Here is a 57,671-nt window from a genome sequence, read left to right as displayed (position 1 = left end):
TTGTAATTTTGAACGCTTAGACGAAATCCAACGTAAGCGAATTGACTTACATGAAGTTATTGATATAGCAATCCTATTTCAGTTGTGAAAAATATTGATTTTGGCTGTTGACTGTTGACGGTTGACTGTCAACGGTTAACAACCATGCATGTAATGTTTCACAAATCATTTAGGATTGCTATAGTAATTTAATAACTTTAAGTAGTCGTTTGAAACCGACAAAAGCGCATCCACTGATTACAATAGTCAAAGAATAGGGAAATTTGCCTTTAATAGAATGCTATGCAGGCAAAATTTACCAAGTATTTATGAATTTCATTGCCAATGCTATTGATGCGATAGAAAATTCAATAGTGGCAGGAATCAATAATTGAATACCCGAAAATTTGTATCATACAGCAGTAACAAGAGATGAAAATTCTGTTATGGTACAAATCGCTGATAATGATATAGGAATTTCCCAGGAAATACAGCAGAGAATATTCGATAATTTTTTCACAACGAAGCCAGTTGGTAAAGGCACAGGTTTAGGGCTAGCAATTGTTTATCAAATTATTGTGGAAAAACATGGGGTAACACTGGAAGTCAATTCTTCATTAGGGGAAGTTTCTAAATTTACTCTCACCATTCCCACTCAGTAAACAAAAATTGAGTAAAAAACCACCACTTTGGGTTAGATTTTTGCTTGGTCTCAGTAGTAATTATGTTAAAAAACCATCTATAAAGATATAGAGTATTCAACTATATTTAAAACAACTGATACCAATTTTTTATGAGGCTGCATAGAATCTGATCCCCCCTAGCCCCCCTTAAAAAGGGGGGAAAATAAAATCAAAGTCCCCCTTTTTAAGGGGGATTTAGGGGGATCTAGATATATGCAACTTCATATTAAATTGGTATGACATGATAAAAGCTAATAAAGCAGCGGTTGGTGACGAAGTATTTTAATTTACCAAAACCTGATGAAAAAGTTATGGCTTTCAGCCGATGCGATCACATTGTTATTAATGAGATGATGAAAATTCATTACATCAGCAACCGTTGTTGTTGTCTAGAATAAAAATAGAATTATTTGCCAATACAACCACTGCGGTTTCTGTGTCATCGTTTGATGTTTTGAGAAATTACCACTATGAATCCAATCTTAAAACGCACAATTCTACCTGGCTTAATGGCTGCAAGTTTAGCCGGCGGTACTTTAATTCCTGCTGAACCAGCTTCTGCTGATATGTTACGAGATATTGGTATTGGTGCTGGTACTGGTGTAGTATCTGGTGCTGTTAGAGGGCGTGGTCGCGTTGTAAACAATGCCGTTAAAGGTGCTGCTGCTGGTGCGGCTGTGAATGCTGTGCATGGCACCAGAAGGCGGGCAAAAAATCGCCGGGTTGGTAACCTAGGTCAAGATATGGCTGTCGGTGCAGCAGCTAGTACCGTTACAGGTATCATTCTTAATGGTGGTACTAGAGACAGCTTAGGTGATGCAGTCGATGGCGCTGCTGCGGGTGCGGCTATTAATGTCTTAACTAACGGACGGAGACATCGGTAACAATTTAAAAATCAAAACTTTTACTGAGGTTGTCCAAGTATTCACAATTAAAGACATTTTCAGTCGCAGTAGTTAAATACCTACTTGAAAAGGGACTAGCTGTAGACTTAGGGGTTTTATACCTTTGAATTTACCTTAATTTGTAAGGGAACTCCAAAAAATAAATTATTCCGTTAAACGTTGACTGTTGACAGTTGACGGTTCACAGTTAACAGTCAACCGTCAACAGTGAACAATAGCAATGGAATATTTTTTTACTTGGAAGTCCCTTAATCCATAATTTGTAGCTATGAAATTAATTACAAATTATGGATTATGGATTTATTTGAGCCAAATCGATTTTAGGGGTTTTATTGGTGTCAAATTAAGCTCAAATGCTTACCTCACAATCTTTTCACCCCTCTCCTTTTTCTCTTCCCCGTTTACGGGGAAGGGATGTTTTGGCTTGAGACAAAACTGGGGTGGGGTAACGCGGATCTTGATGGTAGGTAACTTAATTCAAAATCTATTCCTGATAAGCCTTTCGCGTTAAGTTGACATAGGTGAGCTATGCTAAACCCCTAAAGTATGGCTAAAATTCTTGTTGAGGATTTTTCATACCAATTATATACCTGCATAAAACCCTCACAAATGCCCCATGCCCTATTCCCAATGCCCAGTTATGTAAGACTTGATCTAGCATAGGGAAAAGCCTGTTAAGATAGCATATTTGCCCATGCTATATTTGGGTAGATTTTTCAGCACACCAATGAAAAATCAGCTTTGCAATCACTTCGCCAATGGTTTAGCAGCCGATGTCGCCTAATCAAGCTCTTAATCAATTAGAACAACCTACAAAAATGTATTTACCCCGTAGCAGCGAATCGGAAAATTTAAAAAAAATTCGCCACACTGCTTCCCATGTGATGGCTATGGCTGTACAAAAGCTGTTTCCCAAGGCGCAAGTCACAATTGGCCCCTGGATTGATAACGGCTTTTATTATGATTTTGACAATCCAGAACCGTTTAGCGATAAGGATTTAAAAGCCATCCAAAAAGAGATGGTGAAAATTATTAATCGAAAATTACCAGTTATTCGCGAAGAAGTCAGCCGAGAAGAAGCCAAACGGCGGATTGAAGAAATTAAAGAACCTTATAAGTTAGAAATTCTCGCAGATATTAAAGAAGAACCAATTACTATTTACCACCTAGGAAATGAATGGTGGGATTTGTGCGCGGGGCCGCATTTAGAAAATACCAGCGAAATTAACCCTAAAGCAGTTGAATTAGAAAGCGTAGCGGGTGCTTATTGGCGGGGTGATGAAACTAAAGCCCAATTACAACGGATTTACGCTACCGCTTGGGAAACTCCTGAACAATTGGCTGAGTACAAACGCCGTAAAGAAGAAGCACAGCGCCGAGATCACCGCAAACTTGGTAAGGAACTGGGATTATTTATATTTTCCGACCTCGTGGGGCCTGGTTTACCTTTGTGGACTCCCAAAGGTACTTTATTGCGGAGTATGTTAGAAGATTTTTTGAAACAGGAACAGCTAAAACGCGGTTATTTACCTGTAGTCACCCCTCATATTGCCAGGGTGGATTTATTTAAAACTTCTGGACATTGGCAGAAGTATAAAGAAGATATGTTCCCCCTAATGGCGGATGATGCAGAAGCTGCGGCTTTAGAACAAGGCTTTGTAATGAAGCCGATGAATTGTCCGTTTCATATTCAAATATATAAGAGCGAGTTGCGTTCCTATCGGGAACTACCAATGCGGTTGGCTGAATTTGGGACTGTTTACCGCTACGAACAATCAGGAGAATTGGGTGGTTTAACTAGAGTACGCGGTTTTACTGTGGATGATTCTCATTTGTTTGTCACCCCTGAACAGCTAGACAATGAATTCCTTAGTGTGGTGGATTTAATTTTGTCAGTGTTCAATAAACTGCAACTGAAGAATTTTAAAGCGAGACTGAGTTTTCGCGATCCGGCGAGTGATAAGTATATTGGTGGTGATGAAGTTTGGGATAAGGCTGAAGGTGCAATTCGCCGCGCTGTAGAACAATTGGGGATGGAACATTTTGAAGGTATTGGCGAAGCAGCTTTTTACGGGCCGAAACTCGACTTTATCTTTAAAGATGCGTTAGAAAGAGAATGGCAATTAGGAACTGTGCAAGTAGATTATAATTTGCCAGAACGCTTTGATTTAGAATACGTTGCGGAAGATGGTTCTCGTAAACGTCCGGTGATGATTCACCGTGCGCCTTTTGGTTCCTTAGAACGGTTGATAGGGATTTTAATTGAAGAGTATGCAGGTGATTTCCCCTTGTGGTTAGCGCCAGTACAAGTGAGATTGCTACCTGTAGGGGAAGCACAAATTGATTTTACAAAAGATGTAGTTGCCAAGATGCAAGCTTTAGGAATCCGTGCCGAAGTCGATCTCAGTGGCGATCGCTTGGGTAAATTGATCCGCAATGCCGAAAAAGATAAAATACCCGTGATGGCTGTGGTGGGAGCTAAGGAAGTGGAAACCAACACCTTAAGCATCCGTACCCGCGCTTCTGGGGAATTAGGCGCAGTTGCAGTTGATGAGGTTTTAGATAAATTAAAAACTGCGATCGCAAATTTTGAAAACTTCTAGCAAAATATAGGCTGGGTAATCCCTAGCTTATAAAGTATCTCCAGAATAGTGCGAAATTTTGGGTAAAAAACTTATGTCAATTTGCAATAAGAATGCAACAGATTGCTAATAGCACAACATGTTGTGCGCTCTAGAATATATGGATGTGTCGCCAAAATTCTTTAAATTGGTTAATTAGTTACCGCAGTTTGGGTTGAGGAACGAAACGCAACATTGTCGGGGTTTTATTGGGTTTTACTCCATTCAACCCAAACTACAATTTATCCTTAACTGAAGCGTATTGGCTTGATAAATATCAGTTTGAATCTCATCTTAAATAGCACTTTTACATAAATATTTGTCAGGTATATTACGATAACCTGAGTTCGAGTTAAGCAGATTGGGGTAAAAATAATACTGCGTTAACCCATCACCCATCCTTGACAATCAACAATCTCAAAGTCAAGGTATATATATCACTTTATTAAAAGTATTATTACAGAGATATATTTTATGAATATTCTCATGATATCATGCACGTTTCCCTATCCACCAACGGGAGGAACGCAAATCAGGACATTCAATTTACTCAAATATCTCCGTAAACGCCATAATATTACTTTAGTAACTCAACGCGGTCGCACTGTTACAGATGCAGAAATAGCAGAATTAGAGGATTGTGTAGATCGTCTCGTAATTTTTGCACGTCCCCCAGAACCATCCACAGGAATATTCCAGAAAATTCAGCGCTTCAGTGCATTTTTACAACAGGGGACACCGCCAAGTGTACTCAACCACTATTCTCCTGATATGCAAGCATGGATTGATAATGTTGTACAAGCGGGAAAATATGATGTAATTACCTGCGAACATAGCGTGAATGAGATTTATGTCCGTCCTGAGTTCCAACAACACCTCAGAACTGTAGTTGATATTCATAGTTCAGTCTATGGTACTTGTCTGAACCAACTGCTAACTAATACTTCCAAATATAGATTGCGAGATCGGATTAATTTACCACTTTTACGTCGTTATGAGCAAAACTACTGTTCTAAATTTTCTGCTGTTGTAGTAACAACACAAGAAGATAAACTACAATTACCAATATCTAATCCGAATACGGAAATTAAAGTAATTCCTAATGGTGTGGATTTGGTTACATTTCCTTATAGAAGCAAAGATCCAGGCGGACATCGCTTAATTTTTATCGGTGCAATGGATATTTTGGCAAATATCGATGCAGTCTCCTTCTTTAGTCAAAAAGTCTTACCAAAAATACAGGAAAATTATCCTGATACAACTTTTGAGATTGTTGGCGCTAATCCTGTACCAGAGGTCTTAGCGTTAACTAAACAACCAGGAGTGACTGTGACTGGGCGCGTGCCTTCAATGGTAGAGTATTTACACAAATCTACTGTCTGTATTATACCAATGCGGACGGGTTTTGGCATTAAAAATAAAACTCTCGAAGCAATGGCCGCTGGTGTACCGATAGTAGCAAGCGATCGCGGTTTAGAAGGGCTAGCCGTAGACGGTAATAATACACCACTAAGAGCGCTCAGGGCAAATACACCAGCAGAGTATGTTACTGCTATTAGTCAATTATTCGCTCATCCACAACTAAGACATGAGTTGTCTTCTCATGCTAGAGAATTGATAGAAACAGAATTTACTTGGAATATTGCAGGTCAACACTATGAACAAGTCTGTTGTAGATAGCAATTATTAGCTAAAGTTCTTGATGAAGTAAAAATTGAGGGTGCGTTACTCTGAGGCTAACGCACCCTAATGGATCGACACAGCTAAAATGATGCAATAGATTTTTGTGAAAAGTGAGATAAATCAATACTTTCTGCTTTATTCTTAATGCACAACTTTAGGCGTGTCGATCCACTAAGGATTTTTGAAGATAAATGTCTGATTTAAAAATTATAGATTTTAATTTTTTACTAATTAAATAATTATATTTTATTTTTATAACTAGCACGGTTACTAACAGAGGTATTTTTCAAGTATTGGAGGTTAAATTAATCCTGATTTGAGCTAATAAATATCTGAGAAAATACACCCTGTAACTCTATAAAAAATTGAATCAACTGCTGATTAATGTCTTGTGTAAATTGATGACAAGTTGAGATGGATAAGCTTGAGCTAAAAACTGATGAAGTCTCAAGCAGAAATGTTCTTTTTTTCGGTAGATAAATGGTTAGATGCAACAGGAATAATCCATATAAACAACAACAGTTTCGTTTCAGTACTTTACCAAATTCAATTACTCCCTCTTAGAGTTATTGAATTTGTTAATTTAGGCTGTAACCTTTTTTTTGGCTAGGTTTTGGACTTGTTTCTTCTTCAAAGCTACTCCCATTCCTAAGGCTGTTATCGAGCCTAAGATGGTTAAAGGTTCGGGTACAGTGGCGATAGTCAAGGAGTAACTGCCTGGAGTACCTTGAATTTTATTGGCAGTCAAAATCCCACTACTTAGATATGTATTCCCGTTAAAAAATGCTCCTTTGAAGTTAAAGAAAGCAGCGGTAGAAGCAAGAGTACCAAGAGTAGAATTGGCAGGTGTTCTAATTCTAGTAACAGTGAAATCTTCATCTATGATAAATTTCAAAGATGGATTGCTCAGAAATTCAACAAAGGGATTTGTCGTCTTCCCTTTATAATTGGCTGAGTAATACGATCCTCCGTTGACTACGTTGGTACGATTGGTGAGTTCGACAGCAGCTACCGTAACACCAGTATTGACTAACCCAGCAAATAGAGAACCTCCAGCACTTTCAACTTTGCTATTGGTAAAAGTGATTTTGTCTGAAGATGGAGTATTACTGTTTCCATTGGTAAAGTTGGCAGTTCCTGTAAAATTTACAAAGGCTGCTTGAGCAGGTGAAACACCCAAGCTACTACCTACAGCTAGGGTGCCACAAGTTAAGGCGACACCCATACTTATTGTTTTAAAACTCATTATTTTCTCCTTGGAAAACATTTAGTTGGTATAATCTGCAAACCTTCCTCAATGGGCAAACATTAAGTTCTGATTGAGTTGGTAAACCTTTATCCCCATTATTGTAGACTTTTTTACCAGTGATTACAGGGTTAAATTTACCTGTATGTTGCAGATATATCATCATTATTCAGTATTGCTTCTGGAAATTCATGAAGTTTTCATGAAAACAAGATATTAAAGTATTAACTTTATTTAAAGTAGTGTCAATCCCCATATAATGCAGTTTTTGGGACTTTTACTGAATTTTTTAAGAAAATTTTAACCTTGTATTTAATCTCAAAAAATAATAATAATCAGCTAATTGATGATGACAAGTCTGAATTTCAACTACTGTATAGTATAGTTAAGGCTTACGCAAATCCTACGTATATAAAAACTAAGGTTATCAAGATTACATAGTTCATGGAATTAGCTTTGGTAAAAAATTATCCTGCTGAATAAAAATAGGCGAGGGTAACTACTCGGTATAAAAATACACAGCAAAAAATTTCTTGATCGCAGACATTTACCGTGAAGGTTGATTTATAAGAATTAAAAACAAACTTGGCGAACTTGGATATTATTTAATCAATCCAGGATGGGAGACAAGCGAAGCAAGTAAAAATTAGGGTGCGTTACTCTGAGGTAAACGCACCCTAAAAAGTTTTAACGATAAATATCTGATTAAAAACTCATAGTCTGGATTTTTATTAATTAAGCTACCATTTTGTGTTGATTTCTAGCACAGTTACTAATAGAGGCATTTTGCAAGTATGAGAGATTAATTAATCCTTAATTAACCTAATCAAGTTTTGAAAAAAAACACCCTGTAACTCTATAAAACTGCATCAACTGCTAATTGCTAAATTTTGCCAATTGGTGACCAATTTAGATAGATATGCTCGAACTACAAACTTGCGAAATCCGGAGAAATGAGGTTCTCCCTATAGGTAGATAATTGGTAAGATGCAACTAAGATAAACCACATAAACAACATTCTCGATGCTTGACTAAATTAAATTACTCCACATTAGAGTTATTCAAGAAGGTAATTAGGCTGTAACCTTTTCGTTAGCGTGCTTTTGAGCTTGTTTCTTCCTTAAAGCAGCTCCCATTCCTAAAGCTGTGATAGAGCCTAAGATGGTTAAAGGTTCGGGAACAGTCTTGATAGTCAGAGAATAACTACCTGGAAGTTTGTTAACTGTATTAGCAGTCAAAATTCCTTCACTCAGGTATGTACCATTTTTGTAAAATGCTCCTGTGAAATTGAATAGAGCGGATGTACTAGTAAAGTTGTCAATTGTGGTTCTGGCTCTAGTAACATTAAAGGGGTTATTGATGAGAAACTTCAGATCTGGATCGTTGGTAAATTTAATGAAGGGATTGCTTGAAGTTCCTGTGTAATCGTTTGGGGAAGGAGTTGCTGCAATTGCTGCTAAGTTGATAGGTGCTACTTCAACTGTTGAATCCACTGCTAATGCAGAAAACAGAGAACCTTTAAAACTTTCAACTGTACTACTAGTGAAAGTGATTTTATCTGATGCTGGAGCATTACTGTTAGCCTTTTCAAATTGGGCACTGCCAACAATATTAATCCAAGCTGCTTGCGCTGGCGATAAAGTGCTACCTACAGTTAATGTGCCACAAGTTACAGCAATTCCAATGCTTAATGTTTTGAAATTCATGATTTTCTCCTGTGAAAATTATTGGTTTAGTCTGTCCTACAAACTTTTCTCAATCCACGAACAGTAATTTATGTTCGAGTGGGTAAATGCCAATCGCCTAAATTGTAGTTGCTTTAATCAGCAATTACAGGGAAGGCTTTACGCAATTGTTGAACGTATATCTTTATTATCTAAGTAATAATTCGGAAAAACGTAAAGTTTTCATGAAAACAACACATTTAACTATTAACTTTATTTAAAGTAGTAAAATCTTCAATATTTTCGAGGGTTTTAGAAGTATACCTACTTACTTGATAAACTGGTTGCTGTAAATTTTATTGCCAAAAATAAAAAAATCATCTAATAGATAGATGACAAATATAATTCTCTCAATGGTAATAGTGAGTCTAGATGATTACATAACATAGCTAGGACTTAAGTAACTAGCAAAAGCAAAAAGCTGACGGTAGTTAAAAGCCCATAAGTAACCGCACAAAATTAATTACAGTCATTGCGAGCGAAGGGTAGCAATCCCAACCCCTGCGATTGCTACCCTTCGGGACGCTACGCGAACGCTCCATTCGCAATGACATTATGTTTAACTACTTATCTAAGAATTTGTTGAACTTAAATTTATTTATTGATACTTGATTAACAATTTTGAAGAGACTTCTACCAATTCTGCAAAATAGACCAAAGACGATCGATGAAGCGAGAACAAAGAGAGCAGGAAATTTATGTGTATCCAGATTTTAGAGAGAGGCGATCGCAACGACTAAGAAATTAAAAATTAAAAGATAATATTTAATTATTTGCGGCAATATATCTTTGATTTGTTGTGCCTATGTGTGACTCTCGTTTATGCGGTACTAGGGCAACAACTAACTACAATGCTTCGATCTCGAATGGTAAAAAATCAGGGCGTGTTGGCAAATTTGTTGACTTTATAATCTAGAGACGCGATCGCCAATTAGATTGTTCCAGCCTATCTCTAAATTTATACCGAAAACATCACCCTGAAGGATAGTTTTAAGCAGCACAAAAAATCGGGGCAGATTCTAAACCCACCCCGATGGTTTCGGATATATTGCGCCCAACGGCTGTAGCTATCGGCTTTAAACTAGCAACCAAATTCACCATATCTTCTAAAGATAGGGCTTGACGGGCATCGGAAACAGATTGTTCTGGTTCTGGGTGACACTCGATAATTAATCCATCCGCACCACAAGCAATCGCAGCCTTAGCCATAGGTGCAACTAATTCCCGCTTACCAACCGCATGAGATGGATCTACAATTACCGGTAAATGAGTAATTTGTTTGAGAGCTGCTACTGCGCCTAAATCCAGGACGTTGCGAGTGTAATTGTCAAAGCTGCGAATACCTCTCTCGCAGAGTATCACATGGGGATTGCCGTGGCTCAAAATATATTCTGCTGCCATAACGAACTCTTCAATTGTCGCCGCTAGTCCGCGCTTGAGTAAGATTGGCTTATTCACTTGTCCTAAAGCTTTGAGTAAGTCGAAGTTTTGCATATTGCGGCTACCGATTTGCAACATATCAGCGTGGGCGGCAACTATATCAATTTGAGCTATTGACATAACTTCAGTAACTACTGGTATATTGTAGCGCGATCGCACATCTGCCAGAATTTCTAAACCTTCTTCTCCCATGCCTTGGAAAGCGTAAGGAGATGTGCGCGGTTTGTAAACCCCACCACGCAAGGCTTGTACAGGTGCATGTGCTAACCTTTGGGCTACAGTTTTCATTTGCTCTAAACTTTCTACCGTACAAGGGCCGCCAATAATAACTACCTCTTCACCACCAAAGCTGACTGTTTCGGAAATTTTGACAATTGTTTGCTGACTAGGATGGGATTGAGCAGCGAGTTGAGCATTAATCATGGGGAAATTCTCCTTGTAAGAGGTTATGAGGGTGAGTTTGTGAATAAAAAAGCCCGGAATCTCATCTTGAGTTCCGGGCGCGTTCTAAATCATCGACATGACGCTATCTACCCGGAACTTGCTCTGGGCCAAAAGTAAAAACCATAAAACCAGCTAACGAAATAGATCGCGATCATAAAAAGCACCTAAAAAACAAAAACCGCAGAGTTTGCTCTGCGGTTCACCGGGCGGTTTCCATTAGGAAACTGATTTCACCGCCGGTGAACCGCCTTTTGCCAAAAATAAAAGTAAGATTTGCTGTTGAACATTTTTTGGGTAAGCAACTAGATAGTATTTGATGTAAACCAATGTAAACCTTATATACAGTTCACCATAACAGACGCATTTGGTGGCGTCAATACCTCCACAACTTTCAAAAAAGGGTTAAACTCAGTACTATTGCGCCGTTCAAGACTTTAGCTTGGCTTGTAACCGTAAGATTTATCTCAACTTACAAGTATTTTTGGGTCATGGGTTATGGGAAGTGATGAACTCTCAAAAATCTGACAATTTACCATTCTTGTCAAATGCCGCACAGACCCTATCACCTCATTAGTGACACTTAAGTATTATGATGCCTCGCTCCAAAATTTTAGCCACATCTTTCGACTATCAAGGAGTTTACCCTTGCCCAGTTTGTCGTGTTGGTAAAATTACTCATATGCCATTGATGGAAGCAGTGGCTTGTGACTTCTGCCAAGAGATTTTTACTGTCAACCTAGAACAACAGCAAATCAAGATGGCTTCCCGTCAACCCCCCTTGATTTGGCGTTGGAATGGTTTTAGCTGGACAGAAGCCCAGTTAGAAGGTGTAGAACTTGGTTGGGGCTATGGTTTGGCAGCAATTGCTTTTATACTACTACCCACAACTTTGATTGGGATTATAGCTTACAACTTTCCGCCAACTCCTCATCAATTTATTACTTGGGTTCCATATATCTGGACTATATTGACTTTTTTGTTACATTTAGCAATTATTCTTTGGATTGTGATTGAAGTTTATCAAATCCCTGTAACAGCGTATTTAAGAGCTATAAATCGCTGGAGAAGTGGACAAATGTAGAACTAGAGAGATGAAGCAAAATGAATAATAACTATACAATCAATCAATATTGATTACTACATAGAACTCCTACCTAATTTGGGAAATATAACCTAGGTGGGGCGAAAACCAATAGTCAATAGTCAATAGTCAATGGTTAATAGTTAAGAATTTCTAAACTAATATCACCAATCCTAGACTATTGAGTAGAGATGATGGAGTGATGACTCGCTTATTTTGTCCGGGCGGGTTTGTGGGACATATCTGTTTTGCTGATGATTTTTTCAAAAAAACCATCCCTAATGACAATGGACAAATCTAACCTGATATTTATTGTGTTAGTGGCTTCAGTCCTATATTATTTATCAATCTGCTGATTCAACACCCCAAGTAAACATTGGATAATGGGATAACAGCCGCAAAATATCCTTGATGCTAAGGGTGGTGTGCCTACAGAAAGGTTATTGATGGACTGAGTTCGTCACTACTGGCTTGTATAATAACTATGTAAAAGTTTTCTGCTGTTGGACGGTACTCCTGATAAAATTGCCGTACTGCATCAGTTAGCATGTTAATATAGCTTTTTTTTAGCTAAAAGCTACTGTTGCTCAAATATGAGGTTGAGCAACTCCAGCGGCTAAAATTATTTCCACTGATAGTAAAAATCTCAAATTATCTATGATAGGAAATACTCCATTTAAATAGATATTTAATCACGAATTAAGCCGATAGAGGGATGCATTACTCATAATTAACTTGATTGTCAACTAAAACATCTTATGAGCGAGTTGGAACGGTACTATAGAATCTTGGAATTAGAGCCTGGTGCAACAATTGACGAAGTGAACCAGGCTTATAAAGATTTGGTTTTTGTCTGGCATCCCGATCGCATTCCCCAAGATAATGTCCGTTTACAACAAAAGGCACAAGAAAAAATCAAAGCAATCAATGAAGCGCGGGATAAATTGCGTTCTCTTAAAGTTAAACATCAGTCTCCAACTTATTCTCAGCCTTATTCACCACCGTACTCACAATCTTATTCACCACCTAATTCACCAACACCACCTCAACCAAAAAAGCCACCACAAACAAACTATCAACCAGCACAGAAAAATCCTGATCTCAGCGGTCAAGATTTTAGTCGGGCAAATTTGAGTAACAAAGATTTATCGGGCAGAAATTTGAGTTTTGCAAATCTGAGTGGTGCAAATCTCAGCGATACTTTTATGCACAAAGTCAATTTACGCGGGGCTAATTTATCGGAAGCAAATTTATTTAGAGCTAACCTACTTTTAGCGGATATGCGCGAAGCAAATTTGCGGTCTGCTAATTTAATTGGTGCAGATCTCAGTGGTGCTGATTTGCGGGGAGCTGATTTGACAGGCGCGCGGATTCGTTCTGGCGATCGCCTGTTGGTAAAATTGATCGGTGCTAACTTAGCTGGAGCTATTATGCCAGATGGTGCAATTCATAGTTAATTTAGAGTATAAGAGTCAACTCAAAGCGTCCTAACTCCAGATTCACCAAAATTAAGGTGATGTCTGCATTCCTCACCCAGGATAGGCGTTTAAACTTCAGTTGAAAGCAATGGGCGCTAGACTCATCCTTAATCGTTAAGATGAATAAATCATTACAGTTAATTTTTACTAAATACCGTTTACTCTGGGCTGTTTTATTCTTAATTACAGCGCTGGTAGTAACTTTAGCCCTTTCTCTGTCTCAAGGTGCAGTACCTTTGAGTGGGCGAGAATTATGGCAAGCAATTCTTCATCAAGGCGATCCGATTAAGCAGACAATTCTCTGGGATTTACGGCTACCGCGCATTGTCGCCGCTTTAATTGTTGGTGCGGCGTTGGGAATGTCCGGTGCGTTGTTGCAAGGCATGTTACGTAATAGTCTGGCCGATCCTTTTATTTTAGGTATTTCCGCAGGTGCAGGGCTAGTTGTCATTGTTATGGTAGTGCTGCAAATCTTTCCGGCGGCGATTCCTCTGGCGGCTTGGCTAGGAGCAATTTTAACTTCAGCGATAGTGATTTTTCTCGGTCGTGCAGGATCAGGAATTGCAGTTGAAAGATTAATTTTAGGCGGAGTTGCCATTAGTTCTTTGTTTGGCGCAGTGCAGAGTACATTACTTTTATTAGCCGAAGATGGTCAAATTCAAATTGCCCTAAACTGGTTAGTCGGTAGTTTAAATGGTCGGGGTTGGAAAGAAATTACTACGGCTGGCCCCTATATTATTTTGGCTTTGCTGGGGGGGTGTTTGCTGGCGCGATCGCTCAACGTGTTAGCTTTAGGTGATGATTTGGCTTTAGGTTTGGGAGTATCATTAACGCGATCGCGTCTGTTGATTGGTGGTGTCGCAACTTTACTGGCCGCCGGTGCAGTTAGCATTAGTGGGTTAATTGGCTTTGTCGGCCTTGTCGTTCCCCACGGTGTACGCCTGATTATCGGCACAGATCATCGTTTCGTTTTACCGCTTTCCGCCTTGGCTGGTGCATGGTTACTCATCTTTGCCGATTTACTCTCAAGACTGGGAGCCATAGAATTACCTGTAGGTTCCGTCACCGCTTTGCTAGGTTCACCTTTATTTATCTGGTTACTTTATCGCCGTTCTGCTGGGATTGAAAGATAAATCAATCATACAAAATCATCCCATGCCCAATGCCCCATGCCCCATATCCAATGCCCATAGAATTACAAAACCTCACAGGCGGTTACAGTAGTACGCCAATTATTCAAAACATTAACCTCTCCTTGCAAACAGGAGAATGGTTAAGTTTAGTCGGTGCTAATGGTTCTGGTAAATCTACATTACTGAAATTACTCAGTCGAATTCTCTCTCCTCAACAGGGAACAGTACTACTTGATGGTAAAGCAATTCATTCTCAACCACCGAATGTAGTTGCCCAAAAATTAGCCTTGTTACCCCAACAGCAAACGGTTCCTGTAGGTTTAACAGTGCGACAGTTAGTCAGTTTAGGACGTACACCGCATCAACCTTGGTGGCAATGGGAATTAACTGCTAAAGATAGGCAACAAATAGAAGCAGCGATTTTCAAAACACAATTAGAAAAATTTAGCGATCGCTTAGTTGAACAACTCTCTGGTGGTGAGAGACAACGGGCTTTTTTAGCTTTGGCTTTGGCACAAGAACCCCAGGTTTTATTGTTAGATGAACCGACAACTTATTTAGATATTAATTATCAATTGCAATTATTGGAATTACTTAAAGACTTGAATCAGGAACAGAATTTAACCATTGTCACAGTATTACATGAACTAAATTTAGCTGCACGTTATAGTTCTCGCATTGCTTTATTAAAACAAGGTCGTCTTTGGGGTGTAGGAACGCCGGAAGCAGTGCTTACCCCTGAGGCGATCGCCCAAGTCTTTGGGGTGGAATCGGTAATTATTCAGACACCTGTTGGGTTACAAGTTTGTGCGATCGCATCTGTCTAAATTTTTACTAATCCAAATACTGTTATTTTACTTAGTACTCTTATCTTAATAGTACTAATTACTTTTTAAAAATAGATTAAATCACAAAGTAGATAAGCATCTAATTAAAATTAACTAACTATTTTATGTTACACAACAACAGCTGACGGGCATACTAATTAATAGCTGACCATAGTAATAGTAATTTGTGTACATATGAAGACTGCATCATTGAAAATTCCAGGTTACCGAGTTGATGAACAAATTTATCAGGGAAATAGAACATTAGTTTACCGGGGAATTAGGGAACAAGACTTACAGCCGGTGATTTTAAAAATCATGCGGAATGAATTACCCAGTTTCAATGAATTAATCCAGTTTCGTAACCAGTACAATATTTCTCAAAATCTCAATATTGATGGTGTTGTTAAATCCTATGGTCTGGAAGAGTATGGAAAAGGCTATATTTTGGTAATGGAGGATTATGGTGGCATTTCTTTATCAAGTTATTTAAAGCAGTATAGTAATTCAGGTAAATTTAAATTAGAAGAATTCTTACTCCTGGCTATTGAAATCACCAGAATAATTGGGGAAATTCACCGACAACGCATTATTTATAAAGATGTTAAACCTGCCAATATTTTAATTCATCCCCAAACCAAGGAGGTGAAAATTATTGACTTTTCTATCGCTTCACTGTTACCAAAAGAAACTCAACAACTGCAAAATCCTCATGTATTAGAAGGAACGCTGGCTTATATTTCTCCAGAACAAACTGGAAGAATGAACCGGGGGATTGATTATCGTACAGATTTTTATTCTTTAGGTGTGACTTTTTACGAGTTATTGACGGGAGAATTACCCTTTGCAGTATCAGAGCCAATGGAGTTAGTTTACTGTCATATTGCCAAAAAACCACCATTATTAACAGACAAAAACCAGAATAAAGAAATCAAGGAAGAAATCCCAGAAGTAATTTCTGATATTGTCATGAAATTGATGGCGAAAAATGCTGAAGATCGCTATCAGAGTGCTGCTGGTTTAAAGTATGATTTAGAGCGTTGTTATTGTGAATGGCAACAAACAAGAGTCATAGAAGCATTTCAAATAGCACAACAAGATATCAGCGATCGCTTTTTAATTCCAGAAAAGCTTTATGGTCGTCAAGCAGAAATAGAGACATTATTAGCAGTTTTTGATCGAGTAGCTGGAAATAAGGAACAGGTCAATCACACTTCAGAATTTTTATCAAAAAGTGAATTGATTTTAATAGCAGGTTTTTCTGGTGTTGGTAAAACTGCTTTGGTTAATGAAATACAAAAGCCAATTGTGCGGCAAAGAGGTTATTTTATTGCAGGTAAGTTCGATCAGTTTCAACGTAATATTCCTTTCTCGGCTTTTGTACAGGCATTGCAAGATTTAATGGCGCAAATACTCACTCAAAGCGATGCTCAAATTACTCAATGGAAAAGTCAAATTTTAGCAGCTTTGGGGGATAACGCTCAAGTCATTATTGATGTGATTCCTGAACTCAAGAAAATTATTGGGGCACAACCACCAGTAATGGAAATGTTTGGCAATGCTGCCCAGAAACGATTTAATAGACTTTTTCGCAAATTTATTCAAGTATTTACTTATCCAGAACATCCATTAGTAATATTTTTGGATGATTTGCAGTGGGCAGATATGGCATCACTGAAGTTACTGCAAATGCTGATGAGTGAACAGCATATTAGTCATTTATTATTAATTGGAGCCTACAGAAATAACGAAGTTTCTGCTACTCACCCTTTAATGCTAACTTTAGAAGCAATTCGTCACGATCGACATCAAAAGGCAATCACAACTATTAATTTATCTCCCTTGACTGCTTTAGATATAAATCATTTAGTTGCAGATAGCTTAAGTTGTCAAGAAGAAAAAGCATTTTCGCTAACCAAATTAATTTATCAAAAAACTCAGGGAAATCCTTTTTTTAGTATTCAAATGCTAAAAAAACTTTATGTAGATGGGCATATTATCTTTGTGCCAGATATAAGCAGTTGGCAGTATGACCTGAATCAAGTACAAACTTTAAATTTTACAGATAATGTTGTAGAGTTTATGATTCTGCAACTGCAAAAATTGCCACAAGTGACCCAAGATGTCTTAAAATTAGCGGCTTGCATTGGTAATAGTTTTGACTTAACAACCCTAGCAATTGTTTATGAGAAATCTCTAGAACAAACTGCTAATGATTTATGGTTAGCTTTAGCTGAGGGGTTAATTATTCCTACTAATCAAACATATAAAATATTTCAACTTGATAATCAGTTAATAAAAGCAGAGGACAGTATTTCACAAATCTCTGAAATCGCGAATAGAGCAGAAAGTAAAATTGCTACTGTCAACAGTAGCTTATATTTAACAGAAAATCAGGATGATCCTGGTTCTGTATCTAATTCTCAAGATTATATATACGAATTCCTGCACGATCGCGTCCAACAAGCTGCTTATTCTCTTATTGATGAATTCCAAAAACAAACCTTGCATTTGCAAATAGGAAAATTGCTACTAGCAAATATACCAATTGCTGAACAAGAAAAGCAAATTTTTGAAATTGTTAATCACTTAAATATGGGGTTGCAATTGCTAACTACACCCCAGGAACTAGAGCAAGTTATTCTATTAAACTTACAGGCGGGACGTAAAGCGAAAGCTTCTACAGCCTATGCTACAGCATCTCAATATTTAGCGATCGCAATGCAACTGTTAGCGGAGGATAGCTGGGAAAAACAGTATAAATTAACCTTTGCAATTTACAAAGAACGCTCAGAAATTGAATATCTCAATAGCAATTTTGAACATTCCTATTTACTTATTCAAAAAGCATTAGAGCGGGTGCAATCAGCCATAGAAAAAGCAGAGCTATATAACTTATTAATTGTACAACTTACACTCCAAGGTGATTATATATTAGCTATTCAGACTGGTAAAGAAGCCTTATCATTGTTAGGTATAAATTTACCTTCTACAAATCTTCAGTCAGTGATTGAACGAGAAAATGCGGCAATTAAATCTGGGCTAGAAAATTCTACAATAACTGGTATTTTAGATTTACCTAAAAATCAAAATCCTATTTCCATTTATGCAATTAAATTACTGATTAATTTAGATCCACCTACATATATTACTTCTGACATTGACTTATATAAATTGGTTACAGTAAAGGCTGTTAATTTGTCGATTGAATATGGAAATATCGCTGATTCTGCTAAAGCCTATGCTAATTATGGTTTTCTTTTAGGTTCTGCCTTTGGAGATTACAAAGCTGGATATGAATTTGGTGTATTAGCTGCAAAAATAGCAGAAAAATTTCTTAATAAAGGGCAAGAGTGTCAAGTTAATTTGTTGCTAGGTAGTTGGTTAAATAATTGGATAAAACCGACTCATTTAGCCATTCCTATCAACAATCTAGGATATCAAGCTGGATTAGAGTCAGGAGAATTACAATTTGCTGGCTATAATCTTTTTGGTAATATTTGCAACCAATATTTTCAAGGAACTAATATCAATAATATTGGTTTAGATATACAGAAATTTATTTCCTTTGCCCAACAAACTCAAAATACTCTATTAAATGAGATTTTAATCGAAGTAAAAACAGTCATAGATAGTTTAATTGGCTATTGCGATTCTCAAGCTGCGTTAAAAAACTATCATGTTAGTCAAACACCAATGGCTTTAGCGATCGCGCATATTTTACAAGCCCAATTAGCCTATTTACAAGCAAAATACCACCTAGCCTTAGATTACATCACTCAAGCAGAAACTTATTTACCAGCAATTTTAGGTTTTACAACTTCGGCTAGTTATCCTTTTTATCGTGCTCTAATTTTAGCGGGTCTTTATCACCAAGTTCCACCATTAACCCAAGACGAGTATTGGCAACATATAATTACTCATCAACATCAGTTGCAAATTTGGGCTGATAATTGCCCAGAAAATTTTGAGCATCAATCTTTATTAATTCAAGCGGAGATCGCTCGAATTAGTAAACAAGAATTAGAAGCAATGGATCTTTATGATCGCGCGATCGCTTCTGCAAAAGCCAATGGATTTACCCAAGATCTCGCCCTAGGGAATGAATTAGCTGCTAAATTCTGGCTCACAAAAAATAAACCCAATATTGCCCAACTCTATTTGACAGCAGCGCTAAGTGCTTATACTCAGTGGGGAGCCATAGCCCAAGTAAAATATTTAGAATCACATTACTCCCAGTTGTTACAGCTAAATCAAGCTTCATATTCCACACAATTAGAATCTTCCGAAAAATCAACAATCTCTACCACTAACATCAATTTTTCAGCCCAATTAGACTTTGCTGCATTTTTAAAAGCTTCACAAGCGATTGCTGGAGAAATTCACCTCGAACAACTACTATCAATTTTGATGCAAGTGATGCTAGAAAATGCTGGGGCGAAAAAATCTGTACTTTTATTACACAAAAATCAGCAATTAGCGATCGCCGCCATAGCTAGCTTTGATGACGGAACGATTTTCTTGCAAACAGATGTTTCAGCCAAACCTTTAGACAAAAGCCAAGATGTCCCCCTTACTGTCATCAACTACGTCAAGCGTATCTTAGAACCTTTAGTAATTGATGATATTGTTACTCAATCGCGATTTGCTGCCGATCCCTACATCACTAAAAATCAGCCGAGAAGTGTATTGTGTACTCCAATTATCAATCAAGGTGCATTGATAGGGTTGCTGTATTTAGAAAATCCACTGACCGCCGGAGTTTTCACACGCGATCGCCTAGAGGTTGTGCAACTGTTGACAGCACAAGCTGCTATTTCTTTAGAAAATGCGCAACTCTACACTGATTTATCCAAAACCACAGCAGAACTCAAACAAGCTAACTCCCAATTAGCAGAATATTCTCACACATTAGAAGCTAAAGTTGCAGAACGGACAGCACAATTAGAGGAAGCATTTAAAAACTTACAAACTGCTCAAGCCCAACTAATTCACAATGAAAAAATGTCTTCTCTCGGACAATTAGTGGCAGGAATTGCCCATGAAATCAATAATCCTATTAGCTTTATATATGGGAATATCATCCCCGCTAATGAATATATTCATGACTTGATGTATGTGTTGCAATCTTATCGTCAATACTATCCTAACCCTGTAGCACAACTACAAAAGCAAATTGCCAATATTGAACTAGATTTTATCGCTGATGATTTACCAAAGTTGCTGCAATCTATGCAAATCGGTGCTGCAAGAATTCGCGATATTATCATGTCATTACGTAACTTCTCCCGCCTGGATGAATCAGAAATTAAAGCAGTTGATATTCATGAAGGAATTGACAGCACATTGATGATTTTACAAAACCGTCTCCAAGGTGATGCAGAACGTCCAGAAATTTCTGTTGTTAAGGAATACAGCCAACTTCCAGCAATTGAATGTTATGCAGGGCAGCTTAATCAAGTTTTTTTAAATTTACTGATAAATGCTATTGAAGCTTTAGAAACTAATATTTTGCAAGGTAAAGATAACAAAAATCTGCAAATCCATATCCGTACCGAAAAATACAATGCAGAACTAATAAAAATTTATATCATTGATAATGGTATTGGAATTAAGGAAAGTATAAAATCTTATATATTTGACCCATTTTTCACGACAAAAAATGTTGGTCAAGGTAAAGGTTTAGGATTATCTATTAGTTACCAAATTATTGTAGATAAGCACCAAGGGCTATTAGAGTTTCAGTCAACATTAGGCGCAGGTGCAGAATTTATCATTACTTTACCCATCAGCCGTAATTAAATAAGTAAGCGAGCCAATCTTGGAGGCTGAGTTTAAATAAATTTAAATAACTCATAATAAATTTAAAAAAGAATGTGACAGATGTGTAGCTTGGGTAGAACGCAGTGAAACCCAAAATTTACAATTTTTTGAGGTGTTGGGTTTCGTTGCTCAAAGCAACTACATTTTTAGCGATCGTTCTTCAAATTGGTATGAGAAATATTTTCACAAAAATTTTAGGATAGCTTTTGACTCATCTCTCCAGAAAGATCTCAGCAGATATTGTATATCCTTTTAAAATCAAGTACTATCTGACGAAATATCAATTCACCCAACTGGATAATTCTCTAGGAGGTGATGCGTGGTAGGTTCTGCGTGCTATCTCTGGTAATAGCGAATCTGATAACAGTTATCTATCCCTAGCTTTTAATCGCTGGGGGGAGAATTTTTATCAGACAAAAGCCAACAGTTACACAGTTTAATTTGTTAGATGAAAGTACTTATGTTGTCATACCTACTGTAAGCGAGGAAAAAATATTTATATGTCAGTCTGGCTATGGGTTGCTATTTTCTCTTATCTTTTAGGAGCCATTATCCAATGGTTACAACTCAGCAATAAATTTCGAGAATTTGAAGAATACAGTAACTTTCCTTTTGTTTGGGTAGCAGATTTAATCTCAAAATCTACTTGTTTGCTCAAAGCTTTGTTTTGGCCTTATAACTTAATTATTGATCGCGAAGGATAGATTTTTGTCATTATTGCGTAGATGCGCCAGACATCGCTATCTGAAAATATACAGCAGATTCCTGCACTTAACAGCTATTACAGATTAGACAAATTTACCAATTAAATATGATATATGGGTGGGTACAACAATGTTGTGCCCATTTTCATGGCACTATCAAGCATTTTTGCGCTAATTTCAAATTTTTCTAAAAAATCAATGACTACTGATAAGTAGAGTTGCCAAAATGATATTTTTTGCAACTCAGCATTTACTTCAATACATAGTAGATTACTTAATGCATTTGCTACTGATATTTGGGCATGATGTTATATATACTTAATTAAGAATTGTAAAGTAAAAATGAGAAAATCCGAATAGGGATCGCTTGGGATTGATTGCAATTGTATGGAACGCAATCCTTTATAGTATGGAATGCATTCCAGACTCAATCAAGTTTATCCCTATTACCAGAGAATATTATGTTAGCTAAAAATACTGATGAGGTAATCCAATACTTAGACAATATTATTGCCGAAGCGATCGCAGAACGTAGTCGGAGGGGATTTTTTGCTGCACTGTATCGTCAAGTAACTTTAAAAGTAAAAATAGGTATCAAACATGGCTTTTTTGACGATGCAGCCAGAATGGAAGAATTCACGACGCAATTTGCTAATCGTTATTTTCATGCTTTGGATGATTATCAACAAAATATCAAATCAACCCGCAGCTGGCAGCTAACATTCGACGTATTGCAAAAACCAGAGTTAATAATTCTGCAACACTTACTGCTAGCAATTAACTCTCACATTAATTTAGATCTGGGTATTGTTGCTGCTGAACTATGCCCTGGTGATAAAGTGCATAGTCTACGAGATGATTTTATTAAAATTAACGCGATTCTCAATGATTTGCTTGAACCTACAGAGATGGTTTTAGGACAAATGTCACCGCTAATTGAGATTCTGGATAGATTTGGTGGCAGAAAAGATGAAATTATCTTTAATTTTAGTATTCGTAAAGCCAGGCAATCAGCTTGGAATCATGCAAAAATCTTAGCTTATCAAATTCCTGATGTTCAACAGGATATTATCACAATTATTGATAGCAAAGTTGCATTTCTTGGGCGAGCGATCGCTAATCCTAACCGTACCTTCGATCGGGTTGTTGAATTGATCAAAAAATCTGAAAATGATGATGTTGTGTCTATTATCAATGCTCTCAATACTATTGTTAAATGAAAACATGAATGAAATAATTTTTATTGGGTGCATTTTATTTGATTAAACCTATAATTATTCACTTATCTTGGCTCTAGTTGAGTAGATTAATTATAGGAATTTATTACTTATTTTTAACTGAATAGAGCACAAAAGCAAGTACTTCATTGTTCGCAGTCATAAAATTGCGATCGCTATTACCACACATGATGTCTGCGTGTATAAAAATATATTCAAACAGGACAAATATTTCTGCCAAAAGCTTTGATTAGTATGTAGCCAAATATTAACACACTAGATGGTTAATAAATAGCTTCTCTTAGGGAAAGCATAGTATAGTAGAGGGTTTGCAATGTTGGCAGCCACTATCTTAGTAGAGTAAGACTAAGAGCGATCGCCTAATTTGCAGTTTCTTCACAGAAGAGACTAAAAAGTTAAAAAAAAAGTATTTCTGAGCATTGTTGTGTCAATTAATTGTATGTTTATTGTGTTTAACAATGAATAAACAAAAAATTCTATGAAGCTTAATGAAATTGGCCAATTTGCTGTTCAACTCTTAACAGAGTTTGGGCTGAAGCTGGTAGGCGCTATCCTTTTGTGGATTATTGCCCAACGATTGATTGACTTTGCCATAAAGTTAATCAGACGCGCTTTCCGCAGTCAAAACGTTGAGCCAACACTCATTAACTACCTTCTCAATATCATTTCTGTCACATTGAGAATCGTTCTCATTGTGGCAATTCTCGGTTTCTTTGGCGTTGAAACCACATCCTTTGCAGCGTTATTAGCAGCCGCTGGTGTCGCCATTGGTGCAGCTTGGGGTGGACTGTTGGCGAACTTTGCCGCAGGTGCGTTTTTAATAGTTTTTCGTCCATTTAAGGTTGGTGACTTTATCAGCGCCGCAGGTGTCACGGGAACTGTCACAGAAATTGGACTATTTACCAGTAGTATCAACACACTAGATAACATCTTAACGATTGTTGCCAATAACAAAATCTTCTCCGACAATATTCAGAATTATTCTGCTAATCCTTACCGTCGGGTTGACCTACTAGCGCAACTACATCACGATGTAAATCATAACGATGCGATCGCGCGTTTGAAAGCCAAAATTAGCACTATTCCTAATGTTCTCAGAGATCCTGCACCAGATGTAGAAATTATTACCTTCAATTTGGCAGGCCCGGTATTAGCAGTACGTCCTTATTGCAATAACGATCACTACTGGCAAGTGTACTTTGACACCAATAAAGCTATAAAAGAAACCTTTGGCGAAGCTGGTTATCCAGTTCCCGAACAACGCTATTCAGTTAGTAGTTTATCTTCCAATGGTATTGAGCCGATAATTCCCGCATCGAATATTGGTTAAGACGACAAATTTACATCGTCCAAGTAATACAAATAAACAAATAGGTAAGGTAAATGCCTTATCTATTTTTTTATCTAAATTTACACTTAATACTAAGTATTAATACACAATTAAATAAAGTTTGTATAAACCTCGTTTCCATTTCTGAAACGAACCTGACAAAAGCTGTAGAGACAGGTTAGGTTAACTGTAAATCACAAGCCGCACCTAAGCAGCTATGGTAAAAGAATTAGCAATTCGCACCTCTGGACTGACTAAGCAATTCGATCGGCATATAGCCGTTAACGATGTGCATTTGGAGATCCAAACAGGTGAAGTATATGGACTGATTGGCCCAAATGGCGCAGGTAAAACCACTCTCATCCGCATGTTAGCATCCGCTGAGGAGCCGACTACGGGTGAGATTTATATTAATGGCGATCGCTTATTACGTGACAAAAGCAATCCTACTCTCAAGCGTCGTCTGGGTTACTTACCTGATGACTATCCACTGTATGAGGATTTGACAGTCTGGGATTATTTGGATTACTTTGCGCGGCTGTATCGTCTACGGGAACCCCGGCGCACTCAACGGCTCCATGAAGTATTGGAATTAATCCAACTGGTTAATAAGCGCAATAGCTTAATTTCTACATTGTCACGGGGGATGAAACAGCGCTTAAGTTTAGCGCGCACGATTATTCATGAACCAATTTTACTACTGTTAGATGAACCGGTTTCCGGTCTTGATCCCATAGCGAGAATGCAGTTTCGGGAAATCATCAAGGCTTTGCAAGAAGCGGGGATGACAATTTTGATTTCCTCCCATGTACTGAGTGACTTAGCAGAACTTTGTACTTCTGTGGGAATTATGGAACTAGGCTTTTTAGTAGAAAGTGCTTCACTCCAGCAACTTTACCAGCGACTATCCCGACAACAAATAGTGTTATCCACCTTGGGGAAACTAGAACCACTGTTGAGCGAATTGAAAAATAATCCTTTAGTGGAAGAGTGGGAAATATTACCTGGAAGGAATAGCGCCAGAGTGAACTTTTCAGGGTTACAGGAAGATTGCGCTGATTTATTGCGATCGCTTATTCAAGCAGGAATTCCCATCAGCAATTTTCACTGCACTCAAGAAGATTTAGAAACTATCTTCTTGAAATTAGGACACAAACAAGCTTCTTAAGCTGAAGAATTAGCAATTTTTTGGTTACTTAATTCGTAGTGTTAAATACTCGTTATTCTGTGATTCTTAATTACGAATTATTACTTTGTTTTTTGGAGAATTTTTCCCATGACATTCAATCTCATAGACAAACTCGGTGAGTGGAATCCCCAATTATTTAGAGAACTAAAAGGTCGCCTAAAAGTCTTCAACATATTAATTGCTTTGGCAATATCCCTACTGACTCAACTTGGAGTTTATGTATATCAATTTAGCGATTTCCCTACTAAAACATATCCTATGTCAGGGACATACTGCAAGCTGAGCCAAGGTTATCAATTACAGTTTAATGCTGTCAATCAAACTATCGATCAAATTCAACAAAAAATCAATTTATATAGCGGTAGAAAAAACTACGATCTAGCCAAAATTCAGCAACTCAAAGAACAATTACAATCGCTCAAATCTCAACATTCTCAGCTTGATAAACTTTTATATCAGAGCTACTGTCCACCAGAAAAGTTAAATATGCAACTTTGGTGGCAAGAGCATTGGCAACATATATATGTGACTTTGAGCGTGATGTTTGTCTTCACACTTTTAGTTGCTGGTACTTATTTGCTGATTGCTAACTTAGCTCAAGAAGATCGGCGTGGGACATTGAACTTTATCCGCCTCAGTCCCCAGCCAGAAAAAACTATTTTGACAGGTAAAATGCTGGGTGTGCCAGTGCTAATTTACCTGATAATTTTAGCTGCCATACCTTTAAATTTATGGGCAGGAATTTCTGCAAATATTCCTGTCGTCTCAATTCTCAGCTTCTATTTAGTTCTTATTGCTAGCTGTATTTTCTTCTACAGTAATGCACTTTTATTTGGTTTAATTAGTCGGTTTTTTAGCGGCTTTCAACCTTGGCTAGGCAGTGGTTTAGTTCTTCTCTTCCTATTTATATGTCTCCAGAGTTGGAATTATAGTAGTGGAGAATGGCATAATACAGCCACTTGGTTAAGGCTTTTAAGCCCCTTTGATATGATTGGCTATGGCTTGCCAAAAAAAGATGAATCATCTTTACGGGAATTGCAGTTTTTTTACATTCCAGTAGGTAAAAATCTCGTTGGTTTAGTTGGCATATATTTGTTTAATTATGGTGTCGGCATCTATTGGGCTTGGCAAGGCATGAAACGCCGCTTCCGTAATCCTGAAGGAGCGATGATTAACAAAGTCCAAAGTTATTTTTTAGTAGCCAGCTATCAAGTAATTTTTTGGGGTTTTACTTTACAATACCATAAAAATTATCTCCCCAACTATAGCAATATTGCTACCTATTATGATGTGAATCACCAAATAGGGAGTAATTTCCTTTTCATAGCGTTCTTTAACATAGTGCTATTATTTGCATTGCTGGCAATTCTTTCACCACACCGCCAAACTATCCAAGATTGGGCAAGATATCGCCACCAAAATACTCCTAATATGCGAGATATTAGCGATGAATTTTTGTTAAAAGATTGGGTTGTAGATGAAAAAAGTCCGTCCCTTTTAGCGATGTTAATTAATTTAGCGATCGCTACCACCCCCCTAATAGTTTGGATTGTCATTGCACCTATGTTGAATATTCACCATAATAACGCCGTAGATTGGGTTAATTCTCTGGGAAGATTCAAGTCAATTTTAGGTGTGGTTTTATGTATTAGCCTAATGATGATTTATACCACATTAGCTCAATTACTACTGTTAATGAAAACTCCCAGACGTAGTTTATGGGCAGCAGGCGTTGTAGGTGCAACAATTATATTACCACCAATGTTTTTAGGACTTTCAGGTATTACACTCACTAACAATCCTGAAGCTTGGCTATTTTTTAACTTTCCTTGGAGTTTAGAAAATTCAGCCATGATGGGAATTTTTACCTCCCTCATAGCTAACTTAAGCGTCATCATGTTGTTAAACATTCAGTTAACAAAGCAAATTAATTTAGCAGGAGAGTCAGCAACAAAAGCGTTGTTAGCAGGACGTAAATAACAGGGATTGTTGACAGTTGACAGTTGACGGTTGACTGTGGTTACTGAGCGGAGTCAAATTATTCACTGTTAACTGTTTCCCAATGACTAATAATCAAAGAGAACCTTTACTATGAATCTCAACTGGATTAATCAAGTAGGAGACTGGAATCCGCAACTTTTGCGTGAACTGAAAGGAAGACTAAAGCCACGCAACTTAATACTGTCTGCTGCTATCTCTTTGCTGGGTCAGTTTCTCCTATTTATGTATTTTCAAACCCAGCTACCAAATAAGCTGGAGTTAGTATACAGTCCTTCCCATAAATATTGCACAGGCACGCCGGAGTCTTTTCATCAACGTAAATGCCTTGTTGATGAATTTGGCGATATAATTATCAACTGGCAATTATGGTATTTGGATGTATTTACCTGGCTCAGCATTATTGGCTGTTTTACACTTTTAACTGCTGGAGCTTACCTAATAATTAATGATTTAGCATCTGAAGAAAAGCGCGAGACACTCAATTTTATTCGCCTAAGTCCACAATCACCCCAAAGTATTTTATCGGGGAAAATGTTGGGCGTGCCAATTTTACTATTTATTGGCTTACTGTTAGCTATTCCTTTGCATTTATTGTCAGCTTTAGCGGGGAAAATTCCCTTAGCTGAGACTTTCAGCTTTTATATAGTAGTAGTTGCTGCCTGCATTTTATTCTATAGTGCTGCACTGCTATTTGGCTTAGTTGGTTCTTGGCTAGGAGGATTTCAATCTTGGTTAGGTGCGGGTGTAGTTCTTTGTTTTCTCATTGTGACTATGCGTATAGCCGCTGTAGAACTCTCAGATGATTATCCCTTAGTTTTTGCTAGATTGATTAATCCGACTTACTTAATTCCAGATACCGCTATTAGTTCTACATTTTCATCTGTTAGTGCCAGATTAATTAATTTTCAATGGTTTTCTTTGTCTGTAGGCGATAGTTTATATACCACACTTGGCTTTACTCTGATAATTTACGGTTTAGGAACATATTGTATTTGGCAATCCTTAAACCGTTGCTTCCGCGATCCAAATACTACTATGTTGAGCAAGCGTCAAAGTTATTTATTAACAGCTTGCTATGCATTGATTACTTTAGGATTAGCTAATTGGTCAAGATTAGTTTTAGAATCAGATCCCGGCCATTACAAGCTTGCTGAAAATCTAGTGTGTTTGTTGTTTTTGGATTTTTGGCTATTTCTCTATTTAATTGCTGCTCTCAATCCTCATCGTCAAACTCTGCAAGATTGGGCACGTTATCGCCGAACTGCGCGTGCTAAAGGATTAGTAGATAGCCGACTAGTGCAAGATTTAATTTGGGGCGAAAAAAGTCCTGGATTGATCGCGATCGCAATCAACGCCATAATTGCTAGCGTTGCCATTAGCGGGTTAGTCTTACTTTCTCAATATTCAGCCAGTCACAAACTCAATGCGCTTTTTGCCCTCGTACTATCTGTGAGTTTAGCTATGGTTTATGCAGCCTTAGCCCAACTACTTTTATTCACCAAAAATCACAATCGTGTATTTTGGTCGGCGGCTACTGTTGGCACAGCGATTATATTACCAGTGATTATTGTAGCTATATTTACCTCTTCCTATAGAGACAACAATTTTCTCTGGTTATACTCAATAATCGGGCCAATTTTTGCGATTTCTCCCGATGGCAAATATCTATCACCTATCACAGCCTTGCTGCCAATTCTTAGCTACTGGACTATGATGAGCTTATTAGTATTCCAGTTGCGGCGGAATTTAGTCAAAGCTGGGGAATCTGCTACAAAAGCAATGCTTGCAGGTAAATAATTCAGTTTTCAATAAGTGTTTGATAAGGTTGTTTCCAGTCTGGTCAATTTGTCCAGACTTTTTCTTTTGCTATTACCAAATGAGGCACAAAGATAAGCAGGGACGCAGGGAAGGACAAATTACCAATGCCCTATGCCCTATGCCCCATGCCCTAACTTGACTTTTTACCCTTTACTTTTAAAAGAGTCTAGCCATTCTCTAACTTGTTCGCGGGCAATATCGCGTCCACCAAGTCCAAAAGCTAGGGCAATAGCAACAGCGATCGCACCTAGCAACAGACCAAATGCTAAATTCACAATATCGCTAGCTATGCCAATTTGTCGCAGTGCCATTGCGGATACTAAGGTAATTATGGCAATACGCGCTACTTGTCCTAAAATTCTGGCTTGGGAACTCTCCGAACTAGCAATAATGCTAAAAGCTAGGTTGGCTAAGAATAATCCAATCCCAAATACCACTAATCCTGAGAGAATCCGCCCGAATATAATCAAAATTCCCGATACTAAGGCTGTCAAGGCGGCAATATTCAAGATATTGACTGCTGCTACCGTCGCAAACAGCATAATCCCGACTAAGACAATAATCCCCACAATTTCTGATGGGGTACGGGTTGGTGTAGATACAGGTGCGCCAGCTTCAGTATAGACGGCTGTTGGTCTTGGAGATGGCAAACCGAGTACCGCAAATATGTTGTTGAATCCTAGGCTAGTCAGGATACTAGTAACTAAATCGGCCACAAACCGCCCCAGAAAATAGCCCAAAATCAAAATTGCGATCGCGGAAAAAATAGCAGGTAAAGCATTGAGGATCTGTTGTAACATAGCGATCGCAGGAACTGATATCGCCTCAATTTTCAAAGCATTGAGAGCTGCGATCGCTACCGGAATCAAAATCAAAATATAGACAATTGTGCCAAAAATATTCGACAGGGATTGAACCCCCACATTTGGCGATATGCCAAACCGACTACCTAAATGGTCGATTCCTGTGGCGCTTAACAAGTTGCTAATTACTCTGCGGATAATATTCGCCAAAAACCAGCCAACAGCAGCAATCAGTGTCGCCGCTAAAATATTCGGCAGAATTGACAAAATCTCTGTAATCAGCACTTTTACTGGTTGTAATGCCTCCCTCAGTCCTAAAGTATCGAGAACGGGGACAAGAAATAGTAAAAAGATGAACCAGTAAAGAGCATTAGCAATGGTTTCACTAGCAGACAACTGCGCAAAGCCAGATGCACCATCCTCTGTTTCTTCGTTCAAGCGCTCATCCAACCTTAGTACCCGGAGTCCGCGCATTGTCAACATCTTGACAAGGGTAGCTACTACCCAGGCGATACCCAAAAGAATTGCTGTACCTACCAATTTTGGTAAATAGCCCAAAAGTTGATCGAGAGAATTATTCAGTGGTCGAGAAGCTACTTCCAGTCCGAGAACTTGTAAGACAGCTACCACCGTCAACAGGATGACACTCCAAAAAACTAAGCCAGAGATGAATCGCTCTACTTGGGGCACATCATCTCGACCCGTTACTCCTGAGGCGATGCGGTTATCTATGTTCGTGCGATTGAGGACTTTTCGCGTCGCCGCTGCAACTAGCGCCGCCAGTAACCAACCAATTAACAAAATTACTACAGCCGCCAGCACTTTGGGCATAAACTGAATTATCGGGTTGACAAGACCTTGCAAATCCGTAATCCCCTGGCTGACAGCGGGTTGTTCCGGTGGTAAAGTTGGTGATTGTGCTAAAAATTGCTGCACCCTCATCGACAAACCAATTTCTATTACCTGGGTTATTCCAAGCCAAGTTGCGTTCATGGTTTTTCGGAATTAAAAGTTAATTGTTAAGCCAGAATATTGGAAGTACTTCTGGCGTGGATTGTGCTGCACAATCCGGCATCCCCGTAAGTTTACGGGCATTTTGCCTAACAATTTACCAGTAAAAACATCTTTGATATTTGTATCCAGACTAATTTTTAACATTCAGGATGAAATAATCTTCAAGACACAGCATTGCTGTGTTCCTACTCGCGTGCTGCATGTTGCTTTGTTGGGTTTTTAAGCAAATAAGAGAAAACAAAGATTTATATAAGTAGTCATAGCAAAAATAAATACTTAGATTTATATCTGCAAAAATTGTCGTCTAATGCTCAAATTCTCCTGAAAGCTAAGTTTTACTATTCAATAGACAATTATTAAGAAGTGTAAATACGTAGTATGCTGAACTTTGGCCTTTAAAAATCAAGTCCAAAGTCATGAGAAAAAACTTCATAAGATTAATACTTAGCGGAGTGGTTGTCAGCCTAGGACTGTCGCCATTATTGTCAGTACAAGCACAACAACAGGTTGCCAATGCTCAAGTTGCAGCAATGGTAGAGGCGCTGCGACAAGCTGCACCACAAACTGGCTCCCAAAACGACGGACTTTACAGTCAATGGCAAGTTAAACCAGAAACTCTCAAAGGTTGGGCAAGAACTTGCTTGAAAAAAGAGATTACACCAACACAGTTTGAAAATAGCCCAGAAACAGCTCGCCAAGTTGTCTCATGCATCGCACGCCGCGAGTTAAACCAGCAATTGCGCGCCCGTAACAATAATGAAACAGCAGCAGTAACTGACGTAGCTTGTTGGTGGATGACTGGTCAATACACAGGCTGTAATAGTGGCTTTACTGCTACCTATGTGCAAAAAGTTGCCAAATTTTATCAGCAGGAACGGGCGAAAACAACCACAAATCAAACAACCCGCTAGTAAATTTTGATTGTCAAGATGTAGAGTAGGTAATACCTATTTCCAAAGAAATATTGCCAGAATTTTAGAAAAATTAAATCATTTAGGCGTTGCTAATCGATCGGATGAATTGTGTTTACTTCGATCGCACAGCAACGCCATTATTTTGTGATGATTCTTATTTTATTTAACTCATGTGCGATCGCTCTGAATTGTAGAATTAGCGATCGCACTCCTAATCCTGGTTGATGAAGAACTATTTCCTAGCAATTACCCATACAGCGTGAATAATTCCTGGCAGATAGCCGAAAAATGTCAAGATGATATTTATCCAGAAATCTTTACCAATCCCTACTTGCAAGAATACCCCTAAAGGTGGTAGAAAAATTGCTGCTAGAATCCTAACTAAATCCATATAAACCTCCTGCTATTTTAATAGTAAGCCAACTTGTATTTAACCTTTCAAAGATAACATCAGCCGATTGGCTCAGTCTTCCTCTCAAGTAATTAGGCTAGATTCAAGCTAACTATGTAATGTTTTGTAGAACTGAGATGGTAAAGTTTTTTCTCATTTCCCTTCTGCTTCATTATTTATAGTTAGTTTCAAGCGCTGACTACTTCTTTCCAGAAAATTTCCTGCCTAACCACCGCTGATTTTGGCTTTATAACCTAGCTTAGTTAAAATCTCCACTATTTTCTGTTTATGATCGCCTTGAATTTCAATTTCATTATCCTTAACAGTGCCACCAGTACCGCACTGAGTTTTTAATTGTTTGACCAAATCATTCAGGGTTTCTGGTTTAGACTGAAAACCACTAATTACTGTGACGGTTTTACCTTTACGTCCTTTGCGGGTAGCTTGGACTTTCAGGTTTTGCTGTTGCGGAGGAAGTTCAGCAATAGGTCTTTCTAACGCAGGTGAGTTATCAGCACCAAATTCGCGATAGACGAAGCTTTTATCAGAAGATTTGGAAGAAGACATAACTAGAAATAAATGTTAATCAAAATTTAATCAGGCAGGAGACAGATGGCAGTATAAATCCCCATAAATGGGTAATCATTTGACTAAGACATCGGATTTTTTGCCTCTACGCAATGAAATAAATTTTTTACTTTTGTTCATAAATAAATTTAGCTGCTCTTGAACCTGTTTGTCATAGGAAAGAATATATTCTTAAACCTTCTACCTCTGGTCACCAAGGCAAGGAAGTGTGCCCTCTGTCTTTCTTAGCTCAACTACATTCAAAATACACGAAAACCCTCCGTCGTAAAGCTTGGAGTAGTTAGATTGGCAGCAAGCGATCGCACTTTTTATCCTATACAGCCCAGACTTTTCTATAATAAAGTTCGTCCCATCGTAGAGATCAGTCCGTGACTACCACACCCATATCTCCAAGTTCCCCATCTACTGCTTCTGTTCCCGATACACAAGGACGCTTTGGACGCTTTGGCGGTAAGTACGTCCCGGAAACACTGATGCCTGCGCTGGCGGAATTAGAAGCAGCTTATCAACAATATCGTAACGATCCTGAGTTTCTCAACGAACTACAACAACTCTTGCGAGACTATGTAGGGCGTGCTACACCTTTGTATTTTGCCGAACGTCTAACTGCTCATTATGCTCGCCCAGATGGTACAGGGGCGCAAATTTATTTAAAGCGGGAAGACTTAAACCACACTGGCGCTCACAAAATTAACAATGCCCTAGGTCAAGTACTCCTAGCAAAGCGCATGGGCAAAAAACGGATTATTGCCGAAACTGGTGCTGGGCAACATGGAGTAGCTACAGCAACAGTTTGCGCTCGTTTTGGGCTGGAATGCATTATTTATATGGGCGTTCACGATATGGAACGCCAAGCATTAAATGTATTTCGCATGAAATTAATGGGTGCAGAAGTCCGTCCGGTAGCTGCGGGAACAGGAACCCTCAAGGATGCAACTTCTGAAGCGATTCGCGATTGGGTAACAAATGTAGAAACAACTCACTACATCCTGGGTTCAGTAGCCGGCCCCCATCCCTACCCCATGATGGTACGTGATTTCCATGCTGTGATTGGGCAAGAAACTCGCGCTCAAGCTCAAGAGAAGTGGGGCGGGTTGCCAGATATTCTCATGGCTTGTGTTGGTGGTGGTTCTAATGCAATGGGGCTATTCTATGAGTTTGTCAATGAGCCTGCTGTGCGGTTAATTGGTATTGAAGCAGCTGGAGAAGGCGTAAATACTAACAAACATGCTGCTACCTTGACAAAAGGACAGGTTGGTGTATTGCACGGAGCCATGAGCTATTTGCTGCAAGATCGGGATGGACAGGTAATTGAAGCCCACTCAATTAGTGCTGGGTTAGATTATCCTGGTGTCGGCCCGGAACACAGCTATTTGAAAGATACCCAGCGCGCTGAATATTACAGTGTGACAGATGCTGAGGCTTTAGCAGCATTCCAAAGACTATCGCGCCTAGAAGGAATTATCCCAGCTTTGGAAACTTCCCATGCGATCGCCTACCTGGAAACGCTCTGTCCGCAACTGACTGGTAGTCCGCGAATTGTCATTAACTGCTCCGGACGTGGTGATAAGGATGTACAAACTGTAGCTAAGTTCTTAAATCCTGCATAGTTTAATTTGGGCATTGGGCGCTAGGGACTAGGACACAAAGGAAGCAGAGGAGAAATCATAAATGCCCAATGCCCAATGCCCCAATGTTTTCTCTGATACCTTGTTGCGCTTTTAACTCTTGATAAATATCAATAACTACTAATATCAATTTGAAAAAAGAATGAGACAGATGCTAGGGGCAAGGCAATGCCTTGTCCTCTAGAGTATATTCATGTGTCGCAAACATTATTTGAATTAGTATAAATTTTTAAAATTTTAAAAAAATATAAAATTAACCTTTTTGCTCAAAATTGCTACTACATTATCTGTCCAGCAAATAATCTGATATGACACGAATGGGTATCACATTGCGAACAGATACATTGAATTAATTAATGAAAAATGTAGTTACTGAGACATTTGTCTAGAGGATACTACATTATCTTTTTTAAAGATTCACATCATTTTTATATATTCGAGGAAGCAAACATATTGTAATCACGATTAGCGCTTTCTAATTGTTTAATTTTGGAGGTGATATCTTTTAGTTACTGTAAAGTAATTGCAAACTTTTTAAAGTTCATCAATCCTTCATATTATCCTAGTATTTATGCTAGGAATAATACGTTAGAGTAGAGGTCTTATCACTCTAGGCATTCAGTAATTTTCATGTTTCGACAAACTGCTTTTGGCATAGCTTTAAGTACGCTTGTCCTTGCTAGTGGATTAACAACTGCTCCTATTCCAGGTCACAGTTCCACAAACAAACCTACTAATAATAAACCTTTATCGATTTCCGCAACTCAAGGTGTAGCATCAACTACGGCTTTTAACACAACATCTCTAGAAAAATCAGTGTTTGATAAAGTTAATCGATATCGTGTTTCTGTTGGTTTGCCAAAGTTGAGCCTCAATGCAAGTATCACTCGACAGGCTAGAATTCATAGTCAAAATATGGCTAGCGGGAAAGTTCCATTTAGCCATCAGGGATTTAAAGAGCGAGTAACTGTTCTCCCCATTATCTACAGTAGTGCAGGAGAAAATGTGGCTTTTAACCAAGGATATAGCGATCCTGCATCACAAGCTATTACTGGTTGGCTAAACAGTCCTGGTCATCTCAAAAACATCCAGGGTAAGTATAATCTCACAGGAATAGGTGTGGCTGCCAATCAACAAGGTGAAGTCTATCTCACGCAGATTTTCTTGCGGACAAACTAGTAGTTAAACGCAAAAATTAGCAGAAGTTCGTACTCAGGGCTTTAGTACTGCGAAATTCAGAACTAAAGTCATGACTACGGATTGATGCACCGATCGCAACTAATGACATAAACCACTAGAATTTCTGATTTTTTTGCACAATAATAATGTAGTGTCTAGTAAAATCCGCTTCTATGCGACACTGCATTTATTCTTAAGTGATTCATGACATTACAAGATTTTCAGGTAAGCGATCGCGACCTTAGTGACGCTGCACTCTCCCAGTATTTAAAATCAGAGGCGATCGCTGTTGATACAGAAACAATGGGGTTGCTACCACAGCGCGATCGCCTTTGTCTCGTTCAACTGTGCAATCTAGAAGGTCAAGTAACTGCAATTCGTATCGCTAAAGGTCAAACCGCAGCACCAAACTTACAAAAACTGTTGGAAGCAGTCAATGTCCTAAAAGTATTTCACTTTGCACGCTTTGACGTTGCTACCTTGCGTTACAACCTAGGAATTACCGTCCAGCCTGTATTTTGTACCAAAATAGCTAGTAAATTAGCTCGAACTTACACCAATCGTCATGGTTTGAAGGATGTCGTCCAAGAGTTAGAAAAAGTCGAGTTGGATAAAAGCGCTCAAAGTTCTGATTGGGGAAACGCTGATAATTTATCCACGGAACAACTAAGTTATGCCGCTAATGATGTTCGCTATTTACTCAGCGTACAGCAAAAACTGATTGCCATGCTCAAAAGAGAAGAGCGTTGGCAGATTGCGCAAGAATGTTTTCAAGCTCTGCCAACAATCGTATCCTTAGACTTATTGCAGTTTAAAGATATATTTGAACATTAACAACAGCTAAAACCAGTCATTAGTCATTTGTTCCACCAATGACTAATGACTAATGACTAAATATTTTAGCTAGACATCTTTTTTCTGAGTTTCTGCGTGTTCTTGCATCCGAGATACAACATTATAGTCTCCAGCGCCAGGAGGAGTTAGGGCTTCAATAGAACCTTCTGTTGGGCCGCCAATAGCTTTCCAAGCTGCTAGACCGCCTTTAAGTAGAGATACATGCTCAAATCCAGCAGAACGAAGTGATTGTACAGCTTGAGAGCTTTCTTCGTCGCTAGCACCGTAAATATAAATATCCCGGCTTTTATCTATAGATGATGTTGCACGGCTTACCACTTCATCACTAGGCATTGGCATTGCTCCCAGAATGTGACCTTCATTAAAGGTCTGGCGATCGCGCACATCCAGTATTGTAAACGCTGGTTCACCCCATTCTAAACGAGCTTTGAGTACATGAACATCAGATTGTGGTTCAATGGGTGGCTGTTGGGGAATGATATTATCTACTAAATTGTTAGCCATAAATATCTCTTGCTGATTACATGATCAGCAATTTATCGAATAACAGAGTTTTATTTGCTCTTTCTTTAGTATGAATATGAGCAAAGTCTCTCTTTAGATAGACTTATGTTAAGTCGATCTGCTCAAATTAGGTTGTTTATTACATAAAATATCACTATTAAATCACGGGTTAAATTATAATTAATCGTTTATTATTCGTTAATATAAATTTCTTGAGGCTATTTTAGCTAAGTTTGATATTGTTCTTAAATAGAAAAATTAATACTAAATATTCTCAATAATCAAGAATTTTACAACTTTTGCTAGTAAATTTTGAACGATGAATTTTTTATCGATTTGTAGAGATAATATATCGTAACAAATTGCTAGGTTGAAACTGTCATAAACAAGCAGCATCTCGTCAACTTGGGTATCTAGTTACAACAGTTAAAACAAGTAGAGTAACTCAGAAAATCAGCTTGTTATCAGATTTTTACATAATTCTTAAAATATATCCATGTAGGGCTATGTTGACAAAATTCTCTAATTTAATGCATAAAATAGAAATATTTGCCAAAACAGAGGAGGAATTATATATACTAATTTTTAAGAAATAGACTGATGTGAGAAGGCTGATTATGAACTTTTATTACTTTAGAATCATACAATAAAACTAATACTTATTATTCAACGTAATTTCAAGTTATGGCTAATCCTAAATCACTAGATAATTCGCAACATATATTGTATTAAAGCCTTTAAAAAGACCTGTCTGACCAGGTATAATTGTGTTAGAAATGTAAAAGTGTTAAATCACTAGAGCAATAATCAGTCGTCAAGAAGTATAAGAGTCAAGGCTAAGATAAACTTCATTAGCCAGAAAAAGTAGTCAACTCAGACAGTGACTATTCCTGGTGAGTAGCAGCAAATTGATAATAATAATTGAGTTTTATATATTCAGTAATTGAGGTCTATGAGTAAAGTTAAAAATCTTCTCTTGAAAGAAAAAGTATGAAAGTATATATAGAAGCTGTCAACATAGCTTCTTGTAGAGTAGCGATCGCATGGCGAATCAGCATATAAACAATGGGCTAGAAACTTATGGTGATGCTTCCTGCTACTAATCCCAAGATTCTTGTTGTCGATGACGACTATGGTGTCCGTAATCTTATATATCGGTTTTTAAGTCGCAAGTATCAAATAGAGTCTGCGGCCGATGGAAAGACAGCGTTAAGTCTATTTGAGCAACTGAACCCAGACTTAGTGATTTTAGATTGGAATTTGCCAGATACGACTGGCTATCATCTCTGCCAAGAAATGCAGCGTCGCACCAATGTTTTAGTCATGATACTAAGCAGTCGGACTGACGAAGCCGATAAAATCAAGATTATCTCTGCTGGTGCTGATGACTTTATGACTAAACCCTTTAGCCTAGCGGAAGTAGAAGTTCGCATTCAAGCTTTGTTGCGGCGCGTCCGCACAGTCAACTCCTCACCAGCACAACGCCTTGTCTTCCACCAGCTAGCAATTAACCCAGATGGACGAGAAGTAACACTTAACGATAAACCACTGCCATTAACTGCTTTAGAATTTAATATTCTCCATTTTTTAGCCAGCCATCCGGGTCAAGCTTGGAGTCGCACTCAGCTCATTCAAAAAATTTGGGGTTGTGACTATGTAGGAGATGGACGAGTTGTTGATGTGCATATCGGTCAGCTACGCAAAAAGTTGGAAGTAGATACCACTGTGCCAGAGTATATTAAAACTGTTCGCGGTTACGGTTACAAATTTGAACCACCAGAGACCGCAGAGTAACTACCACAAGGAGCAGAGGGGACAAGTGAAACAAGGAAGTACAACAGAGCAATCACAGATGACCAATGATAAATGACTAATTAAAAAATAGATTGTATAGTTAATAACTTAAGTATTTTTTCCTTCACAAAAAGACATATTTAGGTAAAATTAGGTAAAGCAATTTTTGCACCTAATCACCTAAGGTATCAGCAAACCCATGCAGCTGAAAATCAGTGCATCACGTCTCCCCATCGCTTCCCTACTCCTCATCGCCCCGTTTTTCTTGTGGGGTACAGCAATGGTAGCAATGAAAGGAGTGATACCCCACACAACGCCACTATTTATGGCAGGAGTGCGTTTGCTACCAGCCGGGGTGTTAATTCTAATCGCAGCTGCATTAATGGGTAAACCCCAACCTAAGGGGTGGGATGCATGGCTGTGGATTGCCTTATTTGCCTTAGTGGATGGAACGCTGTTTCAAGGCTTTTTAGCAGAAGGATTAGTCAGAACTAGCGCCGGGTTGGGATCTGTGATGATTGATTCTCAACCTTTGGCTGTAGCTTTGATGTCATTGTGGCTATTTCAAGAACGAATTGGTTTTTGGGGATGGCTGGGACTAGGACTAGGGGTTGCTGGTATCAGTTTAATTGGCTTACCCGATGAGTGGATTTTTCACGTTCTCGGTTCTGGTGTAGATATTACCATCGGTAACTGGCAGGAGTTATTTGCTAGTGGCGAGTGGTTAATGCTATTAGCAGCACTGTCAATGGCTGTAGGAACAGTGTTGATTAGGTTTGTTTGTCGCTACGCCGATCCGGTCGTAGCTACAGGATGGCACATGATTATTGGCGGCTTGCCATTATGGGGGATATCATCTGTTTTAGAGTCCCAGCAATTGGAGAATATTGTCCCATCTGATTGGCTGGCATTGGGTTATGCCACAATCTTTGGTAGTGCGATCGCTTATGGTTTATTTTTCTACTTTGCTTCTAGCGGTAATCTCACTAGTCTCAGTTCCCTGACATTTCTCACACCAGTTTTTGCCCTACTATTTGGTAATCTTTTCCTTGCAGAAGTTCTTAGTCCCTTGCAATGGATTGGAGTATCTCTGACTTTAATTAGTATTTATCTCATCAATCAGCGCGATAAATTAGCAGCAAACAAAACGTTGACTGTGGGTGAAAAAAATACGAATCAGCCACCTATTTTAGAAGCCTCTACTCCAAAGAAGATAAATCCTGTCAGTTTAACTATAAGGGAATCGGAACCAGAAGTTCTGCCTTAACCAGAATCCAAATTGAGAAAAACTTGGTGGTGTTAATTTACGGATGTAGCTTGACATCCTCCCATCGCTAACCCTTGCGGGTGTAGCGAGAGATTCCAAGGATCACTCTTTGGATTTCCTCTTTCTACGACTCGGCTTACTTGGAGGAGTTACCTCACCCAAGCAGAGGTCGATGTCTCCAGAGGCGATTAACGTTCCCGTGTGCCCCACGGTACGGAGTCCAATCTCAAGTATGTTTCGTGCAGCATTATGGTCACGCTCTTGAATATGTCCACAATGAGGACAAATATGAGTTCTGGTGCTAAGAGATTTTTTGACAACTTCACCACAGTCAGAGCAGTTTTGACTGGTTCCATGAGGTGGCACGGCAACCGTGACAACTCCGAAAACTTTGCCAAAATACTCAACCCATTGCCTAAACTGCGTCCATGCTGCATCACTAATCGACTTAGCCAAGTGTCTATTCTTGACCATGTTCCGCACCTTCAAATCCTCATAGGCTACCAAGTCTGCCGACTGGACTACGCACCTTGCTGTCTTCACGGCAAAGTCTTGACGCTGCCTACTTACTTTGAGGTGCTTTCGCGAGAGCCGATTTCTCGCCTTGACTCCGTTTTTAGAACCCTTTTTGGTTTTAGACAATCTGCGTTGCAGACGTTTCAAAGACTTCTCGCTTTTACGCAAGTGTCTAGGGTTCTCAACGGTTTGCCCATCGGAATCAGTCAAGAATTGGGACAACCCAACATCCAAACCAATAGTTTTACCCGTTGGTTCTCGCTTTTCTATCCGTTCCTGGTCAATACAAAATTGGGCATAGTACCCATCGGCACGACGCACAACCCGCACTCGCTTGAACTGTTTCAACTGGTAGAAGTGCAAATCACGGGTTCCCCAGAGTTTGAAAGTTCCTGCTTTAAAACCATCGTTAAAAGTGATGTATCGACGGTCATCAGAGAGCTTCCACCCACTGGTTTTGTACTCAACAGAACCGTGAGTTTGTTCTTTTTTAAAACGTGGATAACCTTTCTTCCCTGGTTTAGATTTCTTGCAGTTATCAAAAAATCTAGCAATTGCAGACCACGCTCTTTCAGCAGAAGCTTGTCTAGCCATCGAGTTGAGCTTGGCAGCCCAAGGGAAATTCTCATCGGCAGCAAGTACAGCGCAATAGGCACTCAACTCATATCTGCCAATATTCCGGTTATCCATCCAGTACCGGAGGCAAGCATTGCGAACAAAACGAGCAGTTCTAATTGCCTCATCCAGCGATTGATATTGCTCGTTTGTTCCTTCCAGTTTTGCCTCAAATACCAGCATTGTTACGTCAATCTCACTGACGTAATGATATCACGGATTTTGCTAAAAACTCAACTACCCCTGTCTGCGACACGCTGCGCGAACGACTTGTCAAACCTGCGGTTTGATTCAGTTAAGGGGTGTCTCGTTTTTAGCCAACAATTCATCTCGCCGCCAAACTTCGTTGTGGCGGGAGCATTCTTGTGGTTTTTAGGTAAACCACTTCAGCAGCAGTCACACGGCTAGACTCATCTTGGTGAAGTTAATGGGGAGACTCTCTGTCAGAAAGGCAATTTTTTGTCAAAATAAAAGTTAAATTTTAGACTAGTTAAAGTTATCGTGGTATCGAACATTTCAAAAATACCCGTTGTCCAAAACTAGTAATATGAGGCCATGTCACTCCTCAGTCCCTATCTTGACTTGTTTTTTATCCCTGGGTTTGTACCAGACCCCTGCGAATCCAGCGATACCTAATTTACAACCCAAAATTTTGGTACTGGCACAAACCAGTCTCACACAAGCTGTCCGCGAAACTACTCTCAGACCCGATAGTACAGGATCGGATGTAGAAACCCTGCAAACCCAATTAAAACAGTTGGGGTATTACCAAGGTGCGGTAGATGGACAGTACAAAGAAACTACAAAAACGGCTGTAGCTAAATTTCAAAAAGCACAGGGTTTGGAAGCAGACGGCATTTTTGGCAACACAACCAGGAAAAGTCTACAATCAGCAATTACTGCCAAAACTTCATTTACCGCCTCTCCTGTACCTACTTCTAAGCCCAGTGCGCCAAAACATTCGACTAAGAGTAATGTTATTCGCTGGTCATTCTTGGGTTTGGGAATCCTCGGCAGTCTTGGCGCTATCCTTTACTTTGTGAGAAAGTTCACTAAATCCAAAGAATGGCCACAGCCAGAAACTTTAGATTCTGAGGCAAAAACTGAAGCTGACAAAAACTCAACCACACCACGGTTACCAGAGTCAAACACCGACCAAAATCGAGATCAAGATGATGCAGATGCGACTACCGATTCAGCCACCGCATCTATGACACCAAAATTGTTACCGCCAGCCAATACTTCCCGTCTAGCCAAAGTCAATATAGTTGATGAATTGATTAATGACTTATACAGTCACGATCCTGCAAAGCGACAAAAAGCTATTTGGGATTTAGGACAGCAAGGAGATTCACGGGCGATTCAACCGTTGCTAGACCTGATGGTAGATGCAGATTCGCAACAACACAGCCTAATTTTGGCAGCTTTAAGCGAAATCAGTATCCGCACCCTCAAACCCATGAACCGTGCATTAGCAATTTCAATCCAAAATGAAAGCCCACAAGTGCGACAAAATGCCATCCGCGATCTAACTCGCGTTTATGACATGATGTTCCAAGTTAGCCAAATGTTAAACCATGCTGTGGAAGATCCAGATTTAGAAGTACAGTCAACAGCAAGATATGCGTTAAACCAGATTAATCGCATCCGTGTTGTATGCGATCGCGAAACCTTGCCAGAACATGAGGAAAATGATAATTAGGGTATGGGAAAAAAGGCAGGGGAGCAGGGGGAAAATAGCTATGGATTATGGACTATTGACTATGGACTGCGGTCACCGAACTTGTCGAAGTGTTGACTCTTGACTTTTACCCAATGCCCAATACCCAATGCCCCATGCCCATTTTACAAATATTTCAAATGTACTTGAATGTTGGTATTTGGGCCTGCTAAAACAATAGCGGCTTCGCTGAATTTGGGTGCGCTGGTGCGAACTTCAGGATTTTTGGAAAATCCAAAGCCTTCTGTGGGCATACCTAAGCTATTACGATTAAGTTTTGAATCTTCATTTCTATCATGCATCACAGCCACGGCATAGCTACCGGCTGGTAAATTCTCAAAAGTCAGCTTTACAGAAGTGTCAGTGATCTTGGTACACTGCCTTTGTAAAACGCGATCGCGATTATTGGGAAAACCTTGACTCTTGGCAAAAATACTGGCGCAGACTTGCCCTTGTTTATTTTTAAATCCATCAATTTCTACCGTCAGGTTGCCTTTAAAATTTGCTTTGGCACTCGCACACCATGTCAGATTTCCTAAAAATGCTAGCAGTGCTAGACTCACTTTCATTCCTTGGCGCATAAAATTTCTACGGAAATAAAAAATAAATCAGAGCTAAATCCTTACATTACATTGTTAACACGATAAGTGTAGTAACTTTTCCTACTAGTAATTAATTTATGCCAGCGAAAATCTTACCCCCACCTCTCAAACCCGGCGATTTACTGCGAGTAATTGCCCCTAGTGGTGCGTTGCGAGAATTTGATAGCTTTTACCAGAGTATAGAAATTTGGCGATCGCGCGGTTATCAAATCGAAGTTCCCCCAGAAATTACAGATAAATGGGGCTATTTAGCAGGAAACGACAACAACCGTCGCCAGCAGCTTGCAGAGGCCTGGAAAGACCCAAATTGCCGGGGTATTCTCTGTGCTAGAGGTGGTTTTGGTAGCACCCGCATCCTAGAGAATTGGCATTGGCAACCAGAATCATCCTTAATCGAAAATCCCAAATGGTTGATAGGCTTTTCTGATATTACCGCTTTATTGTGGAGCCTTTACAATGTCGGAATTTCTAGCGTTCACGGCCCTGTATTAACCACACTCGCCAATGAGCCTGATTGGTCGTGCGAGCGATTATTTAATTTAATCGAAGGTCGTAACCTTGAACCACTTCAAGGTAAAGGTTGGGGTAATGGTGTCGTCACGGGAGTACTATTACCAGGTAATTTAACAGTAGCAACCCATCTTTTAGCCACACCATTTCAACCAGATTTTTCGGGTGTAATTTTAGCCTTTGAGGATGTCTCAGAAGCACCCTACCGCATCGATAGAATGCTCACACAGTGGCGTTTAAGCAGTAATTTATCCCAAATAAGGGGCATTGCCTTAGGTGGTTTTACTGCATGTGAACCGCCGCAAAATGTGCCTAGCTTTACAGTAGAAAAAGTTTTGCGCGATCGCTTAGGCGATTTAGGTATTCCTGTTGTTGCTGACTTACCCTTTGGTCACGATAAATGTAATGCAGCATTACCAGTAGGGCAGGAAGTGACTTTAGATGGGGATAAAGGAACATTAACAATAATTCGTAATTCGTAATTCGTAATTCGTAATTCGTAATTAAAAAAATGATACAGATACATCTCTAGGGGTGGGGTTTCCCCACTCTTAGCGACAGTCTAATTGACCAATGACCAATGACGAATTAATTCCCCATCTTGATGCTTCCCGCTTGACAATCCCGCAACCAAATATTTATCCCTTGAGCGATCGCGCTACCGCTACTATCCCGTGGTGGAGACAGAAGTTCCTGCTTCCCAGATGACCCCGTTTGGGTAAACATCATCACCAAACGCCACCCGCTTTGAGTTTTCGTCAACAATAACCAGTGGAATTCTTGTAATTCCAGCGCTTTGCTTCCAATATACTGCCGCTCTAAGGTAGTAAAAAAAACCTGCTCTACGCCTGATGTTGCACTTTTGTCGTTATTGACGCTGTTAATACCAGGATTCAGAGGTAGGGGTGTAAACTCTGGTCTACCTGCTACTAGAACATAGCTATAAACTTCACTCTTCCGGCTGAGACGGCGGGCGCGTTGCGTCACCCGATTGGTATAACTAGGTAGATCCCGCAGTAAATAGGTAGTTAAAGTGTCTAGTTGTTGATCAATACAAGCCAACCCCGCTTTATCTTTAGACACGGGGAGGCTTTGCGAAAATACTGGATTACCAATACTACAAACTGCCACAAAGCAGCCACAAACCGTCAGCCATAAGTTCCGAGGTAGTCCCAACGAGAAAATTTTCATCACCATGCATGACAGAAGGCGTAGGAGAGCAGAGTAGGCAGCGCCTCGGCTTCTCCTGACGGAGACGCTACGCGAACGCTCGGCGACCGGAAGCAGAGGAGGCAGAGGGGGTAACTAAAATAAATACTCAATGCCAGATGCCTAATGAAACTTGTACAGACGTGATTAATCGCGTCTCTGACCATTGACTGTTCACTGAGCTTGCGGAAGTGCTAACTCCTCACAAATTCTCTTCCAAGCTAACTCAGGTTCCGCCGCACTGGTAATAGGACGACCAATTACTAGGTAATCTGCTCCAGATTGGATGGCTTGGGAGGGAGTGAGCGATCGCTTTTGATCGCCTTTATCTGCCCAAGTCGGGCGCACGCCAGGACAAACCAACAGAAAATCATTTCCGCAAGTTTGTCGTAGCTGTGCCACTTCTTGGGGCGAACAAACTGCCCCATCTAATCCAGTTTCTTGGGCGAGGAGTGCCATTGATAGGGCGTATTCTGGCAATTCTAAAGGAATTTTCAAATCAAATGCCAATTGTCGGGCAGAAATGCTCGTTAGCAGGGTAATAGCAATTAATTTGGGCGGTTTCACACCTGCTTGTGCTGCCCCTGTTTGAACTGCCTCAGTTGCCGCTTTCAGGGCATCTTTGCCAGCAGTAGAGTGAATTGTTAACAAATCTACCCCATAACGTGCCGCAGCCTGACAAGCACCAGCTACGGTGTTGGGGATGTCATGAAACTTTAAATCGAGAAAAATCTGCTTTTGGCGAGATTTGAGAATTTCGAGAATACTTGGCCCAGTGCTGGTAAACAACTCCAAGCCAACTTTCCAGAAAGTAACTTGTGGTAGCCGTTCAACTAGAGCGATCGCGCTGGCGATATCTGGGACATCTAAAGGTACTATAATTCGCTGCTCAGGATTCATCACTGGTTTCTATCCCCAATTAAGGTATTAAGCGCACAAACTTGTTTTTACCCACTTGCAGGACTTTGCCAGTTAATTCATCAGCTTGGGCAAAACTGGTATCCACATTGGTAATGCGATCGCCATCTATGTAAACCCCACCTTCTTGAATTTTCCGCTTACCTTCGCCGCTACTTTTACACAAGCCACTAGCATTGAGTAGATAAGCCAACTTTACGGGAAACTGCTGTATTCCAGTCAAAGAAAATTCCGGAATCGCCCCTTTTTTCCCACCACTATCAGCAGCTTCCTTCGCCTGATTCGCTGCTTGTTCGCCATGATACTGCCTGACAATTTCCCAAGCCAAAAGTAATTGGCGATCGCGGGGATTCTCCGGTAATTTATCCAAGGCAAAATCAGTCAACAGTTCAAAATACTGCTCTAGTAAGCGATCGGGAACACCCTGCAATTTTTGATACTTCTCCGATGGGTGTGCCGACAAGCCCACATAATTACCTAGAGATTTCGACATTTTTTGTACACCATCTGTACCAATTAAAATTGGCAGCAGTAAGCCAAACTGCGGCTTTTGACCAAAACGGCGTTGTAAATCTCGCCCCACAGCAATGTTAAATTTTTGGTCAGTTCCGCCTAATTCAACATCCGCCTCCACAGCCACCGAATCATAGCCCTGCATCAACGGATAAAGGAACTCATGCAGGAAAATTGGATTCTCCTTTTTATAACGTTCGGCAAATCCTTCCTTGGCTAGCATCTGCCCCACAGTCATCGTTGAGAGTAACTCTAAAATCTTGCCTAAATCCAGTTGTGAGAGCCATTGGGAGTTGTAACGTACCTCTAACCTTCCTGGTGTGTCAAAATCCAATATAGGACGTACTTGCTCAAGATAAGTCTGGGCGTTTTGTGCCACCTCTTTTTCTGTCAGCTGGCGACGCACCTCAGATTTACCAGTCGGATCGCCAATCCGCGCCGTAAAATCACCAATAATTAGTACTGCGGTATGACCAGCATCTTGAAAAGCTCGCAGTTTTCTTACCGGTATGCTATGACCAAGATGAATATCAGCGCCAGTTGGATCAATGCCCAATTTGACCCTTAAAGGTCGATTTGTACTTGCCAAACGCTGTTCTAAACTTTCAATTTCGCTATCAGCATCAGTTGGTTGGGGAAAAATTTCTACTACACCACGACGCAACCAAGCAAAATCTTGCGCCATACTAGGAGATTCGCTATTAATTAAATTTTGACCGAGAGAAGTTAAGTTGGTTGTATTCACTGGCAATTTGTCCGTTGTCTTACCTGCCAAACTACTATAATTGCAAAAAATTAACCGCCTTGCTTCGCCAAATCAATTACATTTATATTTACAAGTGAGGAAGTGAAATCGCCGTGTCGTCTAGGACTTTTGAAGACAAGGAAGCCCAAAATAAGGCTTCATCAGGTTTTGAGTTTTTGAAAGGAGTAGGTCAGGTAGCTGGCGGAACTCTACTATCAATCACAATGCTCACAAGCTCAATTGTAGCGGGGGGATTGGTGGGCTTGGCTATTAGTTTCCGTAATTTGCCAGATGTCAGGCAATTACGTAACTTCTTTCCTTCAGAAACCACTTATATTTACGATCTAAAAGGAAAACTCTTAACAAGCGTTCATGGAGAAGCCAACCGAGAAGTTGTCCCTCTAGATAAAATTTCTCCCCATCTCAAACGTGCAGTATTAGCCAGTGAAGACGGACATTTCTACAATCATCATGGTATCAATCCCACAGGTGTAGGTCGGGCGATCATTGTTAACTCCATCGCTGGTGGCGTTAAAGAAGGTGGTTCCACCATCACCATGCAGCTGGTGAAAAACTTATTTTTGTCTCATAAGCGTGCCTTTACCCGGAAGCTAGCAGAAGCAGTACTGGCAATTCGCTTAGAACAAATTCTGACTAAAGACCAAATTTTAGAAATGTACCTCAATCAAGTTTATTGGGGTCATAACAACTATGGTGTGCAAACAGCAGCACGGAGTTACTTTAACAAATCATCAGAATATTTAAACTTGGGTGAATCAGCAATGATGGCTGGTTTAATTCAAGCACCAGAAGAATTCAGCCCTTTTGTCAGCATGAAATTGGCAAAGCAGAAACAAAAAGAAGTTTTAGGGCGGATGCTGGACTTGAATTGGATTACTCAGAAAGAATATGATGATGCCCTCAAGCAAGAAATTAAACTGGGTAAAATTCGCTCTTTCCAAGGTAGTGCCTTACCTTATGTAACTAATACAGTTGCCCAAGAATTAGCGAAAAAGTTCGGTCGTGATGCATTGCTAAAAGGTGGTATGCGCGTCCAAACTACAGTTGATGCTGAATTCCAAAAAATGGCAGAGCAAACTGTTGTCAAGTGGCACAATACTCTTCGGGGCCAAGGGTTATCCAAAAACCAAATAGCCCTTGTGGCAATTGATCCGCGGACGCATTTTGTCAAAGCCTTAGTGGGTGGCGTAGATCCTAAAATTAGTGAATTCAACCGCGCCACCCAAGCCCAGCGTCAGCCAGGTTCTTCTTTTAAACCGTTTGTTTACTACGCTGCTTTTGCTTCTGGCAGGTTTGCGCCCGATAGTACAGTCGTAGATGCTCCAGTTAGCTATCGCGATGGTGATGGTTGGTACTATCCGCGCAACTATGATGGTGGCTTTGCCGGCGCGATGTCAATTCGTACTGCCCTGGCTCAGTCGCGCAATATCCCTGTAATTAAGCTGGGTAAGGCTATAGGCATGAATAAAGTAGTCGAAACCTGCCGCACCTTGGGGATTATGAGTCCGATGGAACCAGTGACTTCTTTACCTCTTGGTGCAATTGGTGTAACACCAATGGAAATGGCTAGCGCTTACGCCACCTTTGCTAATTATGGTTGGCAGTCACCACCAACAGTAATTGCTCGAATTACAGATAGTAGCGGTAACGTATTACTAGATAACACGCCAAAACCCCAACTAGTTCTCGATCCTTGGGCATCGGCGGCAATTATTAATACTATGCAATCGGTAATTACTGATGGTACTGGCAAAAACGCCGCTATCGGCCGACCTGCTGCTGGCAAGACGGGCACAACATCCTCAGAAAAAGATATTTGGTTTGTCGGTACTGTACCCCAGTTAACAACTGCCGTTTGGGTAGGTAGGGACGATAACAGACAATTAGCCAGCGGTGCTACAGGTGGTGTCATGGTAGCGCCAATCTGGCGAGATTTTATGCAGAAGGCACTCAAAAATGTCCCAGTCGAGAACTTTAAATCGCCCTCTCAATTTCCTCGCCCCAAAGCGAATGAGAAGAATTAGGAGATAGGGGTTACAGATTAGGGACTAGGGACTGAGGAGACAAAAATTGAAAAAGTCTTTGGCTGGTGCATAGATTTCTAGCCCCTAACTTCTAGCCTCTAGCCCCTAAAACCTAAGCTTGTTTTTCCAGTTCGGTTTTCATCCGCTGTAGGGTTAGGTGCATTTGGTCAAACATTTGTTGAGGGGTTACCCCAAACTGGCCTAGCTGTGTTTTCATCTGTTCCATAGTCATTTGCGCCATGAAATCTTCAGAAAGCTCGAAACGCTTCATAAAGATACGGTAACGATCCATCATGGCTTCCATTTGCTCAATGAACAGCTTTTTGCCTTCACGGTCAAATTTGCCGTAATTGTTACCAAGCTTGATTAGCGCTTGATAATCATCAAATAGCTGCTTTGCCTCTTGCTGAACTATTTCAGAATCAAAGAATCCCATTTTGTTTAATATTCCACTGAGTATTAAAACTCAGTAAATTATGGTTTTGCTTATATTTTCATTCTAGTCTAGGGCAATCATCTAAGGAACAAGCTACGGTTGGATTACGGTTAGTTAGGGAAATTTCACCACTTGACTCAAGAACCTTGACGAGATGAAAACCTGCTTAAGACGTTGGCAATGTTGAGAGACATGGGTACAGATTTAGGATTCGCGTTTTGAGACGATCCATTAAGACCTAACTTCTCAGCGTATTTCAAAGCTAGAGGATGTTGAGGATTTAATTTTAATGCTTGGCGAATGTAAACCGTTGCCATTCCCTGAAAATTTTGTTGCGCATAGGCAACACCGAGTAATGCATGATAGTCACTATTCTTCGGTTCTAGCTTGATGGCTTCTCGTAACTCTTGCACACAACTAGGCCAGTTTTTTTGGTTGGCATACTGCATAGCCCGCTGGTAGTGACGGTCAGCGTATTGTTGTATGTTGGCTTGAGAATTATTTTCCTCTAATCTCTGTTCCACTTGTTTGACTCTTAGTTTTAGCATGATTAGCACCAGTGCGTTTAGCAACAACAGGTAAAGGTAGTGCAACAATTCAGATAACTCAAAACCGAGAAGTTGATTTTTGGGCTAAAACTAGCTTGATTGAGAATTTCGCCTGAAGTCTTGTTGCTATTTGAAGAGTTCTCTCAAAAGTGAGTTATGTAATTTAATGTATTACATATATCTTTTCAGTAAATACTAGTAAATACAATGAATTTGAGCGTTTCCTTGAGGTATAAGTTCTTTGAATATAGCCTACTTATTTCCCATTGATAGCCTGGAGCAGAAATCAATACAATAGATTCATATTAAGTAGGTTACTAGCCCTACAAATTTTAAATAAGTTGTTTGTCTGTATTAAGTTTCAGCTTGGGCTTGAGAAGTTGTAGGATACATGAATTTGCTTTCATGAGAACCTTGATTTCAGAATATGTATAAAAAGTGAGGAAATTATGAGGGTTGTGGCAATTTTTACTTGTAAACACCAGCTTCAGTTCCTATCTTGTAAGTGTATATAATGCAGTCTTTTCAGAGTAAGTAATTCCTAGCGAATATTAGTATTAGCTCAATATAATATTTCAGTAAATTTATGGTTTTATAATGCAATAACTACTACCCGCATTTAAGAAAATGAGCAAGTGACCAGCACTTAGGTTAAATTCACAGACAACTGAGCATTGATAATTGAGAATCGACCACGAACAAATGACAAATGCTAAATTTGGGAATATGTTGACTAAGCGAAAAAGCCGCAGCGTAGCCGCTATTTTAGCTTTTTCTGGCACGCTGACCATTTCTGGATTACATAAGTTTTATTTAGGACAGCCTTTCTGGGGTGTATTGTATGTTTTGCTGTCTTGGACACCTATCCCCAAAGTTGCTAGTGCGATTGAGGGGGTTTGGTATTTGGCGCAAGATGAAGAAGCTTTTGATCGCAATTTTAATTTTGGTAAATCAGCAATTAAGAACTCACAGCAAGTGAGCAATCAAGTAGGCGCAATGGCTGAAGCTTTGCGGGAGTTAGATGCTTTGCGTCAAGATGGACTGATCTCTGAGTACGAATTTGAGCAAAAGCGTCGCCAGCTGCTAGACCAGATTTCTTGACCCCTGCAACAATATGAAAAACTGGCTACCTTTAAATCTCAGGTTGCAAAAACTCCGTACTAAACTGCTTAACGACCCCTACTACAGATTACAATCTGGGGAAGAAGTGCAGATCGCGATACAACTGGGGATTCAGATTGACGCTAATCAAGCGACTGTCGATGATTGGTTACGTTTACCAGGTTTATCGATTCACCAGGCGCGATCGCTTGTGGAATTATCGCGTTCTGGTGTTAAATTCTATTGTATTGAAGATATTGCGGCGGCTTTAGCTATTCCTGTGCAGCGGCTACAACCAGTCAAGCAATTGCTGAATTTTGTTTACTATGACGAAGAATCTCTCGATTGTCCTGCGCCTTTAGTTAATCCCAATACCGCCACAGTTGAGAATCTGGTAAAAATACCTTTTATTGATTTATCTCTCGCGCAAGCAGTGGTGCAAAATCGTCTATCTGCTGGGCCATACCGCAATTTGGTTGATTTCCAGCAGCGCTTGGAGCTACCAGCAGATGCGATCGCTCAGTTAATGTATTATTTAAGATTTTGAATCCAGGTACTAGGGAATAGGGAATAGGGACTAGGGAAGAGAGATTTTTATGTTTGGTTGTGGTTTTCCTATGAGGGATTAGCTGGATTATTTTCTAATGCCATCATTATCAATGGCGCTGTAGCTTTCACTACTCATTAAGCCTAACCACGGGTCAGCATTAGGAGTGAGAAATAATTCGCTGTAAACTTTATCATTCAAGGCTTTGACATTATTTGTGACGTTTTCTTGCATAAACCACTGATGGATTTGGCTGTGCAAAGTATACTCATTTCTTACCGTATCTAATGCCATTGCTGCTTGAAAATTGCTGATAACGCGCTGTAAATTATCGGTTTTGCTGTCTTGAAACCGTTTATTACGGATTAATGCCACGCTGTTATTATCTAATTTGACATCTGCTGTGTAGTGTTGAGCAATTTTTTCCCATGTGGCTGCATCAGTAATTTCTTGAAGTGCTTGTTGATTAATGCTAGCAGCATTGATGTTACGGAGTATGGGAGATTCTACGCGCATTTTAGTAACAGCTAGGGTACCTGCGACACTGGCGTTAGGTGCTTCGTTACCGTTGGGGGAAAATTCTACTAGACGAGGTGGGTTTTTGATACCAAGGTTGGCTAAATCTGCAAGCCATTGACGTTGAATTGATGCTAATTGTTGACTATGATAATCACGCAAAAAACCAGCACGGGCGACACCTTGGGATTTACTATATTCTTTAACTGCTTGTTCTCCAGCTACTAGCTGACGTAAAAAGGCTTGCGGCCCGTATAAACCAGGAATTGCGTCTACAGGTACGCCAGAACTGTCTAAGATGTAGTGAATACTATTACCTGTAAGCGTTCGTTCTAGCTTGCGTCCATCGCCAAAATCTACGGTAACTTTGGGTACTGGGCGTACAGATTCCCAGTGTAGTATATAGCGATCGCGCAGGAATTGGGATATTTCGGCATTGGGATATAAAGCTACGCGGAAAAAGCGACTGTTAGCACAACTTAAATCTTGATCGAGATTTCCTAATAACCGTAGTGAAAGAATGGGTTTATTACTAGCTTTAGCCGCAGCTTTAGCTTGTTCTATATCGGTGTACCAGTAAAGTTTAGAAGCGTAACAGTCTCTCTGCTGACAAAGTTTATCTAATGCTTGGCGTATTTCTGGGGAAGGGTTTTTGAGTTGTGAAGCATGATTATTTAAAAATTTTTCTAAACCACGAGATCCCTGTGGGCGAAGTACTGCAACTTCTTGATTTAATTGTGCTTGTTGGGCGGTGGGAGTTTGAGTATAAGCTATATGAGAAATTCCGATGCTGATAAGTGATAAGGCGATCGCAGTAGGAATAGACTTAAGTTGCATACTAATATTAGCTAGGTAATTGATAAAGCATATCCTTAGCTCAGTATGACTTTATGCTTGGTTATGAGTTCCATTTGTTAAGTAAAATTATCAAATTCTATTCCTTTGACAGGATATTTGCTTGCAAGGTTTCATAATCCTGAGGAGTGTCGATATCAATTGAGCCTAAGGGAAAATTAACTGTTAAGACTAAATCCCGATATTTTTTAATTAAATATTTTGCACCAGTATCTTTATTTAGTTCTAGTAATTCGGGAAAAAATTGGCGGCTAAATAAAGCGGGTACGCCTAAAGTTTCTGCATATTGAGAAGCTACTATAGGTTTTTTTGTGGAAGAATAGGCAGCTATTAAATTATTAATAATTTCTGTGGAAATATATGGTTGATCGCAAACAGTAATGACTGCGGCTTCTATATTTTGCGAGTAGTTGTTGAGTGCAGAAATACCACTACGAATTGACGTACTCATTCCTAAATGCCATTGCGGATTTTCAACTATTTGCACTAAATTTTGATTAACTTGGGAACGGATTTGTTGTGCGTTAGCGCCTAAAACTACGATTACAGGGTTGCATAATGAAGCGATCGCACTTTCAACTGTGTGTTGAAGCAGGCTGCGTCCTTGATAGGGTAACAGTTGTTTTGGCTGACCCATTCGGCTTGATGCACCGGCTGCGAGGATAATGATGGCAATATTCAGGTCATTTGTCATTAGGATTTATGTATTGTATAAATTAATTATGATTTTGGTTTACTTAAATCGCGAGTTTTCCTGTAAACGATGAAGGGTTTAGCATTGCTAAACCCCTATAAAAATGTATTTTATTTTTACCTGCATTCAAATTACAAATTACGAATTTGATATCAAGATAAACCTGGATTATCAGATTCTTTGATTTTTTGCAAAATTTGTTCAACTTGATAAGCTTTTTCGCTTCTATTTTGTGATTTGAAAATATCTAAAGCTTTTGTCAAAGAAGCAAGAGCTTCATCTTTTTTATTTGTCTGCCACAGTGCTAGTGCTAAATTAGTTAGTGCATCAGCATAATTAGGGTTAATTTCTAAAGCTTTGCGATATTGAGCCATCGCATCATCCCACTGAGATTGGCTGGCGTGAACGATCCCTAAGGCATTGTAAGCTAGTGCATATTTTGGTCTGAGACGAATGGCTTCTTGGTATGAAGTTATGGCTTCCTCTAGCCTTTCTTGGCGAAATAGGACATTTCCGAGTTGATAGTGTCCAAAGGCGTCGTCGGGAAATCGTTTGAGAAATTTACGCAAACTTTCCTCTGCACCTTTGAAATCGCCTTGATTCAATAAATTATTAGCTTGCTGAATGAACTGCGATCGCTCGCGAACAATGGTGTCTTCTTGAATTTGTGCTATTTTTAACTCTTGGCTATTAAACTTTGGCTGTCTAGTTAATTTGTCAGCCGCGAATTTCGGATTATGTAAAGAATCTTGTGCAGTTACAGCAAATACTGATGGTGAAATAGAAATTGCAGTTATGATGCTCAGTGTTATGTAACTCAGAGGTTGAACAAATACTGATTGATATTGGTTGTTCAGCTTCATTGCCCTCAATTCCTCAACAGTGTTCTAATTCTCATGATAAATTGAGGTGCGTTAGCTCATCACAAACGCACCTCAATTAAAATTGACTGGGGATCGCGTATTAAATGTTCCACGGTCAGTTGTCAGTTGTCATTGGGACTTTGACGGTTGACGGTTGACGGTTGACGGTTGACTATTGACTATTAAATTATGCTCCTTCGCGTAATTTATCTAGGACGCTGCGATCTTCTAGGGTTGAGGTGTCGCCGGAGACTTCTTGACCGGCGGCGAGGTTTCGGAGTAAGCGGCGCATGATTTTACCCGATCGCGTTTTGGGTAAGGCGTCTGTAAAGCGGATTTCGCCGGGACGCGCGATCGCACCAATTTCTTGGACAACGTGGCGCTTGAGTTCTTTACTTAAATCTTCACTTGCTTGGTAAGTTCCTTCTAAGGTAATAAAAGCTACAACTTCTTCACCTTTGAGTTCGTCAGGTTTACCCACTACTGCGGCTTCTGCGACTGCGGGATGGGATACTAAGGCTGATTCTACTTCCATTGTACCAAGGCGATGTCCGGATACGTTGAGTACATCGTCTACACGTCCCATTACCCAGAAGTAACCGTCTTCATCTTTTCTGGCTCCATCGCCTGCAAAATATGTGTAGTTACCATCTTTCGGGGGTATGTGTTCCCAGTAGGTACGGCGGAAGCGTTCTGGATCGCCGTATACTGTGCGCATCATTCCCGGCCAAGGATGGCGGATTGCTAAGTAACCGCCTTGGTTGTCGGCGACAGAATTACCATCTAAATCTACGATGTCTGCAAGAATTCCAGGGAAGGGAAGGGTGGCTGAACCGGGTTTCGTGGGGATTGCGCCTGGTAGAGGTGTAATCATAATACCGCCAGTTTCCGTTTGCCACCATGTATCCACAATCGGGCAGCGTTCCCCACCAATAACTTTATGATACCAGATCCAAGCTTCTGGGTTAATCGGTTCGCCTACGGTTCCCAATAAACGCAAGGATGATAAGTTGCGGGCGTTGGGATGTTGATCGCCCATTTTAATAAATGCCCGAATTGCTGTAGGTGCAGTATAAAAAATATTTACGCCATATTTTTCAATTACATCCCAGAAACAGCCGGGATTAGATGCACGGGGCGCACCTTCGTACATTAGGGTTGTGGCTCCGTTGGAAAGGGGGCCGTAAACTATGTAGCTGTGACCAGTAATCCAACCGACATCGGCGGTACACCAATATACATCTGTGTCTTGTAAATCAAAGATCCATTTTGTGGTCATGTGAGTATATAAGTTATACCCAGCGGTTGTATGTACCACACCCTTTGGTTTGCCTGTGCTGCCAGAAGTGTAGAGAATAAATAGTAAATCTTCGCTGTCCATTGGTTCGGCAGGACAATCAGCAGATATACCTTTTTGTAAATCGTGCCACCAATGGTCACGCCCTGCTTCCATGTGTGTTTCTTGCTTGGTACGCTGTACTACCAGGACGTTTTTGACATTGGGGACAGCGTTATTCGCTAAAGCTTTGTCTACCTGTTCTTTGAGGGGAACGATCGCATCTTTACGCCAACCACCATCAGCTGTAATTACTAGCTTGGCTTCTGCATCAACTAAGCGATCGCGCAAAGCTTCCGCACTGAAACCACCAAAAACTACACTGTGAGGTGCGCCAATTCGCGCACAGGCTAACATAGCGATCGCGGCTTCGGGAATCATTGGCATATAAATACCGACGCGATCGCCTTTTTGAATTCCTAATTGTTTTAAAGCATTGGCGAACTGACAAACTTCTCGATGTAATTGTGCGTAAGTCAAGGTGCGGGAATCTCCCGGTTCACCTTCCCAAATCAGCGCAGCTTTATTTTTGCGCCAAGTGTTGAGGTGTCTATCTAAGCAGTTATATGAAATATTTGTCTTACCACCGACAAACCATTTAGCAAAAGGTGGTTGCCAATCTAGCACCTTGTCCCACTTTTGAAACCAATGTAACTCAGTTTCGGCTAATTCTGCCCAAAATGCTTGCGGATCTGCTTTAGCTTTATCGTAAAGGCGTTGGTAATCTTCCAGGCTTTTAATCTGGGCTTTTTGGGAGAATTCCGCAGACGGGGGAAATAAACGTGTTTCTTGTAGGATTGATTCTATGGTGGGTTGAGACATGATTTGTATTAAATTACTGCCTGAAAACTATTCTGTACTGCAAATTACTCAGAAATGTTTTGCTTTTCGTTAAGAAATCAGAAGTTGGGCATTGGGCATTGGGCATGGGATTATATATACCCTGCGTAATTGGCGTTAGTTTGCTATTTTCATGTATAAGTGCTCAAAAAAATTGTGGTTCTTCAGTAGCTATTATGCCAAATTATTAGTTATAGCACTCATATAAACACAAAAAAAGCATCTTTATTTTGCCAAAAGCCTTATATGTATTGACAT

General features: G+C 39.7%; 45 protein-coding genes. 26 read left to right on the top strand and 19 right to left on the bottom strand.

Annotation, left to right across the window (positions count from 1 at the left end; all coding sequences use genetic code 11):
• Positions 1-425: 425 nt before the first annotated feature.
• From H6G41_RS19690 to H6G41_RS19675, 4 genes are all read left to right on the top strand, one after another.
• On the top strand, positions 426-641 hold the full coding sequence (locus H6G41_RS19690) for an ATP-binding protein (RefSeq protein WP_190747871.1): 216 nt from the start codon (positions 426-428) through the stop codon (positions 639-641).
• A gap of 491 nt (positions 642-1,132) precedes the next feature.
• Complete coding sequence (locus tag H6G41_RS19685) at positions 1,133-1,546, top strand: hypothetical protein (protein WP_190747870.1); 414 nt, start codon at positions 1,133-1,135, stop codon at positions 1,544-1,546.
• Positions 1,547-2,340: 794 nt separating this feature from the next.
• Complete coding sequence (thrS, locus tag H6G41_RS19680) at positions 2,341-4,170, top strand: threonine--tRNA ligase (RefSeq protein WP_190747869.1); 1,830 nt, start codon at positions 2,341-2,343, stop codon at positions 4,168-4,170.
• Between the two features lie 492 nt (positions 4,171-4,662).
• A complete protein-coding gene (locus H6G41_RS19675) occupies positions 4,663-5,868 on the top strand; it encodes a glycosyltransferase family 4 protein (RefSeq protein WP_190747868.1) in 1,206 nt (401 codons plus the stop codon).
• A gap of 586 nt (positions 5,869-6,454) precedes the next feature.
• On the opposite strand, the gene H6G41_RS19670 is transcribed toward H6G41_RS19675, so the two are convergent.
• The 3 genes from H6G41_RS19670 to aroF all read right to left on the bottom strand — a co-directional run bounded on the left by H6G41_RS19670 (position 6,455) and on the right by aroF (position 10,704).
• Complete coding sequence (locus tag H6G41_RS19670) at positions 6,455-7,117, bottom strand: PEP-CTERM sorting domain-containing protein (RefSeq protein WP_190747867.1); 663 nt, start codon at positions 7,115-7,117, stop codon at positions 6,455-6,457.
• Positions 7,118-8,190: 1,073 nt separating this feature from the next.
• Complete coding sequence (locus H6G41_RS19665; protein ID WP_190747866.1) at positions 8,191-8,823, bottom strand: PEP-CTERM sorting domain-containing protein; 633 nt, start codon at positions 8,821-8,823, stop codon at positions 8,191-8,193.
• 1,008 nt (positions 8,824-9,831) lie between these two features.
• Positions 9,832-10,704, bottom strand: coding sequence for a 3-deoxy-7-phosphoheptulonate synthase (gene aroF, locus H6G41_RS19660; RefSeq protein WP_190747865.1), 873 nt, complete (start codon positions 10,702-10,704; stop codon positions 9,832-9,834).
• 613 nt (positions 10,705-11,317) lie between these two features.
• Here aroF and H6G41_RS19655 point away from each other — a divergent pair.
• The 11 genes from H6G41_RS19655 (at position 11,318) to H6G41_RS19605 (ending at position 29,326) form a co-directional block, all read left to right on the top strand.
• Positions 11,318-11,806 (top strand): hypothetical protein, encoded by a 489-nt coding sequence (locus H6G41_RS19655; protein ID WP_190747902.1) that lies wholly within the window; start codon positions 11,318-11,320, stop codon positions 11,804-11,806.
• A 758-nt stretch (positions 11,807-12,564) separates the two neighbouring features.
• Complete coding sequence (locus tag H6G41_RS19650; protein WP_190747864.1) at positions 12,565-13,263, top strand: pentapeptide repeat-containing protein; 699 nt, start codon at positions 12,565-12,567, stop codon at positions 13,261-13,263.
• 140 nt (positions 13,264-13,403) lie between these two features.
• Positions 13,404-14,417, top strand: coding sequence for an iron ABC transporter permease (locus H6G41_RS19645; protein ID WP_190747863.1), 1,014 nt, complete (start codon positions 13,404-13,406; stop codon positions 14,415-14,417).
• Positions 14,418-14,467: 50 nt separating this feature from the next.
• Positions 14,468-15,244, top strand: a complete 777-nt coding sequence (locus H6G41_RS19640) for an ABC transporter ATP-binding protein (RefSeq protein ID WP_190747901.1) — start codon at positions 14,468-14,470, stop codon at positions 15,242-15,244.
• Between the two features lie 195 nt (positions 15,245-15,439).
• Positions 15,440-21,046 carry an ATP-binding sensor histidine kinase gene (locus H6G41_RS19635; RefSeq protein ID WP_190747862.1) on the top strand — a complete coding sequence of 1,869 codons (5,607 nt, stop codon included), beginning with the start codon at positions 15,440-15,442 and terminating at the stop codon, positions 21,044-21,046.
• 521 nt (positions 21,047-21,567) lie between these two features.
• Positions 21,568-21,771: a hypothetical protein gene (locus H6G41_RS19630; protein ID WP_190747861.1), complete on the top strand. Its 204-nt coding sequence runs from the start codon at positions 21,568-21,570 to the stop codon at positions 21,769-21,771.
• A 461-nt stretch (positions 21,772-22,232) separates the two neighbouring features.
• Complete coding sequence (locus H6G41_RS19625; protein ID WP_190747860.1) at positions 22,233-22,991, top strand: DUF5995 family protein; 759 nt, start codon at positions 22,233-22,235, stop codon at positions 22,989-22,991.
• Positions 22,992-23,487: 496 nt separating this feature from the next.
• Positions 23,488-24,339: a mechanosensitive ion channel family protein gene (locus H6G41_RS19620; protein ID WP_190747859.1), complete on the top strand. Its 852-nt coding sequence runs from the start codon at positions 23,488-23,490 to the stop codon at positions 24,337-24,339.
• Between the two features lie 217 nt (positions 24,340-24,556).
• Positions 24,557-25,507 carry an ABC transporter ATP-binding protein gene (locus H6G41_RS19615; protein ID WP_190747858.1) on the top strand — a complete coding sequence of 317 codons (951 nt, stop codon included), beginning with the start codon at positions 24,557-24,559 and terminating at the stop codon, positions 25,505-25,507.
• 108 nt (positions 25,508-25,615) lie between these two features.
• Positions 25,616-27,508 carry an ABC transporter permease gene (locus H6G41_RS19610; protein ID WP_190747857.1) on the top strand — a complete coding sequence of 631 codons (1,893 nt, stop codon included), beginning with the start codon at positions 25,616-25,618 and terminating at the stop codon, positions 27,506-27,508.
• A gap of 111 nt (positions 27,509-27,619) precedes the next feature.
• Positions 27,620-29,326: a hypothetical protein gene (locus tag H6G41_RS19605; protein ID WP_190747856.1), complete on the top strand. Its 1,707-nt coding sequence runs from the start codon at positions 27,620-27,622 to the stop codon at positions 29,324-29,326.
• 164 nt (positions 29,327-29,490) lie between these two features.
• On the opposite strand, the gene H6G41_RS19600 is transcribed toward H6G41_RS19605, so the two are convergent.
• A complete protein-coding gene (locus tag H6G41_RS19600) occupies positions 29,491-31,143 on the bottom strand; it encodes a mechanosensitive ion channel (protein ID WP_190747855.1) in 1,653 nt (550 codons plus the stop codon).
• A gap of 12 nt (positions 31,144-31,155) precedes the next feature.
• A complete protein-coding gene (locus H6G41_RS19595; RefSeq protein WP_190747854.1) occupies positions 31,156-31,308 on the bottom strand; it encodes a hypothetical protein in 153 nt (50 codons plus the stop codon).
• 272 nt (positions 31,309-31,580) lie between these two features.
• Here H6G41_RS19595 and H6G41_RS19590 point away from each other — a divergent pair, with 272 nt between their 5' ends.
• Positions 31,581-32,075: a hypothetical protein gene (locus H6G41_RS19590; protein ID WP_190747853.1), complete on the top strand. Its 495-nt coding sequence runs from the start codon at positions 31,581-31,583 to the stop codon at positions 32,073-32,075.
• A 235-nt stretch (positions 32,076-32,310) separates the two neighbouring features.
• Here the strand turns inward: H6G41_RS19590 and H6G41_RS19585 are convergent, their stop codons facing one another.
• Positions 32,311-32,469, bottom strand: a complete 159-nt coding sequence (locus tag H6G41_RS19585) for a YqaE/Pmp3 family membrane protein (RefSeq protein WP_190747852.1) — start codon at positions 32,467-32,469, stop codon at positions 32,311-32,313.
• A gap of 225 nt (positions 32,470-32,694) precedes the next feature.
• On the bottom strand, positions 32,695-33,036 hold the full coding sequence (locus H6G41_RS19580) for a translation initiation factor (RefSeq protein WP_190747851.1): 342 nt from the start codon (positions 33,034-33,036) through the stop codon (positions 32,695-32,697).
• Between the two features lie 389 nt (positions 33,037-33,425).
• Here H6G41_RS19580 and trpB point away from each other — a divergent pair, with 389 nt between their 5' ends.
• The 3 genes from trpB to H6G41_RS19565 all read left to right on the top strand — a co-directional run bounded on the left by trpB (position 33,426) and on the right by H6G41_RS19565 (position 36,698).
• Positions 33,426-34,667: a tryptophan synthase subunit beta gene (gene trpB / locus H6G41_RS19575; RefSeq protein WP_190747850.1), complete on the top strand. Its 1,242-nt coding sequence runs from the start codon at positions 33,426-33,428 to the stop codon at positions 34,665-34,667.
• Positions 34,668-35,315: 648 nt separating this feature from the next.
• Positions 35,316-35,864 carry a CAP domain-containing protein gene (locus tag H6G41_RS19570; protein ID WP_190747849.1) on the top strand — a complete coding sequence of 183 codons (549 nt, stop codon included), beginning with the start codon at positions 35,316-35,318 and terminating at the stop codon, positions 35,862-35,864.
• Positions 35,865-36,068: 204 nt separating this feature from the next.
• Complete coding sequence (locus H6G41_RS19565) at positions 36,069-36,698, top strand: ribonuclease H-like domain-containing protein (RefSeq protein WP_190747848.1); 630 nt, start codon at positions 36,069-36,071, stop codon at positions 36,696-36,698.
• Positions 36,699-36,767: 69 nt separating this feature from the next.
• On the opposite strand, the gene H6G41_RS19560 is transcribed toward H6G41_RS19565, so the two are convergent.
• Complete coding sequence (locus H6G41_RS19560) at positions 36,768-37,223, bottom strand: rhodanese-like domain-containing protein (protein WP_190747847.1); 456 nt, start codon at positions 37,221-37,223, stop codon at positions 36,768-36,770.
• Positions 37,224-38,303: 1,080 nt separating this feature from the next.
• Here H6G41_RS19560 and H6G41_RS19555 point away from each other — a divergent pair.
• Both H6G41_RS19555 and H6G41_RS19550 read left to right on the top strand, forming a co-directional pair.
• Entirely contained in the window at positions 38,304-39,017 is a 714-nt protein-coding gene (locus H6G41_RS19555) for a response regulator transcription factor (RefSeq protein WP_190747846.1), read from the top strand.
• 199 nt (positions 39,018-39,216) lie between these two features.
• Positions 39,217-40,284, top strand: coding sequence for a DMT family transporter (locus H6G41_RS19550; RefSeq protein ID WP_190747845.1), 1,068 nt, complete (start codon positions 39,217-39,219; stop codon positions 40,282-40,284).
• 102 nt (positions 40,285-40,386) lie between these two features.
• Here the strand turns inward: H6G41_RS19550 and H6G41_RS19545 are convergent, their stop codons facing one another.
• Positions 40,387-41,598 carry an RNA-guided endonuclease TnpB family protein gene (locus H6G41_RS19545; protein WP_190747844.1) on the bottom strand — a complete coding sequence of 404 codons (1,212 nt, stop codon included), beginning with the start codon at positions 41,596-41,598 and terminating at the stop codon, positions 40,387-40,389.
• Positions 41,599-42,067: 469 nt separating this feature from the next.
• Between H6G41_RS19545 and H6G41_RS19540 the strand changes: the two genes are divergently transcribed.
• A complete protein-coding gene (locus H6G41_RS19540; protein ID WP_306790438.1) occupies positions 42,068-43,117 on the top strand; it encodes a peptidoglycan-binding protein in 1,050 nt (349 codons plus the stop codon).
• Positions 43,118-43,260: 143 nt separating this feature from the next.
• Here H6G41_RS19540 and H6G41_RS19535 read toward each other — a convergent pair whose 3' ends face one another.
• Positions 43,261-43,716, bottom strand: a complete 456-nt coding sequence (locus H6G41_RS19535) for a DUF2141 domain-containing protein (RefSeq protein WP_190747842.1) — start codon at positions 43,714-43,716, stop codon at positions 43,261-43,263.
• 98 nt (positions 43,717-43,814) lie between these two features.
• On the opposite strand from H6G41_RS19535, the gene H6G41_RS19530 reads away from it, so the two are divergent.
• Entirely contained in the window at positions 43,815-44,729 is a 915-nt protein-coding gene (locus tag H6G41_RS19530; protein WP_190747841.1) for an LD-carboxypeptidase, read from the top strand.
• Positions 44,730-44,835: 106 nt separating this feature from the next.
• Here the strand turns inward: H6G41_RS19530 and H6G41_RS19525 are convergent, their stop codons facing one another.
• From H6G41_RS19525 to tyrS, 3 genes are all read right to left on the bottom strand, one after another.
• The gene (locus tag H6G41_RS19525) at positions 44,836-45,438 is read right to left on the bottom strand and encodes a hypothetical protein (protein ID WP_242037981.1); all 603 of its coding nucleotides are present in this window, start codon (positions 45,436-45,438) and stop codon (positions 44,836-44,838) included.
• 192 nt (positions 45,439-45,630) lie between these two features.
• Entirely contained in the window at positions 45,631-46,356 is a 726-nt protein-coding gene (gene pyrF / locus H6G41_RS19520) for an orotidine-5'-phosphate decarboxylase (protein WP_190747900.1), read from the bottom strand.
• Positions 46,357-46,375: 19 nt separating this feature from the next.
• On the bottom strand, positions 46,376-47,572 hold the full coding sequence (tyrS, locus tag H6G41_RS19515) for a tyrosine--tRNA ligase (protein WP_190747899.1): 1,197 nt from the start codon (positions 47,570-47,572) through the stop codon (positions 46,376-46,378).
• A gap of 173 nt (positions 47,573-47,745) precedes the next feature.
• Here tyrS and H6G41_RS19510 point away from each other — a divergent pair, with 173 nt between their 5' ends.
• Positions 47,746-49,677, top strand: coding sequence for a transglycosylase domain-containing protein (locus H6G41_RS19510; RefSeq protein ID WP_190747839.1), 1,932 nt, complete (start codon positions 47,746-47,748; stop codon positions 49,675-49,677).
• A 112-nt stretch (positions 49,678-49,789) separates the two neighbouring features.
• Here the strand turns inward: H6G41_RS19510 and H6G41_RS19505 are convergent, their stop codons facing one another.
• The gene (locus H6G41_RS19505) at positions 49,790-50,113 is read right to left on the bottom strand and encodes a DUF1825 family protein (RefSeq protein ID WP_190747838.1); all 324 of its coding nucleotides are present in this window, start codon (positions 50,111-50,113) and stop codon (positions 49,790-49,792) included.
• Between the two features lie 137 nt (positions 50,114-50,250).
• Positions 50,251-50,661 carry a hypothetical protein gene (locus H6G41_RS19500; protein ID WP_190747837.1) on the bottom strand — a complete coding sequence of 137 codons (411 nt, stop codon included), beginning with the start codon at positions 50,659-50,661 and terminating at the stop codon, positions 50,251-50,253.
• Positions 50,662-51,387: 726 nt separating this feature from the next.
• On the opposite strand from H6G41_RS19500, the gene H6G41_RS19495 reads away from it, so the two are divergent.
• Positions 51,388-51,762, top strand: coding sequence for an NINE protein (locus tag H6G41_RS19495; protein ID WP_190747898.1), 375 nt, complete (start codon positions 51,388-51,390; stop codon positions 51,760-51,762).
• 13 nt (positions 51,763-51,775) lie between these two features.
• Positions 51,776-52,309, top strand: coding sequence for a ComEA family DNA-binding protein (locus H6G41_RS19490; RefSeq protein ID WP_190747836.1), 534 nt, complete (start codon positions 51,776-51,778; stop codon positions 52,307-52,309).
• Between the two features lie 87 nt (positions 52,310-52,396).
• Here H6G41_RS19490 and H6G41_RS19485 read toward each other — a convergent pair whose 3' ends face one another.
• From H6G41_RS19485 to acs, 4 genes are all read right to left on the bottom strand, one after another.
• Positions 52,397-53,662, bottom strand: coding sequence for a hypothetical protein (locus H6G41_RS19485; protein ID WP_190747835.1), 1,266 nt, complete (start codon positions 53,660-53,662; stop codon positions 52,397-52,399).
• Positions 53,663-53,759: 97 nt separating this feature from the next.
• Positions 53,760-54,374, bottom strand: a complete 615-nt coding sequence (locus H6G41_RS19480; RefSeq protein ID WP_190747834.1) for an NTP transferase domain-containing protein — start codon at positions 54,372-54,374, stop codon at positions 53,760-53,762.
• Between the two features lie 152 nt (positions 54,375-54,526).
• Positions 54,527-55,237 (bottom strand): tetratricopeptide repeat protein, encoded by a 711-nt coding sequence (locus tag H6G41_RS19475; protein WP_190747833.1) that lies wholly within the window; start codon positions 55,235-55,237, stop codon positions 54,527-54,529.
• A 187-nt stretch (positions 55,238-55,424) separates the two neighbouring features.
• Positions 55,425-57,395: an acetate--CoA ligase gene (gene acs / locus H6G41_RS19470; protein WP_190747832.1), complete on the bottom strand. Its 1,971-nt coding sequence runs from the start codon at positions 57,393-57,395 to the stop codon at positions 55,425-55,427.
• Positions 57,396-57,671: the final 276 nt, after the last annotated feature.

The sequence above is a fragment of the Tolypothrix sp. FACHB-123 genome (genome assembly GCF_014697075.1).
GTDB lineage: Bacteria > Cyanobacteriota > Cyanobacteriia > Cyanobacteriales > Nostocaceae > Aulosira.
The sequence above is the reverse complement of the archived record's forward strand: the minus strand, read 5'-3'. Positions and strand labels throughout refer to the sequence as shown.

What these genes read in the sequence shown, in the direction of transcription:
- H6G41_RS19690 (WP_190747871.1), top strand. Translation starts at nt 426, where the DNA reads ATGGTACAAATCGCTGATAATGATATAGGAATTTCCCAGGAAATACAG.
- H6G41_RS19685 (WP_190747870.1), top strand. Translation starts at nt 1,133, where the DNA reads ATGAATCCAATCTTAAAACGCACAATTCTACCTGGCTTAATGGCTGCA.
- thrS (WP_190747869.1), top strand. Translation starts at nt 2,341, where the DNA reads ATGTCGCCTAATCAAGCTCTTAATCAATTAGAACAACCTACAAAAATG.
- H6G41_RS19675 (WP_190747868.1), top strand. Translation starts at nt 4,663, where the DNA reads ATGAATATTCTCATGATATCATGCACGTTTCCCTATCCACCAACGGGA.
- H6G41_RS19670 (WP_190747867.1), bottom strand. Translation starts at nt 7,117, where the DNA reads ATGAGTTTTAAAACAATAAGTATGGGTGTCGCCTTAACTTGTGGCACC.
- H6G41_RS19665 (WP_190747866.1), bottom strand. Translation starts at nt 8,823, where the DNA reads ATGAATTTCAAAACATTAAGCATTGGAATTGCTGTAACTTGTGGCACA.
- aroF (WP_190747865.1), bottom strand. Translation starts at nt 10,704, where the DNA reads ATGATTAATGCTCAACTCGCTGCTCAATCCCATCCTAGTCAGCAAACA.
- H6G41_RS19655 (WP_190747902.1), top strand. Translation starts at nt 11,318, where the DNA reads ATGCCTCGCTCCAAAATTTTAGCCACATCTTTCGACTATCAAGGAGTT.
- H6G41_RS19650 (WP_190747864.1), top strand. Translation starts at nt 12,565, where the DNA reads ATGAGCGAGTTGGAACGGTACTATAGAATCTTGGAATTAGAGCCTGGT.
- H6G41_RS19645 (WP_190747863.1), top strand. Translation starts at nt 13,404, where the DNA reads ATGAATAAATCATTACAGTTAATTTTTACTAAATACCGTTTACTCTGG.
- H6G41_RS19640 (WP_190747901.1), top strand. Translation starts at nt 14,468, where the DNA reads ATGCCCATAGAATTACAAAACCTCACAGGCGGTTACAGTAGTACGCCA.
- H6G41_RS19635 (WP_190747862.1), top strand. Translation starts at nt 15,440, where the DNA reads ATGAAGACTGCATCATTGAAAATTCCAGGTTACCGAGTTGATGAACAA.
- H6G41_RS19630 (WP_190747861.1), top strand. Translation starts at nt 21,568, where the DNA reads ATGTCAGTCTGGCTATGGGTTGCTATTTTCTCTTATCTTTTAGGAGCC.
- H6G41_RS19625 (WP_190747860.1), top strand. Translation starts at nt 22,233, where the DNA reads ATGTTAGCTAAAAATACTGATGAGGTAATCCAATACTTAGACAATATT.
- H6G41_RS19620 (WP_190747859.1), top strand. Translation starts at nt 23,488, where the DNA reads ATGAAGCTTAATGAAATTGGCCAATTTGCTGTTCAACTCTTAACAGAG.
- H6G41_RS19615 (WP_190747858.1), top strand. Translation starts at nt 24,557, where the DNA reads ATGGTAAAAGAATTAGCAATTCGCACCTCTGGACTGACTAAGCAATTC.
- H6G41_RS19610 (WP_190747857.1), top strand. Translation starts at nt 25,616, where the DNA reads ATGACATTCAATCTCATAGACAAACTCGGTGAGTGGAATCCCCAATTA.
- H6G41_RS19605 (WP_190747856.1), top strand. Translation starts at nt 27,620, where the DNA reads ATGAATCTCAACTGGATTAATCAAGTAGGAGACTGGAATCCGCAACTT.
- H6G41_RS19600 (WP_190747855.1), bottom strand. Translation starts at nt 31,143, where the DNA reads ATGAACGCAACTTGGCTTGGAATAACCCAGGTAATAGAAATTGGTTTG.
- H6G41_RS19595 (WP_190747854.1), bottom strand. Translation starts at nt 31,308, where the DNA reads ATGTTAAAAATTAGTCTGGATACAAATATCAAAGATGTTTTTACTGGT.
- H6G41_RS19590 (WP_190747853.1), top strand. Translation starts at nt 31,581, where the DNA reads ATGAGAAAAAACTTCATAAGATTAATACTTAGCGGAGTGGTTGTCAGC.
- H6G41_RS19585 (WP_190747852.1), bottom strand. Translation starts at nt 32,469, where the DNA reads ATGGATTTAGTTAGGATTCTAGCAGCAATTTTTCTACCACCTTTAGGG.
- H6G41_RS19580 (WP_190747851.1), bottom strand. Translation starts at nt 33,036, where the DNA reads ATGTCTTCTTCCAAATCTTCTGATAAAAGCTTCGTCTATCGCGAATTT.
- H6G41_RS19570 (WP_190747849.1), top strand. Translation starts at nt 35,316, where the DNA reads ATGTTTCGACAAACTGCTTTTGGCATAGCTTTAAGTACGCTTGTCCTT.
- H6G41_RS19565 (WP_190747848.1), top strand. Translation starts at nt 36,069, where the DNA reads ATGACATTACAAGATTTTCAGGTAAGCGATCGCGACCTTAGTGACGCT.
- H6G41_RS19560 (WP_190747847.1), bottom strand. Translation starts at nt 37,223, where the DNA reads ATGGCTAACAATTTAGTAGATAATATCATTCCCCAACAGCCACCCATT.
- H6G41_RS19555 (WP_190747846.1), top strand. Translation starts at nt 38,304, where the DNA reads ATGGTGATGCTTCCTGCTACTAATCCCAAGATTCTTGTTGTCGATGAC.
- H6G41_RS19550 (WP_190747845.1), top strand. Translation starts at nt 39,217, where the DNA reads ATGCAGCTGAAAATCAGTGCATCACGTCTCCCCATCGCTTCCCTACTC.
- H6G41_RS19545 (WP_190747844.1), bottom strand. Translation starts at nt 41,598, where the DNA reads ATGCTGGTATTTGAGGCAAAACTGGAAGGAACAAACGAGCAATATCAA.
- H6G41_RS19535 (WP_190747842.1), bottom strand. Translation starts at nt 43,716, where the DNA reads ATGCGCCAAGGAATGAAAGTGAGTCTAGCACTGCTAGCATTTTTAGGA.
- H6G41_RS19530 (WP_190747841.1), top strand. Translation starts at nt 43,815, where the DNA reads ATGCCAGCGAAAATCTTACCCCCACCTCTCAAACCCGGCGATTTACTG.
- H6G41_RS19525 (WP_242037981.1), bottom strand. Translation starts at nt 45,438, where the DNA reads ATGAAAATTTTCTCGTTGGGACTACCTCGGAACTTATGGCTGACGGTT.
- pyrF (WP_190747900.1), bottom strand. Translation starts at nt 46,356, where the DNA reads ATGAATCCTGAGCAGCGAATTATAGTACCTTTAGATGTCCCAGATATC.
- tyrS (WP_190747899.1), bottom strand. Translation starts at nt 47,572, where the DNA reads ATGGCGCAAGATTTTGCTTGGTTGCGTCGTGGTGTAGTAGAAATTTTT.
- H6G41_RS19505 (WP_190747838.1), bottom strand. Translation starts at nt 50,113, where the DNA reads ATGGGATTCTTTGATTCTGAAATAGTTCAGCAAGAGGCAAAGCAGCTA.
- H6G41_RS19500 (WP_190747837.1), bottom strand. Translation starts at nt 50,661, where the DNA reads ATGCTAAAACTAAGAGTCAAACAAGTGGAACAGAGATTAGAGGAAAAT.
- H6G41_RS19495 (WP_190747898.1), top strand. Translation starts at nt 51,388, where the DNA reads ATGTTGACTAAGCGAAAAAGCCGCAGCGTAGCCGCTATTTTAGCTTTT.
- H6G41_RS19490 (WP_190747836.1), top strand. Translation starts at nt 51,776, where the DNA reads ATGAAAAACTGGCTACCTTTAAATCTCAGGTTGCAAAAACTCCGTACT.
- H6G41_RS19485 (WP_190747835.1), bottom strand. Translation starts at nt 53,662, where the DNA reads ATGCAACTTAAGTCTATTCCTACTGCGATCGCCTTATCACTTATCAGC.
- H6G41_RS19480 (WP_190747834.1), bottom strand. Translation starts at nt 54,374, where the DNA reads ATGACAAATGACCTGAATATTGCCATCATTATCCTCGCAGCCGGTGCA.
- H6G41_RS19475 (WP_190747833.1), bottom strand. Translation starts at nt 55,237, where the DNA reads ATGAAGCTGAACAACCAATATCAATCAGTATTTGTTCAACCTCTGAGT.
- acs (WP_190747832.1), bottom strand. Translation starts at nt 57,395, where the DNA reads ATGTCTCAACCCACCATAGAATCAATCCTACAAGAAACACGTTTATTT.